The sequence below is a fragment of the Planctomyces sp. SH-PL62 genome (genome assembly GCF_001610895.1).
Lineage (GTDB): Bacteria > Planctomycetota > Planctomycetia > Isosphaerales > Isosphaeraceae > Paludisphaera.
In genome coordinates this window covers 2075306-2132976 of sequence record NZ_CP011273.1, presented here as the reverse complement: position 1 = coordinate 2132976, position 57671 = coordinate 2075306, and the positions used below count along the sequence as shown (strand labels likewise).

Genomic DNA, 57671 nt, shown 5'->3' with positions numbered 1-57671 from the left:
CTGGAGCGGCTCCACCTGGAGCTGGACGCCTCGGGGCGGATCGACTTCGACCTCTGGCGCGTCGACGGGACCTCCATCCGGGCGAGCCGCGCGGCCGCCGGGGCCGGGGGGGAAAAGGGGGACGGCCGAGCCGGCCGACCACGCCCTCGGCCGCTCCCGCGGCGGCTTCGGGACGAAGCTCCACCTGGTCGTCGACTCCGGCGGCGTCCCGCTCTCGGCCGTCGTCACGGCGGGCCGGGCCCACGAATCGAAGTCCCTGGAGCCGGCCCTGGAGGCGGTGCGGATCAAGCGGCCGGGCCGGGGCCGGCCGCGACGGCGGCCCCGCCGCCTGGCCGGCGACAAGGGGTATAGCTATCGGCGCATCCGCCGCTACCTGCGACGGCGGGGGATCAAGGCGGTGATCCCGACCCGCAAGGACCAGCGGAGGAACCCGAAGTTCGACGCCGGGGCCTACCGCCGACGAAACATCGTCGAGCGGTGCATCCTCTGGCTGAAGGAGAACCGCCGCCTGGCGACCCGGTTCGAGAAGCTCGCGGTCAACTTCCTGGCCATGGTCAAGCTCGCCATGATCCGCCGTTGCTTCCGGCTCATCGAGCCGTCAGACAGAACCTAGTATTATCAGCGGGTTGGACGAAACCACGAACCATTGTCTCGCGGATGCTCGGGGCCTCGGAGCACCTACGATCATCGTCGGGGTCGGAGATCCCGAGCTCGCAGCGACCCGAAGCGAAGTCGATCTCGCGAACCGTCACTATTCGCGTTACTAAACCCGCGTTGGAACCCCCGAGTCGGCGTGGAAATCGGAGAGAATCATGGAATGCGAATTCGATGTTTGCTGCGTAATATATTGTGGATTAAGGAGATGAAATTTGGTGAGGCCGATCGGGAGGCTGCGGCGCTCATGAGCGCCAGCTACTGACGTCCGGCCGACCGGTCGATCGACCAGACGGCTGGCGCGGGGGGACGGGCCTGTTAAAATCGCGGGGGTGTCCGCCGGGTTCCAGGCCGTTGCGAGCGACTTCGAGATGGACGACGCCGAGGTGTCGAGGATGGAGGGCCCCCGCCCGCTTCCCCGGAGGCGGGGCACGGTCCGCCGGGCGATCGGCGTCTGGCTCTGGGTCGTCGGCTTCGCGCTGGCCGTGACGGCGGCGTCCTACGTGATGTTCGTCGAGCCGCCGCCCCCCCGTCGGCTCGTCATCGCCAGCGGCGCGGAGGGGGGTGCCTACTTCCGGTTCGCCAACCTCTACGCCGAGGACCTGCGACGACACGGCCTGGCCGTCGAGGTCCGCGAGACGGCGGGATCGGTCGAAAACCTGGGCCTGCTGCGCGACGACTCCTCGGGGGTCTCGATCGCGGTCGTTCAGAGCGGACTGGCCTCGGGAGGAGCGAGCGACGGCCGCCTCCTGGCCCTGGGGAGCCTCTATCGCGAGCCCCTCTGGGTCTTCCACCGTCGCGACCTGGACGTCGAGAGCCTGCGCGGGCTTCGTGGGCTCCGGATCGGCGTGGGGGCGGAAGGGAGCGGGACGCAGGCCGTCGCCCTCCGGATGCTGGCCGCGAACGGCCTGGCCGAAGGCGGGGGCTCGCCCGACGTCCCGGGCACGCGGTTCGTCCGCGACGACGCCGACGACTCCGTCTCCGCCCTTCTGAAAGGGGACCTGGACGCCGCCTGCTTCGTCGCCGGCTTCGAGGCCGAGTACGTCCAGAGGTTATTGCAGGACGATCGGGTGGAGTTGTTGAGCTTCGCCCGCCAGGAGGCCTACCGCCGCCGTTTCCGATTTCTCGCGCCCGTCACGCTGCCGGCGGGGGTCGTCGACCTGGGCCGAGGCCTGCCCGAGCGTGACGTGGCCCTGCTGGCGCCGACGGCCATGCTGGCGGTCCGCGACGACTTCCACCCCGCCCTGATCCCGCTCTTGCTGGGCGCCGCCGCGCGGGTCCACGGCGCGGGAAGCGTGCTCACGGAGCCTGGCGAGTTCCCCTCGGCGGCCTACTGCGACCTCCCCGTGAGCGAGGACGCCCGCCGATTCTACCGATACGGCCAGCCGGTCCTCCAGCGCCTGCTGCCGTTCTGGCTGGCCTCGCTGGCCGACCGGGCCAAGCTGATGCTCATCCCGATCGTCATGCTGCTGATGCCCCTGGTCCGCGCCGCGCCGCCGCTCATCCGCTGGCGTTCCCGACGCAAGATCTACCGCTGGTACGCCGTCCTCCGCGAGATCGACCAGAAACTGGCCGCCGGCCTCTCCGGCCGCGACCTCGACCCCGAACTCGCACGTCTCCGCGACATCGAACACAAGGTCGTCTGGGTCGACGTCCCCCTCAGCTACATGGAAGAGTTCTATCAGCTCCGAATGCACCTGGCGATGATGCAGCAACGCCTCCTCGCCTCCCGCCCCGATGCCGAGTAGCCATCCGCCCGCCCGCGTCGACCTGCCGGGCGACCAGGGCCGCTCGCGCGCCATCGCTCGCCGTCATGGCTCAGGGCCGTGATCGGCGGAGAGGTGGGCGCCGGAGCTTCGGCGAACGCCCACGGTTGCGGTGATGGGCGTCGGGCGGGCGTCGACCAGCGGTTGCGGGAACGGGCGGGGTTTCCTTAATGTAGAGGGGCTTCGGATGGGTCCTCGCGGCGTCCCTGGGTCGATCGGCTGGATTTGATGATTCGTTCGTATCTGGTGCTGGCGGTGACGGGGGCCTCGCTGCTCTTGGCGTCGTTCGCGACGGGGTTCCCGGCGTCGGCGGAGGTTCGCGGTCCGGGGGCGTCCTGGCGCGGGGTGCACGTCCTGGTCTCGCTGGGGACCGTGGTGGTGGTGCTGGGGATCCATTCGATCGTCTATACATATTTCGTGGCGACGGTGAAATGGGCCAAGGAAGTCTCGCGGACCTATGACCTGCCGGACTGGCTGGTGGCGCAGGCTTCGCGGAACAAGCGCCGGGCGTTCCGGTTCATCCTGGGCGGGATGGCCGCGGTCGCCGCGGCGGCCTGGCTCGGGGCGGCCGCCGACACCCGGGGGGCCGGGTACCGCGGCTGGCATCTGGCCGCGGCCGGCTTCGCGCTGGGGTTCAACGCCGTCGCCTTCCTGATCGAGTACGCCGGCGTGGTCGCGCACCACCGGCTGCTCGCCGAGCTGAAGGCCCAGGCGGATCGCATTCGCGAGGACCGCTACGGGCCCGAGCCGGAAATCGTCCCGGAGTCCCTCGCGTGAGCACGGCTGGAATGGATACGGACTTGAACGCCGACGAGAAGCCGCGAGACGCCGGGGCGCCGACGCGGCCGGGGGGCTTGCGCTCGCCGCTGGGACTGGTGATCCTGATCGTCCTGATCGATCTGCTGGGCTTCTCGCTGGTGATGCCCCTGCTGGGGCCGTTCGCGAAGGAGTACCAGCTGGAAGGCTGGCGGGTGGGGCTGCTGTTCGCCGCCTTCCCGATCTGCCAACTCGTCGCCGGCCCGATCCTGGGGAGGCTCAGCGACCGCCACGGCCGGAGGCCGATCCTGGTCCTCAGCCAGGCGGGCACCGCGCTCTCGTTCGTGATCCTGGGGCTGGCCCGCGACTACCCGACCATGCTCCTGGGCCGGATGCTCGACGGGGCCTCCGGCGGTAATATCATGGTCGCGCAGGCCTACGTCGCCGACGTCACCAAGCCCGAGCATCGCGCGCGGGGGATGGGGATGATCGGCATGGCCTTCGGGCTGGGGTTCGTGCTCGGGCCCCTGCTCGGCGGGCTGATGCAAGACCTCCCGCTCCCCCCCGGCTGGCACCTCCGCACGCCGTTCCTGGCGGCGGCGGGCTTCTCCACCATCGCCCTGATCATGGTGATCGCCCGGCTCCCGGAGAGCCTCCCCGCAGGTTCCAAGCCCCGCCAGGCCGCTCGGGTCCTGTCGCGGAGGGGGCTGGCCGACGTCTTCCGGCTCGAAGGGGTCGGCTCGCTGGCGCTGATCGCGTTCCTGTCGATCCTGGCATGGGCGGCCCTCGAAGGGACCTTCGCCGTGTTCCTTCAGCGCCGGATGGGGTGGACCCCCAAGGGGGCGGCCTTCGCCTTCGCGGCGACCGGGCTGCTCTCGGCGATCGTCCAGGGAGGGTTGATCCGCACCCTGGTCCCCCGCTTCGGGGAGCTGCGACTCATCCTCTCGGGGGGGCTCCTTGCGGGCGTGGGCTTCGCGATCGTCGCGGCGGCGCCGGGGACGGGAATCCTGCCGCTGGCCGTGGCGATCACGCTGTTCGCCGTCGGCTCGGGCCTGCTGAGCCCGTCGATCATGGGCCTGCTCTCGCGGATCACTCCCGCGAGCGAACAGGGGGCGGTCTTCGGCGCCCTGACCTCGATCCAGACCTTGGCACGGATCGTCAGCTACCTGATCGGCAACGTCCTGCTCGACCGCGTCTCCCTCTCCGCCCCCTACTGGTTCGCGACCGCCGTCTACGCCCTCACGGTCCTCGTCACCCTGCTCGCCGCCCCGAGGCTCGCCAAGGCGCTTCGACGCTCGCAGGCTCTGGCGCCCGAAGCCTCCAACGTCGAGGCGACGCCCGCCTGACGCCGGCTTCGGACCCACGCCCGTTCCCGTCGATCCCCGGCCGGCACCGCCGTCGGGAGCCGTCGGGAACGGGTCGGGCCGATCAGTCCTGGACGTGGCGGGGGTATTCCCAGCGTCCGACGTTCGCCCGGAGCCACTCGTAATAGACGCGGACTCCGCGATCCGATTCGCCCGTGCCGCCTCCTCCCATCTCGAAGTTCGGGCCGGTCCCCTGCTTGCCGGTGACGTCCTCGACGTAGGGGCTGCGGAAGAGCATCGCCAGGCGCGGCGATCCGGCGCGGTACACTTCCCACTCCTTCTTCAACGAGGCCAGATGGTACTGGTTGAAGACCCCCTCGTTCCCGGATGCGTCGCGGTCCGCCGTCTCCGTGTTGACGGCGAATCCCGTTTTTGGGATAGGCATGGCCTCCTGGAAGAACATCACGTCGGCGCCGGGGTAATCGACGGCCGAACCGGTCAGGTGGTTCGGGCAGACGCCGACCTCGACGTCGGGGGCGACGGCCTTGAGCCACTGCGTGAGCTTCGCCTTCTTGGCCGCGCCGTCGGGCTCGCGGAAGATCCCGTGGTCGGAGCGGAACCCGTGGTTGAACTCCTGGTAGAGGTTCACGAAGACGTTGCGCAGGCCCCGCTCCTCGAGCAGTCGGCCCGTCTCCTGAACGGCCCTCTCGATCGCCGGTTCGTCGTGGAGCAACTCGTCCTTGCGGGGCATGAAGAGGATGACGCAGACGACCATCCCGCGGCGGTCGGCCTCCCGGACGAGCTGTTCCAGCCGACGTCCGAAGGCCGGGGCCAGCTTGCCGTAGGAGGTGTAGGCGTTGGGCCCGGCGTCGACGTCGGGGAACCCGCCGTTGGTCCCCTGAAGGCTCACGCTGATCAGGTTGATCCCGTGCGCCGCCATGTTGTCCAGGTTGTTGATCAGCCGCTCGGTCACCGCCGGGCTCATCAAGGCGTTGTTGCAGCGTAGGCCCCAGAGCTTGACGGGCTCTCCGCCGAGGTGCGGCAGGCCGTCGCGGAGCGAGAACTCCCGGGTCGGCGTCGGAGCGTCGTCGGCCGCGGCGGGGGGCGTCGGACGGACGAGGGTCAGGGCGAGGGCCGCCCCCAGGACGATCGAGAAACGAGCCGGAGCCATCGCGTGATCCTCTAGAGTTGGTCCGCCGAGACGATCTCGCCGCGGTTCCGGGTGGCGACCGCGCGCCAGACGGACGCGGCCACGGAGTCCTTCGCGAACTGGACGTGGCCGTCGCAGAACAGGACGTTCGCCCCGCCCGAGTGGAAGCTCCTCGCCGCCGTTCGGCCCGCGACGTTGCCGGACAGGCAGTCGGGGGATTTGGAATTAGGCGTGAAGAAGTGATTGAACGTTGCGTAGATGAAGCTCCCCCGCGCCCACTCGCGGCCGCGCTGGCCGCTCCAGATCAGGATCGAGTCGGTGCAGAAGGCGTCGGTGACGGCCGTGAGCGACGCCCCCTGGGCGTACTGCGAGGCCCTATCCTGCGGCGTCGCGCCGAGGGGGTCCACGCCCGACCCCTTGATCGTCTCGCTGAACGCGGCGGTGTTGCTCAGGCCGTCGGTGATCTCGGCGAATCGGACCGAGTGCAGGTCGAAGAAGACGCCGTCGACCGGCTCGGGGCCGTCCTGGGGCCGGAAGCTCCCGCCGTTGGGGAGTCCGGAGCCGGCGTTCGCGACGTAGTTGTTCGGGCCGAAGGCCGGGTCGAGGCGCTCGGACCTCCGATCGGACGGGCAGAGGTAGGTCGCGACGGCGGTCGCGACCGCCGTCGTGTTCGCGTAGTCGCCCGGCCGTGACGACGTGGCGAGCGAGCCGTGGTCGAAGTTGATCGCGTTGTGCAGCGAGCCCCCCTCCAGGTTCGGCAGGATCTGCGCCAGGGCCGACCAGAGGTGGGGCGAACCCGTCCGGGCCGAGGGGAGCCGCCCGTGCGCCCCCTCGTACGTGTTGACCGCCAGGCCGATCTGCTTCAGGTTGTTCGCGCATTGCATTCGTCGGGCCGCCTCGCGCGCGGCCTGCACCGCCGGGAGCAGGAGCGCGATCAACACGGCGATGATCGCGATCACCACCAGCAGCTCGATCAGCGTGAAGGCGCGACGTCGCATTCTTTCAGCCTCCCCGGCGAGGAATCTGGGCGTCGCGGCCTGGTCGAGAAACCACACCGAGATCAATGCGACGCCGGGACGTGCCGGGGATATTCCCAGCGGCCCACGTTGTCGCGCACCCACTCGAAGTAGAACCGCACGCCGCGATCGCTCGGGCTCGTGCCCTGGCCGCCAAGCTCGGCGTGGGGCGCCGTGCCGCTCCGGTTGGTGATCCCTTGGATGTACGCCGCGTGAAACAGCAGAGCCGCGTTCGGCGCGGCCTTGTAGCGCTCGCAGTCGGCCAGGATGAAGTCGCGGTGCCCCTCGTTGAATACGCCGTCGTCCTCGTAGCTGTCCTGCTTCTGGGATTCCACGTTGACCACGAATCCCGCAATCGGGATCGTCATCTCCTTCTGGATGATCCGCACCTCCATTCCGGGATAGACGCCCCCCGTCGTCGATTTCTCGTACGGGCAGACCCCCACCTCGATCGCTGGCGCGACCGCCTTGAACCACCCGGTCAGCTTCGCCTTCTTCTCCGCCCCGCCGGGCTCCCGGAACAAGGGCTGGTCCATTCGAAGCGTGTGGTCGTACTCATGCGCCAGGTCGACGAAGACGTTGCGAAGCCGTCGCGACTCCAGGAAGCTGGCCGCCTCCTCGATCGCCCGACGGACCGCCCCCTCCCCTTCCAACTCCTGGTCCTTGCGCGGCGAGAAGAGGCCGACCATCACGACCATCCCCCGGGCGTCGGCCTCGCGGACCAGCCATTCCAGCCGCTTCGCCACGTCGGGTTTGAGCTTGCCGTCGCGGCCGAATCCGTTGAAGCCGGCGTCGGAGTCCGGCCAGCCGCCGTTCGACCCCTGGATGTAACAGCCGATCAGGTTCACCCCATGGGCCGCCATCGCGTCGAACGCCCGGACGTGCCGCTCCGTCACCGTCGCGCTGTGCAGCGCGTTGCCGCATCGCACGCCCCAGAGGTCCACCCCGCTCCCCCCCAGGAACGCCCGGTCGCCCCGGATTTCGAACTCCTTCGTGGCCGGTGGCCTTTCCTCGGCCCACGCCCCCGGCCCCGATGCGGCGAGACCGAGAAGCGCGGGCGCGACGAACCGGGCGAGTTGGATTCTCATCAGGATGGCTCGATGGTGAACATGGTTGCACTGGATGCGTCGTTCACGATCGAAGTATCGTAGACCGCCCCGGCCTCTGACACAAGTCATACGTCTGAGAGGAGGCGGGAATTCTGAACCGAGTCCGAGGGAGGTTGTCTCTCGCTCAGGGGCGACGCGTGAAGACGTATTCCATCGGGTCGACGAAGTCGGGCCGCACGCTCATGCGGAAATCGACCGGAGAGCCGCCCGCGTCGATTCGGAATGGAATGGAACTGGAGCGGAAGAACGGGTCGGCCCAGGGGGCCTCGAAGAGGTCGCCGTCCTTATGCCTCAGCGTGGCCTTGAGCCCCGCGCTGCGCGCGATTGCCAGGCGTAGCGAGCCGTCCTCGATTTCCACGGTCGCCTCGCCGAGCGCCTCGTTGCGGTACACGCCGGCATAGCGCGAGAGGTCGAGGCTGGGGCGGGCCGGACCGGCCTCGGGCCTGGCCTCGACCTTCTGGGCGGCCTCCTTCTCGCGGGCCTGCCGTTCGCGGCGCTCCTTCAGCAACTCGCCGCTCCAGTCGCGCGGCTCGGCCTTCAGGAAGGCGTCGACCACGCGGAAGGGGACCGCGCGGTAAAGTTCCTGCTCGTCGTAGTTGCTGAGCACGACCACCCCGAGCTTCTCCTCGGGGACCAGCAGCGTCAGCGAGAGCATGCCGTCCATCCCCCCTCCGTGCGAGACGAGCATCCGCCCCTGGTAGTCCTGAAGGAACCAGCCGAGGCCGTATGCGAAGAAGTGCGACGAGGGGAACGTCTTCCGCTGGCGGTCCGAAATCGGCCGGACCACCTGCTGCGGCGCATGAGTTTCGCGGATCACGGCGGCCGGGACGATTCGCTCCTCGCCGAGCGCGCCCTCATTCAGCTGCAGACGCATCCACTGGGACCAGTCGCGGACGCATGAGTTGATCCCCCCCGCGGCGCCGGCGTTGTCCAGGTTGCGGTAGGGGATCGCCGTGACCTTGCCGTCGATCAGGGTGTGGGGCCTCGCGACGTCTTCCACCCCTTCCAGGTCGCGCACGGACGTGTTGCTCCGAGACATGCCAAGAGGCTCGAGGAACCGCCGCTTGATGAAGCCGTCCCACGGCTCTCCCGAGACCGCCTGGACGACCTCGCCCGCCGCCATGAAGGTCAGGTTGCAGTAGGCGTAACGGTCGCGAAAGGAATAGTCGGGTGCGATGTGGCGCACCTGTTTCAGAACCTCGGGGGTCGTCCGGTCGGACCCGTACCAGAGCAGGTCGCCCTGCCACGTCCCCAGCCCCACGCGATGACAGAGAAGGTCGCGGACCGTCAAGGCGCGCGTCGAAGCCGGATCGGCGAGCTGGAAGTCCGGCAGCCGCTCGGTCGCCGAGGAGTCCCATCGCAGCTTTCCTTCGTCGACGAGCAGGCCCACGGCCGTCGCGGTGAACGCCTTCGAATTCGAGGCCATCGCGAACAGGGTCCGGTCGGTGACCGGCGCGGGCTTGCCCCCCTCCGCGACGCCGAAGCCCCGCGAATAGACCACCGCGTCGTCCTTCACGACCGCGATCGCCAGCCCGGGCAGCTCCCATTCGCGCATGGCGTTTTCGATATAAACATCCAGCCCCGCCAGCGGCTCGGGCGGCGCCTGCTGCCCTCGTACGCCCGCGACGAACGCCAGGCAGACCACCGTCGAGAGCACGAAGACCCGGATCGATCGCGACATCGTTTCCTGTCCCTCCGCGTCGCGATCGAACGCCGTCAGGCCGACTTCCCCGCCGGCCCGACGCTCGCGCACGCGGCGTCCATCATCGCGGTTGGGACGCGCCGGGTCCATCGCCGGGCGCCGGGCTGGATGACAGCCCGTAGAGCTCGCCGTATTTCCGGCGGAGGTGCGCCATCAGGGGGGCGGCGTCGATGGGGCCGCCGACGGCTCGCTCGATCAGGTCCGTCGGGGCGTATCGCCGACCCTGACGATGGATCTTGTCGCGGAGCCACGCCAGGAGGTCGGCGGACTCGCCTCGAGCGAAGCCCGCTTCGAGACCCGGAAGATCGGCCGTCGCCCTGGCGTAAAGCTGCGCGGCGTAGATGTTCCCCAGGGTGTAGGTCGGGAAGTAGCCGATCAGCCCGGCGGCCCAGTGGACGTCCTGCAGGCAGCCCTCGGCGTCGTTCGCGGGCGTGACGCCCAGCGTCTCCGCATACTTCGCGTTCCAGGCTTCGGGCAGGTCGGCAGTCGCCAGGTCGCCGCTCAGGAGCGCCAGCTCCAGATCGAAACGAATGAGCACGTGAAGATTGTACGTCACCTCATCGGCCTGGATGCGGATCAGCGACGGCTCCACCCGGTTGATCTCGCCGAGGAACTGTTCGAGCGTGACGTCGTGGAGCGCATCGTGGAATGTGCGGTGGGCGACCGGAAACCAATAGCTCCAGAACGATCGGCTCCGACCCACGAAATTCTCCCATAAACGGGATTGTGATTCGTGGACGCCTAAAGAAACCGACTCGCCCGCCGGAGTTCCCCAGGACTCGGTAGGAAGGCCCTGCTCGTAGAGGCCGTGGCCGACCTCGTGCAGGACGCTGAAGAACGCGTCGTCGAACCGCCGTTCGTCGTACTTGGTCGTGACGCGGACATCCCCCGAGCCGATCCCCGTGCAGAACGGGTGCTCGGTGACGTCGAGCCGTCCCCGCTGGAAATCAAACCCGAGAGCCGCAGCAGCCGATTCGGCCAGGACTCTCTGGCGGTCGATCGGGAAGCGTCGGCGGAGCACGGACTCGCCCGGATTCCGCATCCCGCCGGCCTCGGCGATCTGCTTGACGAATGGGGAGAGCGATTCGCGAAGGTCGCCGAAGACGACGCGTAATCTGGCAGTTCTCGCGCCTTGCTCGTACTCGTCAAGAAGCGGATCGTAGATCGTCGCCGCTCCCTCGGAGCCTTGCTCGTTTCCCAGGCCGTCTCGCCTGTCTTCGAGGCACTCGAGCAGGCAGGCCGACTCTTGCCGCTTCAGCGCCAGAACCCGATCAAGCCAGGGGCGGAAGCGGGCGAAGTCCGATGCGTGTTTCGCACCCACCCATTCCTGCTGGGCCAGCGACGTGGTCCGAGCCAGGTCTTCCACTAGGGCGCGCGGGAGCTTGATCCGGCGGGCGTAATCTCGCCGAAGCTGGCGGACATTGGCGGATTCGATCGAGTCCAGTTCGGCGGCCAGGGAGCTGTCGTGAAGATTTTCCAGGAGTTCGCCCAGCCGCGGATCAGTGCCGCGATCATGCTGGATTCCGGCCAGGAGGGCCATCTGGTCCCCTCGCAACGACGATGCGCCGGGGGGCATGTAGGTCTGCTCGTCCCAGCCGAGGACTGCGGCGCAGGAGCCCAGAAGTCCCAGTTCTCGGGACGATTTCAGGAGTTCTTCGTAGAGCGCCCGCGAGTCGGAGGACGGAGAAGCCATCGAATGATCTCGCATCGGTCGAAGAAGGATCTAGCCGTTCACGCGTCCAGGCTTCGAAACGACGAAGACCCGGACGCGATGTCCGGGTCTTCGTCCGAGCCGGATCGGACGTCGAATCAGGAGAAGTATCGGCGGAATCGCCGGAGCGTGATCAGGCCGGTGAGCCCGATCCCGAACAGGCTCATCGAAGATGGCTCGGGGACCTGGAACGGCTCCGGATTGGCCATGTCGACCGAGGTGGACGCCGTTGCTAGTTCATACACATCAATAGTTTCCGACGCTTCGACGGCGTCTGGGAGCGTAAGGCTCGGCTCAAGGTCGAACAGGCCGGCCCGGGGCTCGCCCGGAATCATCGCGTGCGGGCACGACGCGGAGTCGGTGATCGAGATCGAACCTCCCTGTGCCAGGCCGGCCCCGGCGATCGTGATGAGTAGAGCGGTCGCGAACCGGGCCATTCCATCCTTCATCGAGCCATTTCCTCCCACTGCCTCGCCATTGCGGATCATGAGCAGAACCACCCATCGGGCACATCATTAAAGACATGCCAGGCCCTCGTGGGCCGAAAGCCGGGTCGTAAGCACGCAAGTGGGACGACGTGCGTCCACGCATGCGATCGTCCCAGGGCTTGTCGCATCCTTGCTCATCGCCGCAGCAGTGGCCCGTCGCGGCGTTTCCTCGGCAGGCCGTGTGAGCGACCGAACGATCTTGAACCAACTGATCCGATGTCGCGGACCGAGCCGTCCAAGGTGGTCAATCCAAGCGGTAGTGCATCTTTCGAGCCGAACCGATCGAAATCGAAGTACACGCCGACGGTGAGGTGGGAAGCGATCCCCCATCCTCGATTTCGGCGAAGGCTCGGTCACCCTGGTCCTATCGAAAAAGGATCGAGGCGACCGCCGCGGCGTATCCCGAGTCGATCGGGGCGACGGGACGGATTGTAACCAGTTCCTTCGGACTTGGCGAGGGGGTCGGCGTGAAGCGATCTCAGGCGACCGTCCTGAAATCCGGCTGATCCGCCGAAGCCGCGGACCCCAGCCGGACGCCGCTATAATAAACGACCCGAGCCGAACCTATGCGATGTCGACGCTTGCCCAGCCCGGGGATGGCCGCGTGAAGGTCGCGCCCTAGGGCCTGCTCGTCGCCCACCGCGTCGCGGCCGTGGCGGCGGCACCAGGAGCGCCAGGCGTCGTAGAGGTCGGACGAAGGGACCGATGCCCCGGGCTCGACCACGCAGCAGTCCTCCAGGAACACGGCGACCGGGCTCGCCAACTCATCCATCGATTCCAGCAGCGATCGGCCCGAAGCCGGCTGGTGGAACCGACCCCGAAGCTGGAGCCTGCGCCAGCCTTCCAGGGCCCAGATCAGGATCCCCGGCAGTTCCTCCTGGAGCCTGGTCAGGAGTCCCAGATCTTCCTTGCCATAGAAGGAACGGGTGAACCGCAGCAGGATCAATCGGCTGGAAAGGGCGCGGCTGGAATCCTTCAAACGGGGGAGTTCGTTCGAGATCAGAACGAACCGCGTCGGCAGTTTCCCCGTCCATGCAGACTGGTGCTTGCGGTCGATCGCCTGGTCGTCCTCGCCGCTGATCGACAGCAGGGCCTCGACGATCGCCGCGTTGTCCGGCCGGCTCGACAGCCGAGCATCCGGGAAGATCGCCACCGGTTTGTCGATCAGGATCGAAAGCCCGAACGGTCGGGCCAGCGTCGAGAGCGTCGGGTTCACCACATTGCTCGGCCCCGCCAGCGCCTTGAGGACGCGCGCGATCGTCCCCCGCCCCGATCGCTTCGGTCCGATCATCATCAGCACCTTCTGGAGGCGAGTCTCCGAGGTCAGCAAGTAGCCGAACCATTCCTGCAAAACCGAAACGCTCTCCGGGTCGTCGGGCCACACGTCTTGCAGAAAGGCGAGCCAGGCGCGGGGGGGCTGGGCTTCGGGATCGAAGTCGTAGTCCAGGGCGAATGCGTTGAAATAGCGGGGATTCGGCCGCGACATGCACGCGGCGCCCGTGACGAACGAGGGGGGATGCACCAGCGCGTTGCGCATGGCGACGAGCTCGGTCGCCGGCCAGCCCGAGAGGTCGCACCACCAGCGCGCGGAAGCTCCCTCGCCCGGGGTCGCCCCCCCGCCGTCAGCCGCCCCCGCCAGGGGTTCGGAGAGAGTCTCGACCCAGGCCGGGCGCGTCGGACAGGAAGCCATCGGGACGAGCGTGAGCCCCGCCAGTGCCTGAACCACGTCTCCCACCAGGCGGGTGGTCACCGGTGTGGGGCCGGGAGACCGCCCCCCCCGTCGCCCCTTGCCCGAATCCTTCGCCTCCTCCTCGGTCCGCTCGCGGTCGCGTCGATTCAGTCGCCCGAATTCCTCCGCCAGGTCTTGCGCCAGCAACGCCCGCAATTCCGTCGTCGGGACGAGGCGGTACGACGAACCGTCCCAGCGATGAAACCCGTCGTCCCAAAAACGCAGGCCCATGCCTCCCGCATGCGAGAATCGACGAGCGAGGAACAACCGCGCGAGCCGATGCGGGTTCGTCCTCGCCTCCGAGTCCTCGTCCTCCTCCTCGATCACGACAGTCTGATACGCGGGGGGGCTCGGGCTCGGAGGGGACCGAAACGGAGTTTGCGCGGACGGGACATTGGACTGGAAAGGGCGTGCAGCGGTCGCCGGCGTCTCACGAACGGTGAGCAGCCAGCCTCTGGGGCGATCGTCGGGGGCCTTGTCGGCCTCCTTCAGCTTGTGGTCCAACTCCCGATCCGACCACGGCGGATCGCAGCTCCGGTTCCACTCCTCCAGGATCGACCGGGCCTCCTCGACACCCAGGTCGAACCCCTTGATGAGCACGCAGGCCGCACGAAAAGTCCGACCGTGGCCCCCCTGTCCCGAGACGGCCGGAGGAAGCGCGGCGAGGTAGGCCGAGGCCCGATCGGCGATCCTCGGCGCGAGGCGGGAGACCGACCTCGGCCTCGTCGCCGATCTAGCAGGCGCCGGGCCCGGCTCATCCCCGCCGACGCCCTTACGTGCCAGCCAACCCGCTAAATCAACCGCCCGAGTGCGGGGGCGAGGGGCGGCACCTGGGGCGTCGCTGGGGGGATCATTGGGGGGGCCTGTAGGAGAAATGGTCATGCGACGATCGGTGTGTTTGCGGTCGCGGGATCGAATTTTGGGGCCCGTTGCACGCGGGAGTCTGGGGAATCACTCCGTCGCCAGCGGACCCGCGCCGTCGAACGTGACTCGACGCCAGGGGCGTTCCGGTCGCGGCGAGCCCTTGGCCTTGACGGTGCCCGGCAGCCCGATCAACCGTGAGGGATTGACGGTGGCCGTGTCGATGATCACCGAGTCGTCATCGTACACACGGGCGAGCGCCTTGACGGTTCGAGCGACGAGGCCGCGATGGGGGGCGTCGTTGGGATAGTCGGGGAGGCGGACGAGGATCCAGGCGCCGTTGCCGGACTTGCCCCAGAGGGCGGCGGCGGCCATCTCGGGCTCGCCGGCGAGGATCGAGTCGCGTCGACGTACCGCCGCGTCGAGTTCCTCGTCGGTGCTGCTCATGTCGGCCGGGCGTTTGGGATCGATGTCCAGGTACATCCAGCGCAGGGCGGTGACGTCGTCGTCCTTCGTCGTGTGCCGCGACCGATCGAGCCGATTGTCGGACCTCGCCAGCAGGTCGCGGCGGACCGGGTTGATCGTGACGTAGCCCGAGACGGCCACGAGGCGGCCGGCGTGGCGGGCCAGGCGGGCGAGGTCGTCGTACCATCCGGCCAGGGTCGAGCCCTGATAGGTCGGGCTGATTCGGTCGGCCCGGTGGAGGTCGCCTCGCCTGTCCCAGGCCGCCCGCAAGACCCGAAGTTCCACGCATTCGACCGTCGGGACGGTCAGGTGCTCCAGGAACCGACGCGCGATCTCGGGCCGGACCTGGGGGATCGGGGCCTCGCCGTCGCGGTCGCGTCGCCCGGCGTACTCCCGGTATTGCAATGCCGTCACGGCGTTCTCCTGTTTATGCAATGTTGGGAAGTCAGGCAGAGCGGCGGGCCGGCGCGGGCGCGTGTCGGCGAGGGTTTGCGGGGGCTTCCAGGACCTCGCCCTCCGCCGCGACGGCCCCGTCGAGAATCTCGTGGAGTTTGACGATGGCGGCGCGTTCGACCTGGCGGAGTTGATGGATGGGCTTGCCGATTTCGTGGGAGAGTTCGCGGTACGTCCGGCGTCCTCCGGTGCGGGGGCCGGGGCGTCGCGCCTCGGCACCTCGGCGCCGGACGCGGGACGCGGCCTCGTCCACGACTTCCTCGGTCGAATCGTCCAAGCGATAGCGGCGGCGGAGGACCCAGGCTTCCAGCAGGGTCAGCCGGCGCATCGCGGCGTGCAGCCGCTCCATCGTCTCGGCGATTTCCAGCGGGCTCTCGGGCGGGAGCAATTGGGAGAGGGCGTCGTCCTGCGATTCATCGTCGTCGAGCGAGGTCGTGGAATAGGAGCGGAGGTCGACTTGGGCGTTGCGCAGGTGCTTCAGACGCCGGGGCGCGACGCCCATCCGCTCGGCCACTTCCTCCATGCTGGGCTCCATAGGATCGACCGAGGCCGGCGCGGCGCGAAGGGCCTCGACCATTTGCGCCCTGACCTTCTCGAACCGTCGACGGAGGACTACGACGTAGTACGGGAAGCGGATCAGCGAGGACTGCTCGGCCAGCACGCGCTGGATATGGTGGCGGATCCAGCAGGAGGCGTAGGTCACGAAGCGGGTGCCGTGGGCCTCGGGGTCGAAGTCGCGGACGGCCCGCATGAGACCGATGTTCCCCTCCTGAATCAAGTCGTCAAGGTCGATCGCGCGGTTCCGAGCCCGGAACTCGGCGGCGATGCTCCGGACCAGGCGAAGGTTGGCGACGATCAACTCCTCGCGGGCCTTCGGGTCGCCGGCCTGGATCCTTGCGGCCAGTTCCTGCTCCCGCTCGGCGGTCAGGATCGCCGAGGACTGGGCGGTTGAACGGCGGCCCGAGGCGGGAGGCGACGTTTCGGACGCGACTTCGACGGACGAAGAGAACATGGCGATGATACCCTTCCTGGAATAAACGAATGATCGCGTGTGTGAGAAGCTGGAGATTCGCCAGGGCCTTAGATTGGGGGCCGCCGCCTCAATTATCCGAGTCGGGAGTCGCCCAGATCACGCGGAGGCGATGGCGTGCGGGGGGATCGGCGGGGGCGTCGGGCGAGATGATCCGCAGCCGCCAGGCGTCGGCGGCGACGGCCTCGACGGCCTCGCGGGCGGTGGCGAAACCGATGCTACGCGGGACGCCCCCCACGCCGGCGACCGGCCTGATGTACCAACGGCCCGCCCGGTGGCCGTTGTCGAACTGCGACCGAAAGGTCGGCGTGTAGACGAGCATCTCCTCGCCGCTCGATCGGTCGAGGACGCGGAGGGATCCGGCCGCCTGGGCGGGAGGGACGTGGACCCGGGGGAGGCTTGCGGCGTCGATCGGCGCCAGCCTCAGCATGGCTAGGTCGCGGCTCGAGGAAGGGATCGTGCGGGATCGGCGCGGCTTCGGATGGGCGGAAGACATGGGGGGCGCTCCCGGATGAAGGCGGATTTCGGATGAACGATCAAAGGGATGAAAGTTGGATCGCGTGTGAATTAGCGCCTGCGAGGCTCGGTCCGGCGGCCTCTCAGCCCGACGGCACGTGTCCAGTAGAGCCGCTCGGTCGGCTCGGCGTCGGGTGGGGCCGGGACGTGAGCGGGGGGCGGCGGTCCCGGCGTCGGCGGCGAGGCGGCGGAGGATCTCGGGGGCGTCGTCGCCCGGGAGGATGGCGCGGCCGAGGATGGTGCAGGCCCAGTCGACGACTCGGGGGCTGCTGCGGAAGAGGGGACGGAGCCAGGCGTAGGGGCGAACGTCGCGTTCGAAGGCCAGCTCGACGACGAGTCGGAGGGCGTCGTCCCGGCAGTCCGGATCGCGGCGGAGAAGTTCCACGGCGAAGCCGGCCCATCGCCAATCGATCAGGGCGCCGTCGATCAGGGCCCCGGTGAGTCGGACGCCTCGCAGCTTCGCCCCGAGGAATTGGGCGTTGCGGAGGTCGGCGCGGCGGAGGTCGGCGTCGCGAAGATCGGCGCGGCGGAGGTCGGCCTGGCGGAGGCTCGCCCCGGCGAGGAGCGCGCCGACCAGCGTCGCCGTGCGGAGGTCGGCTCGGCGAAGGTAGGCGCCGGGGAGCCTCGCGGCATCCAGGTCGGCGCCCCGAAGGTCGGCTCCGGGGAGGAAGCATCGGGGAGCCTCGCACCCCTTCAGGTCCGCATAGGCGAGCGTCACGCCGGCCCTCGCGGCCAGCTCGACCGCCCGGCCGCGACTCTCGGCCTCGACCAGGGCGAGAGGCCCAGTCCGCCACCGACGGAACAACGTATGCAGAGTCATAAGTAAAGTCCCGCGACGAGGAGGAATCGGAACCGCGAGGAAGGGACGAGGGCGAGCGCCTGGAAACACCGAGAGGGCGCCCCGCCGTGAGGCGAGACGCCCAGGGGACGCGGTCGGGCCGGCGGGGAGATCAGCCGGGGCCGACGGGGCCGCCGATCGGGGGCGGCGGGAAGACGGGCGGCGGGGGATAGCCCGGGAAGTCGCCGGGATCCTCTTCGGGAGGCGGGGTCGGGTCCGTCGGAAGATTCGGATCCGGATCGGGGACCACCGGCCCGTCGCCCAGCGTGCGGGTCGAGGGGGCGGAGATCGCCGAGACGAGGCTCAGGCTCAGGCGCTGCTCGAGCCCTTCGAAGCCGCTGGAGAGGGAGAACTCGCAGAATCGGTTCATGGGTCGTTCCTTTCGGGCTGTCGGCGACAGGCGGCGTCGCGACGTGCGGCGGGTGAAGCTGGGGCCGCATCGGACGGTCGGGGAGGCCCGTCCGTCTCGACCGGCTTCCCTCGCTTGCTCAACAGGATGATCAGCAAATCCGATTGCGAAGTTCCAGGAATCCGGGATAAAAATCCTGGTTGCGGAATATCGACCGGCTGGGCGGACTTGCGTGATCGGGATGCCCCGGAGAGAGGGCGGCGGGGGATGAGGCGGGCCCCGCCGCGGATCGTCACGCCGAGGGATCGGCGAGGTCGGAAGAGAGGATGCGGGCGATCCGCTCGCAGGCGGCGATGCGCATGCGGTCGAGGGCGAACTGGACGCGAGGGTTGGGGGCGGGGTCGGCGGTCGTCGCCTGGAGGAGCGGGGCGATCGCCTTGATCCAGAGGCGGTCTCGGGCTTCGATCGCCTCGTACTCGCTGAAGTGCTGCAGCAAGCCCGTCCCCTCGTTCATTCCCGTTGACGGGAGATCGTCAGGCTCGGGCTCGGCTGTGGGATCGGGAGCGTCGGGGGTCATGGCGGGATCCTCTCTCGGGGGGGCGGGGCGTCGCCGAGCTCGGGGGGAGCCAGGCAGTCGAAGCAGTCCACGATCCGGACGAGGCCGTCCCGTCCGCCGCCCCGCGAGCACGAGGCGGCCCCGGCGCAGCCGCAATCGGTGCGCTCCTCTCGGTGAGGGCAGGACTTCATGGCACGGAGCAGCCGCAGGGTCTCGGGAAGCGGGCGTCGGGGGGGAGTCTCCGCTTCGGCGCCGACCGCATCGGGCCGAGGCCGATCGGTCGTCGTCAGGACGGCCTTGTAGGCGGGGTCATGATCGGGGTGCTCGGGGTCGACGAGCTGGCAGAGCCGTCGGATGTCGACCCCGGCGCAGGGGGCGTCGGGCGCGAGCGGGCATCGCCGACATCGCGTGCCGTCGTCGGCGTGGTCGGTCATGGTGGGAGTCGGGATGGGGGGAGGAAGTCAGGAGTCGAGGTCGCGGGGGGCGTCCTCGGCCGAATCGCGGAGGGGCGATCGAGTCCGGCCGCGGACGATGTAAGTCGGTCGGCCCTTGGTTTCCAGGAAAATAAGCCGGATATACTCGCCGATGATGCCCAGGCTCAGGAGCTGCACGGAGCCCATGAACAGGACGATGACGGCGGTGCTGGCCCAGCCGGCCGGGGACTGGCCGTTGGCGAAGGCGTCGTGGAAGATCCAGAGCAGAAGCCCGGCGGCGACCGCGATGGCGGCCAGCCCCAGGTAGCTCGCCAGCCGGAGCGGACGGCCGCTGAAGCTGACGAGCCCGTCGACGGCCAGGCCGAGCAGGCGTCGGAACGTGTATTTCGGAGCCCCCGCCGCGCGTGCGGGGCGGTCGTATTCAAGGCCGACCTGGCGGAAGCCGACGAACGACCGAAGGCCCCGGATGAAACGCATGCGTTCGGGAAGATGCGTCATGACGTCGACGACCTTGCGATCCATCAGGCAGAAGTCGCCGCTGTCCAGGGGGATCTCCAGATCGCTGATCGCGCTCAGCAGGCGGTAGAAGGTATGGTAGCCGAGCCGTTTCGGCCACGATTCGTCGCGACGGCGACGGACGGCGTAGACGACCTCGAAACCCTCTCGCCATTTGGCGACGAGGGGGGCGATCAGTTCGGGGGGGTCTTGCAGGTCGCCGTCGACGACGATCACGGCGTCCCCGCGTGCGAAATCCAGGCCGGCGGAGACGGCCGGCTGGTGGCCGAAGTTCCGGCTGAGGTGGATCGCGACCACCCGGGGGTCGCGGCGGCTCAGCTCGTCGATCAGGCCGGGCGAGCGATCGGCGGAGCCGTCGTCGACCAGGACGATCTCGTACTCCAGTCCCAGACCGGCGAGGGTCTCCGTGAGCCGCCGGTGCAGCTCTGCCAGGTTCTCCTCCTCGTTGAAGAGGGGGGCGACCACGCTGAGCGTCGGCGACGAGGGGCGAGGGTCGGATCGCTGCGGGTCGGTCATGGGCCTCACGTCGGTAAAGGACGTCGGCGGGGCGTCGGATCGTGTTCGGGCGAGGCCCAGGCTACTAGCCGCGGCCGATCGCAGGCAATCCTAATCGGGATCGGCGCGGGCGGCGACCTCAGATCGTGATCGTGAACCGCGTGTATCCCTGCGCGGCGAGCGAAGGGCAAGAGGCCGCCGAGAGGGAGAATTGCAGCAGGAACGGCGTGCAGGACGACCCCGTGGGCGTCAGTCCCAACGGGGCCTGGCCGGGCGACGAACAACTGACGGGTTGTCCGCCGGGACAAGGCGTTCCGGTGTGGTAAGTCGCCTGGAAGCTCGATTGGCCGTTGCGGCAGATCAGCCGAAGCGTCAACTGGTTGACGCACCCGCTCGTCCACTCGTCGACCCCGTTGAAGGCCATCACGGCCGAGCCGGGGCCCAGCAAGCTGTTCGTGAATGAGACCGTCAGGTCTCGCCGAGGGGCCGTGCAGCCGCCGCACACGGGCGAGGGGGGCTCGCCCGTGAGCGAGGCGATCCATCGGCCTCCCACCGCGAAGGCGACGATCAGATCGCCGGCCTGCGGCACCTTCGTGCCGACCACGACGACCGGGACCGACCGCGAGGCGTCGACGGCGACGGTCGCGAGGGCCCCTTCGGACTCGCCGCCGTCGAGCGAAGCGGGGTTCACCAGGAAGACGCGGCCGGTGGCCGTCGGGATCGCGCCGGCGTCGCGCACGCGGCCGACGAATCGAGGCGTCCCGCGCGTGGGAGCGGCGTCCAGGGCGGGGACTCGCTGGCGGCCGGTCGCGGCGCCGGGGTCGCGAAGGTCGTCCCATCGCAGGCGGAGCGGACGGAGCGGATCGCTTGGCATCAACCACCGGGAGGAAAGGGGGACGGGATCGGTCGGTCAGCCGTTGTAGAGGAACGTCCATCGCCCGGAGCAGGAGTGGGCGATCAGCCGGGTCCCGACGGGCGGAATCTTCGTCCCGAGGTTGTAGGCGAAGATCGTCCGCGACGCGTCGGGGACGAACGTGACGCCGGCGCCTTCGACCTCGGAACCGTCGACCTGGAGCGGCGTGCAGGCGAAGAACGCGGAGGCGATCGTCGGGTAGGTCCCGACGGCCCTGGTCTGGGCCAGGACCGCCTCGGAGCCGGTCTCGTCCGGTGCCCCCAAGCGTCGAACGGAGGCGGCGGCGGCTTCCTGGCGGTCGCGGAGGATTCGTGCGGACATGGTTCGAAAGGCTCCCTTGGCGGTGCGGTCAGGAGGCGTGGTCGACCTCGGCGTCGGAGAGCTCGATGACGGTCGCCTGGCGGTCGTCGGTGAAATCCCAGACGACGGCCGTGACGATCGGGTAGACGGGGGTCTCGCCCTGGGCCTCGCCGACGTTCGTCTGGAGGCCGACGTCACGACCATTGATTCGGGCGATGCGATCGCCGACGCGGTACGCAGTGACGAGGCTGGGGACCGTCGCGCCGCCGACCGTCGGCGGAAGCTCGTGCGCCGCGCGGAGCTGGCGGGCCCACGCGACGGCCCTCGGGGTGTCGTCGCGGACGGTCTTCGGCTCGGCCTCGGGGTTGTGCAGCGAACGGGCGGCGACCGTCTCCAGTGCGAAGTGGTCGCGGGCGTCGACGCGGCACCGGCGCGTGAACGCGGTCGGCGAGGCGGGCCTGGCGTCGACGCTCGCCGGCAGCATCAGGTCGTCCTCGACGACGGCGGTCAGCCGGAGGTGGAATCGCGTGTTGGGCGAGGACGGGTTCGCCTGGCTGGTCACGCCCCGGAGGGTCCGGCTGGGCTCTTGCGGGTGGTCGCCGGTGTAGTCGCCGATCGCCCAGGATTCGGGGTCCTCCACCGCGACGTAGATCCCCAGCCGGTCTTCCAGAAGCTGCCAGCCCCCGGAAATCGGCTGCCAGTGGCCGGTGCCGTCCCAGACCGCCGGCGAGCGGCCGGCGTAGTCTCGCGAGACGGCGAGCTGGGCGCGCATCGGGCGGCCCTGCTCGTCACGCGTGATGAGGGTCGACGATCCCGGCCGAAGCCGCTTCACATAAGTCGACGCCCCCTTTTCGTCGTCCCGAAAGACTTCCGAGAGGTCGAGGGCGGCCGTGGACCAGGACGAGGACGGAGCGTGCCAGTGGCCGTCGCCCGCTTCGTCGGCCACGTAGAGGCGATACTTGCGAGCGTCCTCGCCATCGCTCGCAGCCAGGTTGGCGCGGAGGAATTTCGCGCGACGAGACGCTGATTCGTCACCGGCGACGGGTTGAAAGCCCGGCGCGAGCACCACCGACAACTCGACGCGACGTTGGGCGGTTTCGACGGTGACCGCGTTGACGATCGCCCGCGAGTCACGCCTCAGGTGAAGCGTCGAGACGTTGCAACGTGCCGGGTTGAGGTCGGCGCCAGGACCGGGGAGCAGCAGGTCGCGAACCGGGCCGGCGGCGTCGGCGTCCTTGCGGTAGACCTCGATCTCGCTGCGGGGCGAGCCGTCGCCGTCCTCGCCGGTGAGGAACCGGAGCCCGAATCCGGCCAGGCCGAGCTGGTCGGCCAGAGCCTCGGGCCACGGGACGTTGGTCGCGTCGTAGTCGCGGATGACGACGTCGGCCGCCGTGCCGCCGGCACCGCCGATCGGGCTCGCGTCGGGCGCGGGGCCTCGCGATTGCAGCAGCGCGTCCAGACGGTCGAAGTCCGGGTTGAAGACGTACGACTCGTCGTTGTAGACGCCGAGGATGTAGCGGACGAACTTGCCGAGCGTCCAATAGGAGCGAGGGTCGGGGCGGCGGTCGACGTCGGGGTCGAAGAAGACGGGGTATCGCACGGAGGCGTCCGCTTGCTCCACGTCGAACCCATCGGGCGTGCAGTTGGGCTTGCCGTCCGGGTTGAACCGCGAGGGCAGGTGCACGGCGACGGCCTCGCCGTGGAACGGATCGTCGGCGTGGCGCTGGAGCCGACCGCCGATGGGCTCGTCCCAGCATCGCGAGGCTACGCCCAGGGCGATGAAGCTCACCCGCTGCGATTGCGGCGTGAGGTCGACCTGCGGAGCCTGCGCGAAGCCGTCGAACAGCACCCGCGCCTCGCCGTCCGGGGTGGTCGCCAGCACGACAAGCCGCTCGTCGTTGCGGACGACGTATGGGCCGGCGGCCTCCAGCGGCCAGAGCCTCCCGAAGTCGGCCGGAGCGACCGCCGCGGGGTCGGCGTCGTCCAGGACGTAGCGGAACCAGGCCGTCGGAGGCTCGGGGCCCTCGGCGTGGCGGATCCGCTCGCAGGTGACGTTGGGGAGGACTGCGTAGCGAGCCTCGCCCTGCGCGTCGGGCTCGTATCGGCAGACGCGGATGGTCGCCGCCGGGCCCGACAGCGGGACGTCGTACGGATCGAAATCAAAGCTCCCAGGCATGCGAGGCGTCCTCTCATGACGACCGTCGATTCGCGACCGATCGGCCCGATCGCAGCGATCAACCCAGCAGGCCCATCGCCTTCAGGTCGTTGATCAGGGCGTTCAGGAGCTTGGTCGTGTTCTCGGAAAAAACCCGCAGGTTTTCATATGCAGACTGGAGATTGTTCAGGTCAGCCGCCTGAGCGTAAGGCGAGCCCCCCTGCCCCGCCGCGATGCCGGCGAATCCCCCGGACGCGGGGCTGGGCGTGTACGCGGGAAGGCTGCGAGACGCGCTCGTGTACGCTTGTGTATAAGGGCCGGGGCGGGCGACCGGCGCGGCGTTCCAGAACCCCAGCTTCTGCGCGGCCGACGTCCCGATCTTGAGTCCCGAGGTCGACCCCAGGGCGAAGGTCGCGCCGTCGTTCAGCACGCCGCCGGCCGGGGTCAGGAACGGTCGTGAGTCGCTGCCGACGGTCGCGCAGACGACCCGGACGTCGGTGACGTCGGCGACGGCCGAGGCCCCCGCGACGACGATCGCCAGCGGGACGTGCGAGGTCGCCGGGAAGCCGGAGGTCGACGTGAGCGCCTGCCCGGCGTCGTCCAGATAGACGTAGGTCGTCGAGCCCCCCGCCAGGGCGATCGCGGGGGCGCCGGCGAAGACGCCGATCGTGCCGTCGCGGCGCTGGAATCGGCCTGGGGCCGCGCGCACGCGGAGGGTCGCGCTGGGGACCTCGGTCGGGGCCACGCAGAGGCCGCCGACCGGAGCCAGGGCGTCGATCGCGTCGGCGTTCGCGTTGAGCGGGACGTTCCAGTTCCGGTCGGCCGGGCCGGGCCTGGCGAGCTTCGCGTTCGGGGTGTAGGTCATCGACATGGCGGGTCGTGGTCCTTTGTCAGGCAGGGCTGGGGTTCCAGGAGAGGGTCGCCTTGCGCGTCGCCGGGTCGTAGTCGCACCGCAGCCGAGAGCCGTCCGGGAACGCCTCGGGGGGGCGGGGCGCGGCCGCGATTTCGGTCGTCAGGAACGTCGGCGTCCCCTCGTTGCCGGCGGCGTCGAACGAGACGACCGCGAACGTCCAGGTCCCCTTGCTCAGCGCGGGGCTGGTCCATCGGTAAGTCGAGGCCGACCGGCCGAATCCCCCCTGGCCGAAGCCGCCGAGGCCGTAGCCGTCGATCGGCGAGCCGCCGGGGTAGGCCGGGATCTCGGCGACCGGCTCGGTGAAGTCGACGGCCCAACCGGCCCGCCGCGACCCGAACACGCGGAAGCCGCGGACGTCGTCCCGGCCGGTCGGGTCCAGGTATGATCCGCCGAGCCAGGAGAGCTTGACTCGGTCTTCGGGAGACGCGGGGAGCGAGGCCGAGAAGTCGGCCGTCGCCTCGCCGGGACCGACCGCGCCGACGTCGATCCGCACGCGCGACTCGGGCATCGTCAGCGCGACCCAGCGGCTCGCGCCGTACCAGGCCAGCCTCCGACCGACGTACACCTGGAAGGTCGTGCCGGCGGGCGCCGTCGAGGTCCACGACAGTTGCAGCGTCGAGCCGTCCCAGAACGGCGGGCGGACCTCGACGATCGATGACTGGTCGAAAGGCATGGGGGGCGTCGCCTCGTCTCGTATCGAAGACGGATGATGTCAGGTCAGTCCGTGAAACACGGCGCGGTACGGGAGGGCCCAGCCGCCGCCGCAGGGGACTGCGCCTCGGGCGTCGGGCGTGAACTCGCCTCGGAAGACGACGTGGGGCCAGGATCGGCCGCGGTTGTCCACCAACATGCGGGCTTCGCCGTCGGCAAGGTCGGCGAACCGCGCCTCGGCCTCGTCGAGCCCCGCGAGCGTGGGCGCCGCGAGGACTCCCCGGATGAAGAAGACGCGGCCCCGACCCCCGCCGTCGAGGACCTGCGTGCCGCTGACCCCGAAGAAGGCGTTGACCTGCTGGGCCCTGGGCCGGGGGACGTGCTGAAACTGCACGGCCGAGCCGAAGATGTTCTCGCCGTTGTATGTGACCATGTCTAAGATTCCCATTCCTTTGCGGTCCGAGGCCGGATCGCCCGCGTCAGCCGTCGATCCGCCCCCGGAACGTCCGGGGGCGCGACCCGATCGAGGGGGGCGGCGGGTCCAGTCGCTCGACGGCCCGCTCTAGCCGCTCCGCCACCCGAGCGAGCCGTTCCAGCGCCTCGTCCGCCGCCGCGCCGAGGCCGTCGGCCGGCTCGTCGCGGGGGCCGGACCGAGCCGGGACCGCGAACGGATCCGGGAGCGTCGGCGACGGCGTCCCGAATTCGGGAGTGCGTCGCGGGTCTGGATCCGCGCCCAGGGGGGCTGCATGGGGCGAGACGAGGTCCATAGGGTCGAGGACCGCGTCGTCGACGAACTCGCGAGGCCAGCCGGCGGGCGAAGGCTCATCGATCGTGGGGGGGGCGATGATCGCGAGATCGGCCACGGCGGACCCGTCCACGGCGATCGGTCGAGTGGGCTCGAACGCGGTGGTTGCGGCGGCCGGGGCCTTGGGTCGGGGCGTCGTCCCGACGAGCGGCGCGTCCTCGACGCGGCCCTCGGCCTCGACGGGCTCGGGGAGCGTGGGGGGCGCGACGAGGAAGTCGTCGAGGGCCCCCCCCGGCGGGACGAGCCGTCCCGGCGTCCGTTCTCGCGAGATCAGGAATTCGTCGAGGCCCATGATTGGTTCTCTCGTGTCGGGCGTTCGCGTTCAAAAAAGGGCTTCGAGGGCGGCCTCCCGGGCGCGGGCTTCCAGGCCGTCGATCCATCGCGAAGGGGGGACGGCGCGGCCGAGGGCGACGAGCATTTCAGAGACGCCGATGGCGTCCTCCCAGGGAAGGTCCTGGGCGACTCCGTTCGCGATCAGGGTGCAGCGGAGCCATCGGCTGAAGGTTTTGGGGCGCGGCCCGTCATCGCCTGGTTGATCGTCCGCCAGCGCTCGCGGCAGTGCGGGTCCTCGGCGTCGACGATCAGAAGTTCGCGGAGGTCGCGGTCGGCCAGGTGGTAGTTGCGGGCCAGGAGCAGAGCCGTCATGCGGAACTGGATGGTCAGTCGGGAGGTGGCGTCGTCGGCGTCGCAGGCGGCCAGGTCATCCATCAGCGCCTCATACTCGGCGCCGAAGCTCGGCCCGCCGCCGACGGCGATGCGGCCGTCGGCGTCGCGCACCGGGAAGAGGCGGAGCGAGGGCCGGGGGAGGGTCCAGGTCTGCCCGTCGCCCAGGACGACTTCGGGGCCGGGCGTGAACGTCGGGCGTCGGAGAGTTCGTTCGTCAAGCATGCCGCGCCTCCTCGACCAGCACTCCCCGCTCGGAGCCGTCGACCGCGGGGGTCCAGGTGTAGCGGGGGCGTCCCTCGCGGGGGTGGCCCACAGGGAAGGAGAGGGTGTCGCGAGGGTCGGCCGTAATGAAGAGTCGGCCCCCCGGCTGGCGTCGGATGAAGGCCCGCCCGCCGCGCGGCCGGTCGACCCCCAGGAGGGGTTCGGCCACGCGGAGGACGGAGTCGATCCGGTCGAGCTGGGTGCCGCCGCTCTTCCACGATTCCGGGACGATCAGGGCGTCGAACGGTTTGGGGTCCATCGGATCTCGCCTGGTCTGCCGTCGTTTGGAGAGTTTTGATTGCGAAGTCGCAGTCGGTCCACGATCTGACTCGGATGCGGGAATCCGTCAGGCTCGGGTGAAGCTCAGGGGATTGGTGACGCCGTCGCTGGAGTAGGCCATGAGGCTCAGGGTGGCGACGCCGAACTGGCCGTGGGCGCCGGAGGTTTCGGCGTTCTCGGCCACGGCGTTGGCGAGGACGTAGAGGATGTCGCCGCCGACCTCCCCCTTCGCGTCCTTGTGGGTCGCGCTGAAGGTGTCGGCGGTGCCGGGCGCGATCGCCATGAGCGCGGCGGGGTCGGCGCTGGTGACGGTGGCGCGGGGCTTGTTCATAAGGTTGACGACGACGGTCGGGAAGTGGTCGCCGTCGGCCGCGTAGGCGGCCAGCGAGCCCCCCTGGGTGAAGGTCACCTGGGAGACCCGGGAGATGGCGTTGGTTCCGAATGAGACGGCCGTCCAGTTCGCCTGGAGCTTGGTCGCGGCCATGGAGCTACTCCTTGTCGGGGGATCGGGGAGGGAAGCGGGCGGGGGGCTTATTCCGAGAAGTCGAAGGCGTTCCAGCCCTCGACGAGATACTGGAATTCCAGGATCGCCTCGATCCGACGTTCGGGGGCGATGGGCTTGCGCCAGGCCCAGGATCGGATGCGGGTGGAGCCGGGGAGGGTGGAGCCGGCGAGGGACCGCCCGTTGAGTGCCGCGGCGGCCGTGTGAAGGAGCCGCTCGGCCTGGTCGTCGCGGGCGGCCGGGTCGTCGTCGCGGGCGAGGAGGACGAGCGTGACGTGGGAGGTCGCCGCGAGGGCGCCGGAGACGTCGTCACCCTGCCCCGCGACGCGAGTCTCGCCCGGTTCGACCGCGGCGGCGAGGCGGTCGCCCGATCGCTCGCCGCGGTCTTCCGGGAGGCCCGCCGTGTAGACGGCGTCGAAAGCGCCGGTCGCGTCCAGGATGTCGCGGATCGCCCCTCGGACGTCGCGTTCGCGCGAGGTCGGCATGGTCGTTCGCCCTTCATGGCTACGGATGCTGCAAGAAAGAAATCGGCTCGCTCGTGCATCCCTAATGCGGGATTTCGGCGGCCGGTCCGGCTGTGTCTTTCATCGATAGCCGCGAAAGGCGCGGCTGAAGGAGCCGAGCGGGACGATCCTCGAGGGCTTGCGCGAAACGCCCTGGCCCGGGAGGCCGGGATTGGGCCCCGGCCCCGTTTCCGGGTCGGTGCCCGGATCAGGGCCGGTGCCCGGGTCGGGATTGGTGCTGTTCGAGTGCAGGAAGAAGTCGCGGTTCTGGTCCATCCAGGCCTGGAGCCGGACCGAGTCGTTCGCGGCGTCGGGGCCGGTCGTGAGGTCGGCCGAGTTCGGCAGGCCCTTGCGGAACAAAGCTAATCGGTTGTCGCGACTCCCATTGCGACCGTCGCCGTAGCCGGGTTTCTGGCGGGGATGGTTGATCATCCCCCAGAGGTGGCCGACGTCCCCGCCCGCGACCAGGCCGTAGGCGTAGACCGCGTAGGCGTCGACCTTGCCGACCCGGCGGAAGATCGAGTAGACGTCGCGTTCGACGTGATACCACAAGGGGTTGTAGCGGAGGTCGCGGGATCGCTCCTTGCGGGCGACGACGTCGGCTCGCTGGGGGACGGCGAAGTCGAGCCCCCCCTCGTAATAGAGGTTGAGGAGCTTGCGGCCCGTGATCGCCTCGTGCTCGGCGATCGCCTTGACGTTGCGTTCGGCGGCGACTCGGTAGGAGAGAGTGTCGACGTTGAACTCGACGGCGGTCGCGAACAGGTCGCACGCCTGCTCGTCGTCGATGATGTTGACCGATCGGACGTAGGCGGCCGTCTCCGGTGCCGCAATGTAGGCCGCCATCGAGACGGCGTCGGGCTGGATCCCCAGCCGCCTGACCGCCGCGAGGATTCCGGCGGCCTGGCCTTGCTGCCAGGCGATGACCTGAAGGATCTCGCCGGCCCGGCCCTGTTCGCTGAAGACCTCCCGGAAGATCGCCGTCACCCGATCCTGGCGGAGCAGCCACCAGTCGACGGGGGTTGCGCCGGAGGGTGCCCGCATCAGCAGGTCGAAGGTGAGCCCCTTGCCCCAGAACGGGAAGACGGTGTTCCAGAATTCGTTCGCCAACTCCACGACGACCTTGCGGCCGGCGGGGAGGTTGTCTCGGACGGCCTTGGCGATCCGCCGGACCAGGGAGTCCGAGGCCAGGAACGGCACGTTGGCCCAGCACCAGCCGCCAGAGGTCAGCGAACTGAGCTTGCCGACCATCTCATAGGGGATCGAGGGCTTGGCGTAGACGTCGAATCTCAACCCGGTCCGGGCCGGGTCGTAGATCTGCTCGCCGGCGGCGAACTGGGCCGTCTCTTCGCCGCTTGCGAGTTCGCCGTGGATCAGGAACGACCGCCTCCCGGTGGGGAGGCAGATGCAGGCCCAGTACACGGTCGACTTCCAGACCCGGAGGCCGCCGGAGGCGTCCTGGAAGAGGGCCAGGTCCGACTTCGTCGCGCCCGCCGCTCCCGGAGCGTGGACCGCGCCGGCGGTTCTGGGGCTGACCGTCACCGTCCCGGCGGATTCGTCGGCCGACGCGATCGTCATCGTCTCGCCGCCGACGACCAGGGTCAGGCCCTTGGCGAGGTAGAACCAGTCGCCCGGTTCGGCGGGGGCCACGGCGAAGGTGACGGCCGTCGCGTCCACGCCGTTGGGGAGGGTCAGAGACCGCCTCGCCGTGATGTTGCAGTCAGGCAGGATTCGGAGCGAGTCCCGAGCCGGCGCGATCCCGAACCGGGGGGGCGTCGAGTTCTCGTCGAGGACCACCTCGTAGAATCGCCTTCCGGGCCGTACGTACTGAGACGGATCCGTGATCGGGATCCGCCAGCCGACCTGGATCGGTCCGGCGGGGTGGGCGGTCGCGGCCGTGTCGTCGATCCCCCGGACGACCTTGTACAGGCCGGGCCCGGCCTCGCCGACGACCCGCATCGCCTCGCCGCCGATGAACAGCCGCGAGCCGTAGCAGACCGGGGCGGCGTCGCCGTCGGGGATCGAGATCGTTTCGATCGACTCCGAATCCGCGGCGGCCAGCGGAGCTCCAAGGGTGGCTGTATAGAGTTCGGCCCCGGGGAACTCGCCGATGTGGGCGTAGACGTAGGGGCTTCGGACCGGGTCGAAGGGGCGGATTTTCTTGATCCGCAGGTCGTCCGCCCACCGCGGCGAGGCCCAGTGGGGGTCGTCGGCCTGCGTCACGTGCTCGGGCTCGGTGGCGTCTCGAGTCGTGGGCAGGGAGTCCATGCACCGCGTGATGCCGCTCCCGGACGAGAAGTTCCGCAGGAGGTCGACGTCGAGGTCGTCCCAGGCGACGTGGGCGACGGAGGCCGGGCCGGGGGCGACGGGCGGAGTCCAGTTGTCGGGGCCGAGGATCGACAGATTCGCATACTTGAGGTTGCCGGACGTGCTCTTCAGGGACATCGTGAGCACGACGTTGACGTTCGCGTAGCGGATCTCGACCGGGGACCCGGCGGCGTGAGAGGTGGGGGTCGTACCGTTCCAACCCCGTGTGCAGCCCACGACGGTGGACTTGTTCGTCCCCTGGGACCCGACCCGGATCTGTTCGCCGCCAAGGACGATGAAGCAGTCTCGCGTGGCCGCCGAATTCGCACGTGAGTCGACCATCGTGGTCATCGTCAGGGTCGTCGCCGAGGCGTCGACGTCCGAGGCGAGGACGTGCGTGTAAACTCGCCGACGCAACTCGAAGACCCGGACCTTGCCGACGCCGGCCGCTCCGTCGTTGCGATACTCGACCCGCTCGAAAAGGTCCAGGTTGTCGCTGGAAGTCGTCAGCGTGATCGTCACGGGGTCGGCGAGATTGAGATCATCCCAACGCACGGCGTAGAGACCCAGCGGAGCCGGCGGCCCCACGTTGTCGATCCCGTTGTGATTGAGCTGAACGATCGTGGCGTTCGTCGACCGGGCGTACGTCCCGTCCGGATTCGCGTCGCTGGGGCTCATCGGAGCGTTGTGCAGGGCGAGGTTCTTGGGCACCCGATAGATGTCGTAGTAGGTCATCGACGGCAGGGGGATGTTCACCCCGACGCGGAGCTGCTCGGCTTCCGGCCAGGCCGCCATCGACGACGGCCTCCCGGCTCGGTTGTGGACGACACGGTCGACCATCGTCGGGACGAGGCCGGACTCGGAGACCGCCCAACCCTTCGGAGCCGAGATCGTGACCGCGTCGATCCCCGGCCGGATCACGACCCCCGCCGGCAGCGGGAAGAGCATGGCGGTGCACTCGTCGGACTGGTAAGCCCCCTCGGCGACGGTCGGCAGTACGATCGGCGGGCCGCCGTTGATCCGGATCGTGGGGGGGGTCTGGAGCCCGTCCGGGGGCATCAAGGCCCCCTCGCCGGTGACTGCGTTGGTCAAGGAGACGCAGATGGTCTTGCCGCTCGATCTGACGAACGTCTGGTCGACCTGGACGGCCCGGATGAACGCCATCCGCGGGGAATACGCCACCGAGGAACCGTCCGTCGCGAGGGTCGGATCGCCGAAGCTGAGCGCCGGGACCCCCGGCGTGGTGATCCCCGGGCTCCCGGCGGTCACCGGCTGGCCGGGATCGCCGTCGAACGTCCAGAACGCCCGCGAGACTCCGGGCCCGTCCCCGATCGTCGTCGCGACCTCGGGGTGGTCCTGGATCGCGTCCAGATCCTCGTCGGAGAAGGCGTGGCCCTTCAGGAACAGCAGGTCCTGGACCGTGAACGCGACGGGGAAGCTCGTCACGCTGGGGTTGCCGACCCCGAACCCCACGTTCGCGAAGTCGATCGGCAGGCTCGACGTGGTCGCGTACGGGTACTTGATCCCGTTGACCGCCATGAACTGCCGCGTCGGATCATCCTTGTCGTAGACCATCGCGAAGTGGGCCACGTGTCCGGCCGCGAACTTGGGTTTTTGGGCCGTCAAGATCGAACCCGTCGGACTGACGAGCCCATACATTTTGATCTGCTGGGTGTTTGGGCTCCCGCCGTTGGCCTGAATCGACCACTTGCCCCGGGTGAGCGGGGTGTGGAACATCCCGAACGCCGTGACCTCGTCCATCCGCAGGAACACGGAGACGCTGAATTTGCCGACCCCCAGGTCCGATGACTTGGGGGTGGCGAGATAGCCCGACTTGTAGATGGTGATCGCCAAGGCTGGGGTCCTGATGATGGGCCGAGGGGATGATTCGGCGCTCGCTCTGCGTATGACCGCGCGAAGGCGGACCGGCGGAACGACCGTCGTCGGCGTCGAGGCGATGGGGGAAACCGGGTCAGGCCACGCTCGCCGAGGTGGCGGCGGAGAGCGAATCGACCTGGGTCGGCGGGGCGGAGTCGGCCGTAAAATAGTATGAACGCGTGTTTGATTCTTCGCCCGTCGCGTTCGCCGCGCGAACGACGACCGCGTAGGTCGCGGCGTCGGTCAGCCCGCCGACCTCGACGCCGAACGAGTCGCCCCGGGCCGAGGCCGCCGTCGCGACGATCGTCGGCGCGGCGTAGGACGCGATCTCGTCAGGCTGAACGTAGACGTTGAAGTGCGAGGCGCGTCGCGAGGCCGGCGTCCCGGCGACGGTCCACTCGATTCGCGCCCGGCCCCCGGGGCGAGGGAAGACGCGGAGGCCGATCGGCGCGGGGGGGACCCGGGTCGCGTCGCGCCCTTCGTCGTCGAGGATCAGGGCGACCGAGGCGTCGAGGTTCTCGTCCACAAGCCCAGTCTCGGCGTCGTAGGCCCGCACGGCGAACCGGAAGGACGAACCCGGCGGCAGCGGCCCGCTCGTCCACGTCGGCTCCCAAACCAGGGCGACCGGCGCGTCGTAGTCGACCGGCCCGCCCATTCCATCGTTGATGTAGATGTGATAGCCCATGTAGGGCGATAGCGAGACGCCCCCCACGGCCAGGCCGCCCGTCGCTTCCACGAGGATCGACCGCGAGCCCGTCGCGGCGCCGCCGACCGTCGCACCGCCGACCGCCGTGAAGGCGATCTCGATGAAGCCCCCGGCCCTCCCGCCGAACGTCGCCCCGGCCATCGCCGAGGCCGTCGCGCCGAGCCGATGGGGCGAGACGCCCGCCGCGGCCAGCCCGCCGGCCGAGACCGCCGAGCCCGCCACGCGATTCGGGCCAATCCCGCCGATCGACCACCCTCCCGACGGAACGAACGCCACGTCGCGTCGAGCTTCGGCGGCGCCGCCGAAGCTCCCCGTCGCGGTCGCGGCTTCGTGGTACGTCGCCCCGACCCTCACGATCGCAAGGCCGCCGAAGGCCAGGCCCCCCTCACCCGTCAGCGAGATCGCGACGCCGTCGAGGCGAGCGGCCGACGGCAGGCCCAGCATCCCTCGATAGACGTGGCCGAAGCCGCCCGAATGGGGGCCGAGGGAGTTCGAGACCGGGCGGCCGCGATACCAGTACGCGAACGACCGGGCCCGCAGCGCCGGGTCGAGCAGGACGCCCGATCCGCCGGCCGTCCATCCTCCCGAGGTGACGACGACGCAACCGACGGCCGCGCCGACGGACCCGCCCCACGACGCGCCGCCCGAGGCGGCGACGATCTGGTCGAGATTCGCGGACGAGGCCGCGCCCAATCCCAGGCCCCCCTCCCCCTCCCTCGTCGTTGAGAGCGTCGACGTCGAGGCCCCGCCCAGACCGAGGCTCGCGGAAGCCGTCGCCGACCACGCGAGGCCGAACGCGGCCGAGCCTCCCGCCGCGAGCCCTCCCGCCGCCCCCTCGTCGAATGTCGAGGCGGTGCGAAAGGCCGGGGTCGTCAGCGAGCCCCGGAGCCCCCGAAAGGAGGAAGTCGAGGACCCGGCGGCCGCCGCGAACGACGAGCCGCGATACCAGTGCTCGAAAGATCGTTGCGGCATGACGACCCGTCAGGAAAGGGTGATCGAATCGAAGTAAGCGGTCCCCGTCGCGGCCTCCGGTCGCGAGACCATGCGAAGCATCACGACCCCCGCGCGGCTTGGCGTGAACGCGGCGAAGGTGAGCGTCTCATAGGCGTTCGGCGTCGAGCCCGACCCCCCGGTCGAGGTCGCGGTGACGACCTGATCGGCGACGAGGCCGATCTCCGGGTTGGCCAGAAGGATCGCCCGCGGCTTGCGCGAATCGCCGTGAGCGCCGTCCCAGCGGACCTTGACCCGGACCACGGTGGCCGTCGGGTCGACCAGGATCGGTCGATCAAGCGAGCCGGGGCCTCGAAGCGCCAGGCAGCCCGGCGAGCCGAGGTCGGCGTTGATCGAGTCGAGTTCGCCGGCGTCGTGCCGCTCCAGGCAGCCGGCGGCGGCGTTCAGCGAGCCGAAGCCTTCCGGCCTCGCCCGGTTCAGGAGGTCGGCGGTCGGGAAACCCGCGGCGGCCGGAACGATCCCCCCCAACGGCGACCCGGCGGTCGGCTCGCCGAACGGTCGGAGCGGGACGCCGACCAGGCGGCCGTCGCCCAGGTCGACCGCCGGGCGGGCCGTCGTATTGGAGTTGGCCCCGACTGCGATGGTCGTCCGGGGCGTGCTGCAATGGAAGACGTTCCAGTCCTCGACGGCCTGTGAGACCGCTCCGATCTGGATCCCGTTGGCGCAGCGGACGAAAAAACAGCCGACTACCTGACAGGGGTTCGCCAGGGGGATCGTCACCCCTTCGTAGACCACGACCCCGGCCGTGAACCCGAGGAACGTGCAGGAGCGGATCGTCAGACCTCGGCCCAGAAAACCGAGGCCGGTGGCCGCAATCCGGTCGAGCTTGACGGCGCGGTTGGCAGCGGCCCCCGAACCGAAGAATCGGCAGTTGCGGACCGTCGTGCCCAGGTCGTACTCCGCGGCCGTCTCGGCCGTCGAGATCCGGACGCCCATCGCCCCGTACTGGGCTCCCGAGTGCAAGTCGCACCGGTCGACCGTCAGGTTGAGCCCGGCACCGGCCGTGGCGGCGTAGATCGTCGCCAACGAGGCCTGGTGGCCGGCCAGGATGCAGTCGGTCACGGCCCAGTCGGTCCCGGTCGTGATGTGGAGGCAGGATCCGTTTGCACCCGTGGACCCGCCGTGCATCTTGATCCGCCGCACCGCGACGAAAGACCTTGAGGAACCGTTCAGGCAGGGCGAGGAGATCGCCGTCGCGTCGTCGGTCCAGGCCGACCAGTCGACGATCCCGGTCCTGGGGTTCGTCCAGCCTCCCGCGAGGTACCCGGCCCCGTCGCAGTCGCCGACGATCTCCAGAGGTGCGACGGCCGAAGGCGAGAGCCCCAGCGTCACGGCCTCGTAATAGGTGCCGGGCTCGATGTAGAGGCGGGTCGACCCCGAGCTGGGGAGCGTGATCGCCGGGGACGCACCGATCGCCTTGCCGATCGTCTTCCACGGGTTCGCGGCCGTGCCCGTGCCGGTCGCGTCCGATCCCCTCTTCGTGGAGACGTAATAGTTCGCCATGAGAAGCCCTTTTCAAGAGTGGATGCGATCGCGACGAGCGGGGCGGGCGCGGGCGACGGACGGCTGAGAAGCCGCCCGCCGCGTCGCGCTCAGGCGACCTCGAAGACCGGGGTGATCGACAGCGTGTCACCCGGCTGGAGGGTCCGGGGCGAGGCGAACTGCTCGGCCAGGATGAGCTTTCCGCTGGTGGCGCCGACGAGGAAATAGCCGTGGACCACGTCGCCGACCGCCCCCACCGTCCAGCTCTGCGGCGAGTCGCCGTACTTCGCGTGGGCCACCTGGGAACGGGCCGACCAGGCCGGCGAGCCCGAGGGAGCCTGGAGCACGGGCGGGTTCCAGGTCGTCGCCGAGACCGACCGCGTCAGCGTCTTCCGCGCGTAGGTGGTGAAGGCCGCCTCGTGCGCTGAGTAAGTCGCGGCGGTGTCGGTCTCCGCGGGCGTGATCGCCATGTTGTACAGGCCGAGCTGCCAGTCTTCGGCCGGGCCGCCGCCCAGGAGTTCGGTCAGAAGCCGAGCGTCGCCCTCGCGGGAAACCAGGAAAGGCATGTGTGTTCACCTCACGATTCGGGTGGAAAAATACGAAGACGACGAACGGTCGGACGGCCCCGAGCCCCAGCGCAGCTCCAGTCGGGCCAAGGCCTCGGAGTGCTCGGTCCTGGCGTGCTGGAGCTTTAGCGCGAAGTCCCCCTCCCCCCCCCGCGTCTCGGCCGCGTACCGCTGGACCAGAACGCCCAGAACGCACGCCTGGCGCAGCTCGCGGAGGTCGCGGAGGTCGGCCGGGGTCCGGCCGGGGAGGAGTGGGTCGATGTTGAACCGACGGTTGAGCTCAAAGCTCGCCTCGTCGATCTGAGGGTCGAGTGTCGCGACCAGGAATTCGACGCCGGTCAACCCCGAGGCGGGTGCCGGCGGGGCCCCGAGCCCCTCTGCCGAGCCGATCCGACGGAGGGTCAGCGACCCCCCCGCCGCCCTCGCCACGGCGAACAGCTCGCCTGTCCCTTTAAAGGCCGTCGCGGGCTTGCGAAGCTGCACGACGTGGCCGTCGCGGACGCCGGCCGCCGAGAAGTCGACCGACCCCGAGACGAGCGTCCAGGGAGACCCCGGCGCGAACGCGCCGTCGGTCCCCTGGGCCGCCTTCTGCCACGCCGGCGCCAGGACGGCGAAATCGCCGGTCGCGCGGACGGCCACGTCCTCGTCGCTGGCGTAGAGGGTCGAGAGTCGGTCTGCCTGGCTCATGGCGGGCTCGCTGAGGGATGTGCTGATGAGATCGGACTCGAATGGAGCTTCAAACCCGCTTGCGCCGCGACGACGCGGCCCGTTGCGGCTCCGGTTGGAGGGAAGTTGAGGCGGCCAGGTCTGACGCCGGGGCCGAAGCGCCTTCCGGTTCGCCCTCCACCGCCTCGATCGTCTCGCGGACGGCCAGGTCGATCCCCTCGACCGCCGCGGCCAGGGCGTCGCGGACCCCCCGGACGTGCGCCAGCAGCTCGCGCCGGCTCTCTGCGTCGAGCGCCGGGAGCTGCCCCAGGGCGTCCTGGACCTGCTTGGAATGCCAGAGGCTCCGGCCTTGGCCGAGATGCGGGAGGTCCCGGCCCTCGGCCGCACGCGCGATGTAGGGCCACAGGCCGGGGAACGTGAAGATTGGGCGTGTGTTCATAGCGACTCGCGTCGATGGGCGGGAGGGGCCGCCCGGGGCCGGCGCAAGGCCGGCGTCCCGGACGGCCCCCGAGGGGGCGGGGGTCGACGATCGGCGGGGTTCGCAGGGAGATCAGGCGGCCGAGAAGGCGGTGATCCCGGAGACCCAGGCGTGATGGGCCTCATTGTCCACCTCGACGGCGCCTTCCATGATGATGTCGCCCTCGAAGGCGTCGCCCCGCGAGCCGCGCGGCTTGTCGATCATCGACCGCTTGAGCCGGATGCGGGATTCCTGGGCCGACAGGCAGACCGCCGTGCCGGGACGGAGCAGGGGTGCCGGAACGATCGAGATGCCGGAGAGGAACGGAGCCTCGAAGAGGTCGATCGGGGTCCCGAAAACGTTGCTCCCAGCGTTCACCCGCATCGCGGCGTGACCCCAAACGGCGAACGCCGAGAGGAAGTCCGTGCTCACCAGCAGCAGGCTCGGGTTGCCGCCGCCGTTGAAACACGCCTGGATCGTGTCGCGGATCAGGTCGGAGGGCTTGTAGGCGGCGGCGTTGGTGGGCGCGGTCACCTTGTTGGTCGACAGGATCGACTGGATGCCCTTCATGAGCGGGCGACTCGTCGGCGATGTCAGGCCCACGCCCTTGCCGTAGTAGACGGCCGACTCGAAGTCGTCCATCACGTGCTGCATGGCCAGCATCCGGTCGCGGTCGAGCGGGGTGGCGAAGGCCGAGCCGTAGCCCGAGTCCGCCTGCAAGGCCCCACCCACCTGATAGGCGTGCTGCACGGTCTGGCAGTACTGGGTGGTCGCCTGGGGGATGCGGCTGAGGCCCGAGACGTTGGTCTCGGCGCCGGTCCTCGTGTTGCTGACGAGGAAGATCGGCTGCGCGTCGGCGTGGCCGGCGGCCGTGGTCCCGGCATAGCCGCGGGCAACCGTCAGGGTGTTGCTCGCCGCGTCGACGGCCGTCACCAGCAGGTACTCCTGCTCGATCTGGACGACGTCACCCGAGTCGAAGACCGAGGCGTCGGCGGCGACCAGGCTGGTCGCACCGGCCGACAGCGCCGCGCCGTTGTTCAGGGCGATCGAACGCGGCCGGTAGTTGTCGTTGACGATCAAGAAGTGGGGCGAGCCGACCGGCAGCTTGGGCAGACGAGAGGTCAGCGGCGTCCGGTTGACGAACCAGTTGATCGCCACGCCGAACACGTCGTTCGGAAGGACGCCGGCGTTCATGGCGGAGAATTGGGTCAGCGGGCCGTTCTCATACAAAGGCATTTAGGTCGACTCCGATTGAGATCCGATGGGATGGAGCGACGGCCGACGTGGCCCGGCGCTCGAGGGGCATGGGGCGGTTCGAGGCAAGGCCGGACTCGGCCCGTTTCGATTCAGGCCAACGGGTGCAGGCCGAACGACTGGTACTGGTTCTGCCGGTCTTTCCACTGGTTCACGATCGCCTCCAGCGATCCCGGCTGCGCGCCCCTTGGTGCGACGTAGGGACGGCTGGCGTCGCCGCCGGCCCCACCCCGCGAGGTCGGGGCGAAGAAGATCGCGAACTGGGGCGATTCGAGCCGCTCGCGAAGCGCTTCGGAGGCCGGACGGCCGCTCGCCCTCTCTCGCACCGTCAGGGCGCCGGAGGCCTCGCGGACCGTCTCGAACTCATCCTGCAAGAGCCTGCGGACCATCGCGGCGGCGGCCGAACGCTGCTCGGCCGTCTCCCCCACGAAGGCCCTTCCCTGGCAGGCCTCGGTGATCGCCGCCGCCTTCCGCTCGCCGAACACCTGCTGCTCCAGCAGCGTGTAACGCGAGACGGCCTCGGCGTGCTTCTGCTCCCAGGACTTGCGCTGCTGGTCCAGGGCCTCCTCGATCTGGCCCTTCTCGGCCAGGGCCCGCAGCCGCTCCTTCTCCTTCATCTCCAGCGCCGCGTCTTGCAGCCGCTGGTACTCCTTCAACTGCGACTCCATCGCCCGCAGGCGCTGGTGCTCCTCGGCCGTCGGCGGCGGCGCGGAATCGGCCGCGCCGGGGCCGGACTTCAGGTCGACGTTCATATGCTCGCTCACAGGTGGACCTCGCTCGAAGACGGGATGGGCCGACGTCGCGGGGTGCGGTGCGAGGGGCCCCTCAGGGCTCAGCCCGGCCCCCCGCGACGTCGATATCCAGGTATGCGTCGATCTCGGCGTCGAACACGCGGTAATCGCCGTCGTCCAGGCCCGGCAACATCACCCGGACGAGCTTGCCGAGCATCTCGCTCTCGGTCAGCGGCGCGTTACCGGCCGCCGCCAGGATCGACTGGAACTGGCCCATCGTCCGGGCCAGCTCCTCGCCGGTGAACAAATCGAACGACGTAGGGTATTGGATGCGAACCGCCTCGCGGTCCTCGGCCGAGGCCGCTCCACCCCCCATCACGACGAGCGCCAACTCGGCGAGCCGACGCTCGGCCTGGCCGAGCGTCGACGCGACCTTGCTCAGCAGGTCGTTCCCCGCCGCTTGGTCGATCCGCTTTGATACGCCGCTCTGGCCGACCGTCGAGCCGCCCGTCCCGGCGACACCCGCCGGCTTCAGCAAGAGCGCGGCGCGGTCGGCCGCGTCGCGGAGGTCGGCCTTGTTCAGCCGCAGCGAATCGGCCCCCTCCTTCGGGAACTGGACGACGTCGAAGCCCTCATAGGTCGCGGCCCCCCCCTGCGAGTTCTTCTTCTTGGGGAGGAGCCAGTTAGGCCCGATGGGGACGGCCCCGTCGGCCTTGACGTAGTCTTCCGGACCTTGCAAAAGCGGGTGGGCCTGGGTCGTATCGCTGAGGATCAGCTCACTGTCGCGGTTGTAGTATTCACGCTGGATCTCAGCGATGGATTCATATCTTGGTAGGCCGATGTTGCGGCAGCGGGGCCGCCGGCGGTCGAACACGCGGACGATCGGCACCATGCCGTAGCCGTGCTCGACCGGACCTTTGACGACCTCTCCCTTCTCGTCGAACAGCGTCCAGGTCCGGTCGTCCCAGTGGCGCCAGAAGGAGCGGCCCTCGTCCTGGACCTCACGGACCAGGCATTCGAGATAGCGGCCCGCGCGATCGAGCCGCCACCAGACCATGTTCTCGGGGAGGATGTAAGAGGCCACGCACGAGTCGAGCCCAAGCCGGATCTCGTCGGCCCGCGTGCGGACCGACTCGTCGTCGGGCGCCGCCGGGCGGTCGACGATCAGGTCGAGATGGCCCAGAACGAGCAGCAGCGGCGCGACCGAGCCGGACATGAAGTCGTCGATCGATGAGCCCCGTCCGTCGACGTCGCGCCACCAACCCGCCAGCCGTTCCGGCCCCCCCCGCTTGACCTCGCGGCTGTAGATGCGAGCCAGGTGAGCCTCCACGGCCTCGGACACGAACGTCGGCACGGGCGTACGCGCCCGCCGCAACTCGTAATCGTCGTCGGTCGCCTGATGGGCCGGGTCAGTGCCGATGGGCCTCCCGTTCGCGGAATAGGCCCCGGCTTCCAGAGCCGAGGGATATTCCCGCTTGTGTCGGACGAGGTTGCGAACGGGCATCCCCTGGGGATCGTAGCCGTAGACGGCCGTCCGGTAGGCCTCGCCCCCTTCCCAGGAGTCGAGCAGCCAGCGCCAGCGTAGCTGATGGGCCTGCCATTCGGGGTGAGGCCGGTCGATCCGGCGACCGTCCGGCAGGGCGAGGCGCGGCAGGCCGGCGGACGTCATCGGGAAGACCGACCCGCCGATCGTGTTCGATGTGAGCATGGCGTTGGTGTCTTCTACTCGTATGAAGGATGGTTCAACCGAGGACGCTCAGAACACGCGGCCGGCCTTTGCCCGGCGGAGTGGGGGCTCCGCGGGCGACGCCCCCTCAGGCAGGGCCACGCTGAGCCCTCCCCGGAGCGCGTCGATCAGGTCCTCCCACGGGTGCTGCGGGTCGGCCGGGTAGTCCATCCACTGGCCTGAGCGACGCGCTCGGGCGTAACTTTGGAAGGCCGTGATCAGCCGAGAGCAGCGTGGGTGGATCGCCAGTCGGGTCGATCCGTCGGCTGATCGCACCAGGCTCTCAATTAGGTTGAGTCCCTCCAGCACGCAGCCGGGATACTTGGGCCAGGGCTGCAGGCCCGTCTCGCCGACCAAACCGCATCTCTGATATTCCGAGACGACCGTCGGCCCGACCGGGTTCCGAGCCCCTCCCGCCGAGTCGGTCGAGACGTGGCGGATCGTCGACCCACACATCCGGTCGAGCAACGCGACGATCTCCAGGGCGCAGATCTCGGCCGAACGCCCTTCGGCCAGGTAGTCCGCGAAGACGTGGATCCGGGCCGGTTCGGGAGTAGGCGCCCAGGCCCATCCCGGCCGCACCTGGAAGAAGACCGCGCCGGTGAAGACGCCCGAGTCGATCGCGACGTGAACAGGGAGCGAGGGGTCGAAATCCGCGTCTTCGCGGACGTTTTCGGCCGCGTCGAACTCCTTGAACCAGATGCCGTCGGTCTTCGGGCCTCGGCAGAGATAGTCGCTCGCGAAGACCCGAGGTGAGACCCCTCGGACCTTCTGGATCAACGCGTCGATCCCGTAATGTCCGTCGCTCCGCTTGGCCTTGGGGCGCCCCTTCGGATCCGCGTCGCGGTCCTCGTGGCACCACGGCATGAGAGGGCACTGGGGGCATTTCTCAAGTCTTCGGCCGCTCCGCTCGGTCGGGCAACGTTCAAGGACTTCAAAGATGCAGTAAGTGTGGATCGGGAACGCGCCGGCGTTCGCCTGTTCGACGAGCGCGGCCATCGGTCCGGCCGGGCGGTGCCAGGTCGAGGTCATCAACACGCTCGCTTTGACCCCCCGGAGGTCCATAGCCATACCCAAGGCCGACTCGCGGATCTCAGGGTCGATCTCGTCGACCTCGTCGAGTTTGAGACTGGCGACGTGCGGGCCGCGGACGCTGGTGGGGCTGGCGGCGAGGATCGCCACCCGCGACCCGTTGACGTAGGTCGCCTCGGTCTTCAGCAGCCGCTTCACCGAGTCACGATCGCCGCCGAAGACTCCCACGCCCTCGACCACCGTCGCCTGGAGGGCGCGATAGATCTGCTCGGATTGGGCCCGCGAACCACCGAGAACATGAGTTTCATGCCGGGGGTGGAAACGGCTGGCCAGATGGGTGTCCAGCGCCGAGAGGAACGATTTGCCGCTTCCACGCGGGCCGTGCCAGAGGGCGAGCGAGGGCCGGTCGAGGACCTGGGCGGCGAACATCTCGAACGGGGCAGAGTGCCCGCGGCAGACGGCCTTCGCCGGCATGCGGACGCCGGCAAAGCCGCGCACCCAGTCGCGGAGCTCGGCTCGCGTCTTGGGCCGGCGTTCACGTACGGATCTGATCAGATGAACGAGCTTTGACGGGTTCACGGACGGCCTCCAACACTCTGCGGGCGGTCTCGTCGTCGATCGCCGGCCCTGTCGCCTCGATCGAGGACGGCGCCGTACCCACGCGGCGGGAGAGCACGTTCCACGCGCGGAGATCCCCGCCGACGGCCGCTGCGATCAGGGCGTCGATCGCGCGTTCGGCCCAGGTCCGGGCGGGGTCGTCGCTGGTCTCCTTCAGCCGCTCGCGGAGCCGATGGTCCAGGCCCGCTTCGTCGCCGGCCTCGGCCTCGCTCTGGTCCGACGCTCCGACGGCCCTCGTCACGACTCCGTCACCCATGATCGAAGTGTCTCATGAAGAATTGGGATTTGAGGCGATGAGCATCGGCCTCTTCAGGGGTCTTGGGGAAGCCGAGACAGGATCTGCTCCAGCTTCTCAAGCATCTCGCCGTGCAGGCGAAGCTCGGCGTTCCGAAGTTCTCGGTCGCGTTCCAGCCTGGTCGCGAACGAGCCGGGCTCGACCCCGGTCCGATCGGCGGCCGGGCCGAACCGTCGGCGAGATTGAGACAGGGCCAGGACCACGGCCGCCGTGAGGCAGACCGTCGCGATAAGGGTTGGTAGCCGGCTCCACCGGCTCGTCGTCCAGACTCCAAATGATCCGAAGACATGCTTAAGAGTCATTGCGTGGGTCCGCGAAGGGTCTGATTTCGGGGGCGGGGGGAAGCGTGTCGTCCCTGTCGTGGGCGGACTTGATCCAGCCCAGAACGGCCTCGACCACCTCGGCCGCGTGGTCGGCCCGCGCCCGGAGACGAAGCGTCGCCAGTTCGTGCTCTCGCTGCTTCTGCCGGTCTTGCCAGAAGTCCTTCGTAAAGGCCGAGAGGGCGGCGATCAGGCCGGCCCCCCCTAGCAGGAACGAGCCGGCCCCGACCGCCGGATCCGTGGAGACGGTATCCGCGACCAGGGCCGTGCCCGTGGCCAGAAGTCCCCCCGCATAGGCAAGGTTCAGAGAGACGTCCGGGAAGTAACTCATGACGGAGACCTATCCTTGTTCGGGGAGTTGCGCCGGAGGATGCAGCCCTCCGGTCGGGACGCTCAGGGGCGATCGGCCTTCGCGACGGACGCCGCATGAAGGCCGACGGCGCTGGCGCCGCTGAAGAGGACCAGCATCGCCTGGAAGATAGTCTCCAGGCCCTGGTCGTAGTTCTTCGAGAGGATCATCCCGATCCCGGAAACGACTGCGGCGGCCACCGCCGCATAGGTCTTGTAATTGCGCAAGAGTTTGAGGAAAAGAACAAACGACGTGTTCATGGCTCGTCGGCCTTTCGTACCGGTCAGTAGGGGGGGAGCAAATCCCAGACGGATTCGGAGGCGACCAACAAGACGGCGGTGACGATCAGGATCGCCAGCAGGATGCAGTCCTCGAAGCCGATCGCCGCCGCCCGAGCCCTGACGCTGGCCGGTGGCGGATGCGGGGGATCGTGTCGGAATCGCGGCCGTCGGTCGCGGCGGTCAAGCGGCCCGATGGTAGCTCCAGTGCTCCGGGAGCGTTCGCGACGCGAACTCGGGAGCCTTTGCCAGCGCCCAGGAATCCCCTTGCGAAAGGATCGTCTCGACGGTGGTTCGGTCGGCCCAGAAGCTGTATGCGGGCTGGTCCAGCGTCAGCGGCCCGGTCGGCTGGCCGGGCCCCCAGCTTTGGAGAATGCACGCGCCGGGGCGGTCGAACCGGACCCCGCCGATGAGCATGCAGTGGCCCCACGAACCCTGTGCGGCGCAGAAGCCGTCGCGGTCGCGGGTCGTCGTGAAGCCCTGGTTCGAGCAGATGGAGACGGGGTAGCCGTTCCGCATGGCGGCTACCAGCTCGGCCCAGGTCGCGACCCGGGCGGCCGATCCAAGCCGCAGCGTCGCGGCCTTTTCCTTCAGTTCAGCCGGGGCACCGTAATAGCCCCACGACTTGGCCCGTTCGCCGCTATAGACGCCGTCCGGTCCCAGCATCTCGCGGCTGACAACGCCGATCGTGGACATTGCGGAGACCGCCGCCGAGCCGTACGACCCGTCGCGGTGGCTCAGGATCCCGGCCACTTCGCGAGAGGCTGCATAGATGAACTCGGTCGACGATTCGCGGTATTCCGAAAGCTCGCCCAGAGCGATCTCGATGCACTGGAGCATGTCGAGGCCGTGTCCGTGTCCGAATCCCACGCAATCGCCGATCTGCTGCGCGGGATACGCCGGGTAGGCGCCCAAGACGTCCCGGAACGACTTGTAGAGGAGGATCGGGGAACCGCCAGGCTCGTCCTCGAGCAGTTGGGGCGCGGCCGACGAAAACATCGGACGCCAGGCGGCGAAGCTCCGCTGGACCTCGTCGGCTCCCAGCCAGCCGTCGACGGCGTGAAGATGCGTCGAATCACTCATGGGATTTCTCGCGTGAGAGGTGGGACCGGAGGGGGCACGGCGATCGGGTCACTTCGCCTCGGCGAGGCCCGCCGCGAACCCTCGCCACAGCGAGGCCAGGGCTGCCTTGTCGGCCATCGAGACCTCGGCGTCGGGTTTTCCTTCAGGGACGACCGCTGCGAAGGCCGGGGCGACGGCCCGGTCGAAGAGTGTGATGCGGGATGCGGCCCAGGTGTCGGCAACGACCGTGAGCGAGTCGTTCACGCTTCGTCCGGCGTCCAGGGATTCAGCGCCGCGCCGCCAGGATTCGGCGTACACGGCTCCCAGCGCCTTCGGGTAGGCTCGGCCGACGGCCGTCACCCCGGCGACCGCGTCGGGTTTTCGCGAGCCTCCCCGATGGGTCGTCCAGGCGACGCCCGCCGAGGCGGAAACCATGATGACGGCGAGCGTCGGCCCCCAGCGCTTCGCCAGGAGGGCCGTCGTCGACGCGGCGGCTTCGAGCGTCATGCGGATTCCCGAGACCGACATGGTGAATCACCCTGATTGCTGATGCGGGATTCGTAAGGGACGTACGTGAGGGAGGGGAGAATCGAGCGTGCGTCGGCGGGATCGATGTTCCTCGGGGGAATCCCAGCGAATCGCCGCGCACGCCGCTCTCGCCTCGATTCCGGACTGAGGGGGATCGCGACGACCTCGCGGCGGTTCCGACCGGGGGCCGTCGAGGAGGTCGGCTCGGGCTTGGGGTCGGTCCCCGGGTCGCGCTTCATCGCCGGGTGATCGTCGATCCCCGACTTCGAGCAGACCATGCAGCAGAAGAGGGAGCCCGGTTTGATCGGCCCGTGGTGCGGGCACTTCGAGGCGGGAGTGAACGAGTCGATCGGAAACAATGGAACGAGTTCGAGCCACCATGGCGTACGTGGAGTGGCCGGGCTCGGCGGGGGCGTTTCCTCATCCCCAGCGACAGCGTCCCGAAACGGCAGGATTGCGTTCGCGGCGTCATCCTGAATGCGGGAGGCCTCCTGCTCGCGACTTCGGGCCAAAGCCCGTCGCACGAGTTGGACGCTCACGCCGGCATCCTCGGCGATCGCCGAGGTCGACTTCCCCTCCTGGTTCAGCCGGAGCCATTCCTGGTCACGGATTTCGCGGGTTTCGCCGTACGCCCGCTTCCGAATCGTCGTCTTCGCCATGACATCTCCCAGGCCCGCCCGGCCCTCGGTCGACGTCTATCTCAGTTGTGCTATACGAAACGAAGTGCGGAAAGGCAACTCAATCGGCGAATTCGGGATAATCGCCTAAGTCGTGTCATGGTATGGAGTAGCGATTTGGAAATATCTGGCGGATGGGAAACTTTCGCGGCGTGCGTGGGAAATATCGTGCAGAATGGGGATGTGGACCGAGGGCCTTCGAAGTCGAATGGCCTCGCTCAACGACTGGTCTGACACGCACGAACGAACGCCCGCCCGGCCCTCGCTCGACGTTTCGACGGTATTTCGATTGGAGTTCGAGGGGCCGATCCGGCCTCTATTGAAGGTCCGCGGCTTTCACGAGCCGTTTGCCGGCGACCGACTTGTGAAGGGCCTTGACGGATTGGCCAAGGAATTCGTCGAATGCCGGGGTCTGGAAGTCGGCCAGGGTGTGGCCGGTGATCGTGATCTCCTGCGCGCCGGGGGTGCTTGAGACCTTCAGGCGGGGGGCGTCGGAGAGGACGGGCGTCGGGGCTTCGTGGAAGGGGACGAGGCCCAGACTGGCGGCCAGGGCTTTCGCCTGGAAAGTGTTACGGGGGACGCGGACTCGCAGGGTGACGATCCATTCGCCGCCGGTCGTGGCCTGGAAGAAGACGTAGTCGGGCTCGCCGTTCTGGCTGAGGAGCCCGATGCGGACGGCTCCGCGCTGATTCCAGTCGGTCGGGGCGAGGAGGCCCCGGCCGAGTTCCTCCAGGCGGTCGACGATCCGCCCGAGGATCTGGCCGTCCCAGCGGGCGGGGCGGCCGTTCCGGGAGGTCCGTTCCTCGGTGTGCCACTTCCGGCCGTCGCGCTCCCAGGGGGCGAGGGCGACGGCCGGGTTCGGTGACTCGGCGGAGCCGTTCGCGCGAGCTTTGGCGCCCCTGGCCGGCGTGGGCGCGACGGCGGCCTGGGCCTGAGCTTCGGCCTCGGCCTTGGCGGCGAGGCGGGCGGCCTTGGCCACGGCGGCGGCCTTCTTGGCGGCTTCCTTGGGGTTGAAGCGGAGGCGTTCGGCGAAGGGTCCTTCGGCGAGGAGAGGCCGGAGAAATCGGGAGGTGTAGCCGCGTTTGCAGGCGGCGACGGTCTCCGGGGGGCCTTCGGCCACGATCTCGCCGCCGCCGCGACCGGCCTCGGGGCCGAGGTCGATGACCCAGTCGGAGGTTTTGACGACGTCCAGGTTGTGCTCGATGACGACGACCGAATTGCCAAGGTCGGCGAGCCGGTGGATCACGTCGAGCAGCTTGCGGACGTCGTCGACGTGGAGGCCGGTGGTCGGTTCGTCGAGGACGTAGAGGGTCCGTCCGGTGTCGGGCCGGGAGAGTTCGGAGGCCAGCTTCACGCGCTGGGCTTCGCCACCGGAGAGGGTCGGGGCCGACTGGCCGAGCGGCAGGTATCCCAGGCCGACGTCGTGGAGGGTCTGGAGGATCCGCTTGATCCGGGGGACCTTGTCGAACAGTTCGAGGGCCTGGTCGACGGACATGTCGAGGACGTCGGATATGGCCTTGCCGCGGAAGCTCACGGCGAGGACTTCGGGGGTGAAGCGGCGGCCCTTGCAGGATTCGCAGACGACCCAGACGTCGGGGAGGAAGTGCATTTCGATGCGTTTCTGCCCGGCTCCCTCGCAGGCTTCGCAACGGCCTCCCGCCATGTTGAAGCTGAACCGACGAGGGGTGTAGCCGCGGACCTTGGACTCGGGGAGCTTGGCGAACAGCTCGCGGATCAGGTCGAACGCGCCGGAGTAGGTGGCGGCCGTGGAGTTGGGCGTGCCGCCGAGCGGCGACTGATCCACGCGGATCACCTTGTCGATGAGTTCGAGCCCAAGGACGGCCTCGACGGCCCCCGGCGAGACCTGCGCGCGGTGCAGGACGCGGGCGGCGGTCTTCCAGAGCACGTCTTCCACGAGCGTGCTCTTGCCCGATCCCGAGACGCCGGTCACGACGGTCACCACGCCGAGCGGGATCCGGACGTCCAGGTCTTTGAGGTTGTTGTGGCGGGCTCCCTTGACGACGAGCGCGGGGACGTCGGCGTCGGGTCCGGCGGGGCGGCGGTTGGTGGGGATCGGGATGGCTTTGGAGCCGCTCAGGTAGGCGCCGGTGAGAGAGTTGGGATCGGCGGCGACCCTGGCGGGGGGGCCGACGGCGGTGACCTCGCCGCCGAACCGGCCGGAGCCGGGACCGAAGTCGACGAGGGCGTCGGCGGCCTCGATGATCTCGCGGTCGTGCTCGACGAGGACGACGGTGTTGCCCAGGTCGCGGAGTCGTTTGAGGGCGCCCAGGAGTCGACCGTTGTCGCGGGGGTGGAGGCCGATGGTCGGCTCGTCCAGGACGTAGAGGACGCCGGTCAGGCCGCTGCCGATCTGGCTGGCCAGCCGGATGCGCTGGCTCTCGCCGCCGGAGAGGGTCGGGGTGCCTCGGGCCAACGAGAGATAGTCGAGGCCGACTTCGACGAGGAACGAGAGCCGTTCGTGGACCTCGCGGACGAGGTCGCCGGCGATGTGCCGCTGTTCGTCGTCGAGGTCGAGCTTCTCGAAGAACTCAAGCGCCTGGCCTAGAGGCAGGCGGTTGATCTGGTCGAGGGTGAGGCCCCGGAAGCGGACGGCGGCGGCGTCGTCGCGGAGCCTGGCCCCCATGCAGGACGCGCAGGGGACGTCGTCGACGAGCCCCTGAAGCTTCCACCGGTACTGGAACGAGACTCGGCCCGCTTCCTCGATCGCGGGGAACAGGCCTTTATATTGAAACGCGAAGCCGGGGACCCCGTCGGCGGCCGGCGCGTCGTACCAGGCGTCGGGGCGGCCGTGGAGGATCGTGCGGCGGTGTCGACCTTCCAGGTCGTCGAACGGGAGGTCCAGGTCGATCCCCTCGGCGTGGGCGACGGCCTCGATCATCCGGCCGAAGGCCTGATTCTCGCGCAGGTCGGGCCAGACGGCGACGGCCCGATCTCGGAGCGAACGGCCGGGGTCGGGGATGAGGACGGCGGGGTTCGCCCCTTGCTGGACGCCCAGACCTTCGCAGACCGGGCACCAGCCGAGCGGGCTGTTGAACGAGAAGTGGTGGGGAGAGAGTTCCTCGAAGCTTCGGCCGCAACGGTCGCACGAGCGATGCTGGCTGAAGCGGTCGACGGGCCATTTCGTCTCGTCGAGGTCGTCGACCACGCGGGCGACGAGCACCACGCCCTTGCCCAGGTCGAGGGCCGATTCCACGGCGTCGGCCAGGCGGGCGCGGGTGGCCCGACGGACCACGGCGCGGTCGACGACCACCTCGATCTGGTGCTTGCGGCGGCGGCTCAGCTTGGGGGGGGCGTCGAGCTCGATCGTCCGGCCGTCGACCCGGGCGCGGGCGAACCCGGACGCCTTCAGCGTGAGCCAGAGGTCGTCGTACGACTCGGTCTCGCGGCGGTCGACGGGGGCCATGACGTGGACGCGGGAGCCTTCGGGAAGCTGGAGGATCTTCTCGATGATCTCGTCGGACGTCTGCGAGCCGATCGGGAGGCCGCAGGACGGGCAGCAGGCGTCCCCCAGGCGGGCGACGAGGATGCGCAGATAATCGTGGATCTCGGTGACGGTGCCGACCGTCGATCGCGGGCTCTTGCTGGTGGTCTTCTGCTCGATGCAGACCGCCGGGGAGAGGCCGGTGATCTTCTCCACGCGGGGCTTGGGGAGCGGCGCCAGGAACTGCCGGGCGTAGCTGGAGAGGCTCTCCACGTACCGTCGCTGGCCTTCGGCGTAGAGCGTGTCGATCGCCAGCGAGCTCTTGCCCGAGCCGCTGGGACCGCTGCAGACGGTCATCTTGTTGCGCGGGAGGTCGAGGTCGAACCCCTTGAGGTTGTGCTGGCGGGCGCCGCGCACGGAGATGAGGTCGAGCCCCTCCTCCGAGGACTTCCCTCCCTTGCCTTTCCCCGCCCCCTTCGCGGCCGATTTGGGCCGTCCGACTCGTCGCCGGGGGTTGGGCTTCAGGACCCGTTCCAGGGCGCGTCCGGTGTGGCTTTCGGCGACCTGGGCGACGGCTTCGGGGGGACCCTGGGCCACGACCTGGCCGCCGCCGGCGCCCCCTTCCGGGCCGAGGTCGATGAGCCAGTCGGCCGTCTTGACGACGTCGAGGTTGTGCTCCACCACGACCACGGTGTTGCCGCGCTCCGTGAACCCGCGAAGCACGGCCAGGAGCTTGCGGACGTCCTCGAAGTGGAGCCCGGTCGTCGGCTCGTCGAGGATGTAGAGCGTCTTGCCAGTCCCTTTGCGGACCAGTTCCCGGGCCAGCTTGATGCGCTGGGCTTCGCCTCCGGAGAGGGTGGGTGAGGCCTGGCCGAGCTTCAGGTAGTCGAGCCCCACGTCGTGGAGGGTCTGGAGCATGGCCGCGATCTTGGGGACGTTGGCGAAGTGCTCCAGGGCCTCCTGGACGTCCATCTGCAACACGTCGCTGATGCTCTTCCCTTTATAGCGGACGTGGAGGGTCTCTCGGGTGAAGCGCCGGCCTTCGCAGACCGGGCAGACGACCCAGACGTCGGCCAGGAAGTCCATCTCCAGCTTGTTGGAGCCGTTCCCCTCGCAGGCCTCGCAGCGGCCCCCGGCGACGTTGAAGCTGAACCGGCCGGGCTGATACCCTCGCGCCCGGGAGTCCGGCAGCTTGGTGTAGAGGTCGCGGATCAGATCCCACAACTTGATGTAGGTGGCGGCGTTGGAGCGCGGGGTCCGGCCGATCGGCGCCTGGTCGATGTCGATGACCTTGTCGAGCTGGTCCAGGCCCTCGATCCGGTCGTGCTCGCCGGGGACGGATTGGGCTCCGTTCAGGTCCCGGGTGAGGGCGTCGCGGAGGATGTCGCCGACGAGCGAACTTTTGCCCGAGCCCGAGACCCCCGTGACGCAGACGAACAGGCCCAGCGGGAAGGCGACGTCGATCCCCCGCAGGTTATTCTGACGGGCCCCGCGGATCACCAGCGCCCGGCCGTCGGGGACCTTCCGCACCCTGGGGATCTCGATCTTCGCCTTGCCCGAGAGGTAGGCTCCAGTCAGGCTTTCCTTGGCTTTTTCCAGGGCTTTGAGGTCTCCCTGGGCGACGACCTCCCCCCCCTTGACGCCGGGGCCGGGGCCGAAGTCGACGAGCCAGTCGGCGGCGCGCATGGTGTCTTCGTCATGCTCGACGACGATGACGGTGTTGCCCACGTCCCGGAGCCGCTGCAAGGCCGAGATGAGGCGGTCGTTGTCGCGCGAGTGGAGGCCGATGGAGGGCTCGTCGAGGATGTAGAGGACCCCCACCAGCCCCGCGCCGACCTGGCTCGCCAGTCGGATCCGCTGGGCCTCGCCGCCGGAGAGGGTCGGTGCCGAGCGGTCCAGCGACAAGTAATGCAGACCGACGTCGATCAGGAACCCGAGCCGCCCCCGAATCTCCTTGAGCAACTCCTCGGCGATCGTCCGCGAGATCGGGTCCAGGGGCGTGGGGGGCGGGCCCTCGTCGTTGGTCGGCTCATGCGAAGGTTCGGCGAGGGCGTCGAAGAACCCCTTGACCCGGCCGATGGGGCGTGAGGAAAGCTCGACGAGAGTCCGCCCTCCGACGCGGACGGCCCGCGCGCGGGCGTTCAGCCGAGCCCCCTTGCACTCCGGACAGGGGAGGCTCCGCATGAACGGTTCGAGCATGGAGCGGGTGGGGCCGCCGCCGGAGTTCTTGTAGCGGTCCAGCAGCTCGGCGGCCACGCCGGGCCACTTCTCGGGGTGGGTCCAGGCCTTCCCCTTGGTCTTCCAGTGGCAGACGATGGTCCGATCGCCGGCCCCATAAAGCCAGACCTGACGCCACTTTTCGTCGAGCTTGCTCCAGGGCCCGCGGAGCATGGTCCCGGCCGCGGGGCCGTCGGCGTCGGCCTCGAAGTTGCGAGCGACGCCTTCGAACAGGTGCTTGCGCCACTTGCCGATTTCCTTCACCGCGCCGAGCGGAGCGATGGCCCCTTCCCAGACGGAGAGCGACGGGTCGGGGATCAGCAGGGCGGGGTCGAAGTCGTGCCGGATCCCCAGGCCGTCGCAGGCCGGGCACATTCCCTGGGGGCTGTTGAAGCTGAAAAGTTGCGGGCTGGGGGGGTCGAAGCCGATCCCGCAGTGGGTGCAGGCGTAGTGCGCCGAGAGGACCAGGTCGGGCTGGCCCTCGATCGCCACCAGCAGGGTCCCCTCCCCCAGCTTGAGCGCCTGCTCCACGGCCTCGGCCAACCTGCCGCGCGCGTTCTCGGCGGCGGTCGCCTTGAGGCGGTCGATCACGACCTCGATATCGTGCTTGATCTGGCGATCCAGCCGGAGGTCGTCGGCCAGCGCGTGGATCTGGCCGTCGACCCGGGCGCGGACGTACCCGGCCTTGGCGAGATCGACGAACAGGTCCTTGTACTCCCCCTTCTGGCCCCGGACGACGGGGGCCATCACGCTGAACGGCGTCCCTTCGGGGAGGTCCAGGATGCGCGCGACGATCTGCTCGCGGGTCTGGGCGGCGACCGGCCGGTCGCAACGGGGGCAATGGCCCTGGCCTACCCTGGCGAACAGCACGCGCAGGTAGTCATTGATCTCGGTGATCGTTCCGACCGTCGATCGCGGGTTCCGGCCGCCGGTCTTCTGCTGGATCGAGATCGACGGTGAGAGCCCTTCGATCCGGTCCACGTCGGGCTTGGACATCTGACCGAGGAATTGCCGGGCGTAGCTGGAGAGGCTCTCCACGTACCGCCGCTGGCCTTCGGCGTAGAGCGTGTCGAACGCCAGCGAGCTTTTGCCCGAGCCCGAGACCCCCGTCAGGCAGATCAACCGTCCTCGCGGCAGGGTCAACGACACATCCCGGAGGTTGTGTTCGCGCGCCCCCCGGATCACCACGTCCGATGCCGCCATCCTTGCGAAGCCCTCCCCGCCGCAATCCTGAAACAACCCCAGGAAACGTACTATACACGCGTCCGCCTAATCTTGTCCAGCAGCCGTTTCGATTCTGGCGATTCCTCCTGCAGAAGTGGCCTGGTCGACATCGTGCGGCCATCTTGTCCACGGTCCATCCATGGCTTAAGGACGAGGCTGTGGACAGCGCAAGGTTAGATTTGGATTCAGGTTGCGAATGGTTTTCCTGCTTCGTCCCTACTTGACTCTCAGAAATTCAGATCAAAAGGAGAGGGAAGCGGGATTGGCACCTGGTGAGGGAGAGTCGCTTGCTGCCTGAGGCAAGAAAGTGAGGGGGGACGGTGGACACCGTGGCCCGCTTAGGGAGGGATGGGGGATCGGTTTCGCCGGGGGGGCGGAGCAGTGTAGGATGGCCTTCGCGTCGTCGGGTCGGTATGTGCGGGGTTCGCCTGACGGTCGGGCCGCGATCAGCGAGCAGGAGGTGGAGATGGTGCGCTTGGGAATGTGGCTGGCGGTTCTGGGGTTGTGGGGGGGGACGGTGGTCGCGGCGGGCAAGTCGCCGAACGTGGTATTGATCGTCTCGGACGACCACGCCTGGGGCGACTATTCGTTCATGGGGCATCCCCACGTCCGCACGCCTCGCATCGACCGGTTGGCGAGCGAGGGCACCACCTTCCGGCGCGGGTATGTGCCGTCGAGCCTCTGCTCACCCAGCCTGGCCACCATCCTGACCGGGCTCTACGCGCATCAGCACAAGCTGACCAGCAACGACCCGCCGGGCACTTCCAACCGCAATCCCGCCGAGGTCGTTCGCGAAGGCCGGCGACGGATGGTGGGCTTCATCGAGGCCGCGCCGACGCTCCCGAAGCTCCTCGCCGAGCGGGGATACGACTCGTTCCAGGCGGGCAAGTGGTGGGGCGGGAATTTTCGCACCGGCGGCTTCACCGAGGGGATGACCCACGGCGACCCCGCCCACGGAGGCCGCCACGGCGACGACGGCCTGGCGATCGGCCGACGGACGATGCAGCCGGTCTTCGACTTCATCGACCGCTCCGTCGACGCCGACCGCCCGTTCTTCCTCTGGTACGCCCCCATGATGCCCCACCAGCCCCACACGCCGCCCGAGCGGCTGCTGGCGAAGTATCGCGACCAGACGTCGAGCCTACACGTCGCCAAATACTGGGCGATGATCGAGTGGTTCGACGAGACCTGCGGCGCTCTTCTGGACCACCTCGACGCGCGAGAGATCGCCGACGACACGATCGTCGTCTATCTGGCCGACAACGGCTGGATCCAGGACCCGGACGCCCCGCGCTTCGCCCCTCGTTCCAAGCGTTCCCCGTACGACGGCGGCCTGCGGACGCCGATCCTGGTGCGATGGCCCGGCAAGGCCCGCCCCGCGATGATCGACCAGCCCGTCAGCTCGATCGACCTCGCCCCCACGATCCTCAAGGCGATCGGGGCCGAGCCGACGCCCGACATGCAGGGAATCGACCTCCTCGACCCTCAAGCCGTCGCTCGCCGCGAGGCCGTCTTCGGCGAGGTCTTCACGCACGACGCCGTGGATCTCGACCGACCAGCCGCCAGCCTCACCGAGCGCTGGACCGTCGCCGGCGACTGGAAGCTCATCGTCCCCGACCCCCGCAACGCCCCCGACGCCCCCCTCGAACTCTTCCACCTCGCCGCCGACCCCGACGAACGCCAGAACCTCGCCGATCGCGAGCCCGAGAAAACCGCCGAACTCACCCGCCTCCTTGATGCCTGGTGGAGCCCGGCGGACTGATCCGTCCTCGCCCCCCCCGCCAGGGGAGAAGGCATGAGTGCGACGGCCGAAGGTGGAGGGGCTCCCTCAGACGGGCGACGCCGCGCGGGGCGGCTTGCGGGATCGCAAGCGGAGGCCGAAGGCCGAGGCGGCGGCGAAGACGAGCCAGGCGGCGGGTTCCGGTACGGGGGCGGCCTGGGCGTCGTCGGCGAGGGCCAGGGCGGCCGTTGCGGATTCGGGGGAGGACTGGGTCTGCATCTCCCCTTCAAGGACCTGCGCGGCGACCCTGGCGGGAGGGATGATGACCGGCTTCGGCGACGGCGGCGTGAACGCCTTCTTCAATGCGTCGGCGATCTGGTTGTTGATCTTCTTCACGGCGTCGGCGCTCGAGTCGAACCAGCCGCCGACGGTGTCGCCGATCGACTTGCCGGAGGGGTCTCCCTGGACGCCGGGCCGCCAGTACTGCACGGAGCCGTCGCCGCCGTGCGCCAGCGAGGACGGCGAGGCCGACTCGACCAGGAAGGCCTGGCGCGCCCCGACGACCGCCACGCGGTCGTGGCCCGCGAGTTCGGTGTTGAGCGACCGCAGCGCCAGGGCGTCCAGGCGGAGGGGGCCCGCCGAGTTCCGGCCGGCGGCCGAGGCGACGAGCGGGACGCCGTCGGGGACCTGCGAGCGGCCGGGGAGGCGATAGGCGACGTAAGTCGGCGTCGTCCCGGCGGGGAATTCGCCGCCGGCGCGGGGGAGGGCGATCCGACGACCTTCCTGGTCCAGAACCACGGCCCGACTCGTCGGGGCACCCAGCGTGTAGCCGGTGCGGAGCGGCGCGGCGGTCGCGTTCGGGGTCGAGGTCGCGAGCGGGCCGGTCAGCCCGATCCCCAGCAGGATCGCCGTCGTCGTCAGCGACGATCTTCTCCGGGCCGCGACGCGGCGATTGCGTGCGTTGGTCACGAGATCCATCCTTCCTCCCGTCCCCGGGGACGAGGTGCCGATTCCTTGGCGAGCCGACGAAAATCCGAAGCGTCGAGCGACGGTTCGACGGCAGGGCGCAGACAGGGGGCGGCGACGTGGGTATTGCGTTCGCGGGGCGTTCTAGCACGATCCCCTCAAGTCGGGCAACCCGAAAACCGACGCGCCCGCGCAGGCGTCCATCCCTTGAATACCCCGCGGCCTTCGCGAAGAATGCTGAACGACGACTCATGGACGCAACACGAACAAGTCGAAATTCTTCACGCGACGGAGGACCGAGGACATGGCCAAGACGGGCGGCGAGACCCCCAGGATCCTGGATGTGGGCCAGTGCAATCACGACCACGGCAAGATCACCGGCTTCCTGACGGAACGGTTCGGCGCCACGGTCGACCGCGCGCACGGCCTTGAAGACGCACGCGAGCTGATGAGCAAGACGCGCTATGACCTCGTCCTGGTTAACCGCCTGCTGGACGTCGACCAGGAATCGGGCCTTGAGGTGATCCGGTCGCTCAGGGAGGTCGCCGACCCAGGCATCGCGGCCGTGCCGTTCATGCTGGTGAGCAACTATCCCGAGGCCCAGCAGGCCGCCGTCGAAGTCGGCGCCGAGCTCGGCTTCGGCAAGGCCGAATTCGACGACCCGACGACCTTCGACCGCCTCTCCGCCCTGCTGAACTGAACGGATCGACCCCGGCCCCTTCCTTCTTCTTGCGGGGGAAGTGGGCCGGAGGCGGGATCCGGCGAGCCCGAGCGACTAGACTTCGATCGTCGCCGACCGTTCCGACCGCGTGCGGCTCTCCGCAGAGAGCCCCGCCTCCCGCAACGACGGCGGCTGCGCGGGGACGACGACCTGGAACAGGAACGCGACGTGCGCCGCAGTCCCGGCCAGCACGAACAGGTGGAAGACCTCGTGCGAGCCGACGCCGGGGAAGAATCCCGGAGACCGGGTCAGGTTGACGATCGCCCCCACGCTGTAAAGTGCGCCGCCGATGGGGAGGAGCCGGAGGGTCCGCCGGTCGTAGGACCGTCGGATGTCGGCGTAGCAGAGGGCCATCCCCCAGCCCAACCCCAGATAGATGCTCGTCGCCAACCATGTCGGAAAAGCCCGGCCGAGGGCGACGGCCCCCGCGCAGGTGATCGCGACCCCCCACACCACCACCATCGCCACCCGCCGGGGTGCCGGACGCATGAGCGACCAGGCGGCCGGCGTGAACGTCCCCGCGATCAGCAGGAAGATGCCGACCAGGTCGAGCCGCCGCAGCAGGTCGCGGCCTGATTCGTCCGCCGGGATGCCGTGGAACGCCGCGCTCCCCGCGTAACAGGCAACCATCCCGAATCCGAAAATCGCCAGCGACGCGACCTTCCCGGATTTGAAGGATTGCGCGGCCGGGTCGGTCGCCGGGGTCCGCATCGCCGCGCGGACGAGGAGCCAGGTGATCGGGAAGGCGGCGGCCAGGCCCAGCAGGTGCGTCCCGGTGCTGACCAGCTCTCGCGATTCGGACGGCGACATGAGGACCCCCGGTTCGGTGGCGTCGGCGTCCTCGGCCGCCCTTCGCCGTTCGCGGCCCGTCTCGCCCGTCGCGAGACGATCTGCATCCGCTATTCGATTTTCGAACCGTCTCGACTTGACCCGATCCCGGCCCGGCCGTCAACCCGCCGGCGGGAGGTCGACAGGCGAGGGGCCGTCGACGACCCGGCCGACGCGGTCGAACCGTGAGCCGTGGCAGGGACAGTCCCAGGTCTTCTCGTTGTCGTTCCAGGCGACGATGCAGCCGAGGTGCGGGCAGACGGCCGACATCTCGTGGAGCGTCCCGGACTCGTCCCGATAGGCCGCGACCTTCGACGCTCCGCGCCGCAGGACGGCCCCGCCCCCGGCCGGGATGGCCCCGGCGTCCGACACATCGCCGCCGGTCACCCAGTCGACGTACTGGCGGGCGACGTTCGCGTTCTCCTTGAGGAACGCGCCGACGCCCCCCACGGGCTTGCGCGAGGGATCGTACAGCCCGGCCCAGGGGTTTTTCCGCTTGAGGATCAGGTCGGTGATCAGGATGCCGGCGATCGTGCCGTGCGTCATCCCCATCCCGGAATCGCCGGTCGCGATGTAAACCTCGTTCTCGTCGAGCGGGTTCTTGCCCAGGAACGCCAGGCCGTCGATGCTCTCCTGCACCTGTCCCGACCATCGGAATTCGATTCCTTGCATCATCGGGAATCGTTCCCGCGCCCAGGATTCCAGCCGATCGTACCGTGCCTCGTGGTCGGACGCCTGGCCGGTCTTGTGGTCCTCGCCGCCGACGA

General features: G+C 69.2%; 52 protein-coding genes (2 of these 52 running past the window's edge). 6 read left to right on the top strand and 46 right to left on the bottom strand.

The annotated features are described in order from the left end of the window. From VT85_RS26595 to VT85_RS08135, 4 genes are all read left to right on the top strand, one after another. Nucleotides 1–613 (top strand): IS5 family transposase gene (locus VT85_RS26595; RefSeq protein WP_231871479.1). Its coding sequence is split into 2 segments (ribosomal slippage): nt 1–105 and nt 107–613, totalling 846 coding nucleotides; it begins 234 nt to the left of the window's first position; the frame shifts between segments, so codons are not numbered across the junction. Between the two features lie 373 nt (nt 614–986). Beyond that, on the top strand, nt 987–2402 hold the full coding sequence (locus VT85_RS08145; protein ID WP_197491165.1) for a TAXI family TRAP transporter solute-binding subunit: 1416 nt from the start codon (nt 987–989) through the stop codon (nt 2400–2402). A gap of 246 nt (nt 2403–2648) precedes the next feature. Continuing rightward, complete coding sequence (locus tag VT85_RS08140) at nt 2649–3197, top strand: hypothetical protein (protein WP_068413149.1); 549 nt, start codon at nt 2649–2651, stop codon at nt 3195–3197. Then, nucleotides 3194–4522 (top strand): MFS transporter, encoded by a 1329-nt coding sequence (locus VT85_RS08135; RefSeq protein ID WP_197491164.1) that lies wholly within the window; start codon nt 3194–3196, stop codon nt 4520–4522. The genes VT85_RS08140 and VT85_RS08135 overlap by 4 nt, the downstream gene beginning before the upstream one ends. 82 nt (nt 4523–4604) lie before the next feature. Here the strand turns inward: VT85_RS08135 and VT85_RS08130 are convergent, their stop codons facing one another. From VT85_RS08130 to uvrA, 43 genes are all read right to left on the bottom strand, one after another. After that, a complete protein-coding gene (locus VT85_RS08130; protein WP_068413144.1) occupies nt 4605–5651 on the bottom strand; it encodes a hypothetical protein in 1047 nt (348 codons plus the stop codon). A gap of 11 nt (nt 5652–5662) precedes the next feature. Then, nucleotides 5663–6628 (bottom strand): DUF1559 domain-containing protein, encoded by a 966-nt coding sequence (locus tag VT85_RS08125; protein WP_068413142.1) that lies wholly within the window; start codon nt 6626–6628, stop codon nt 5663–5665. A 62-nt stretch (nt 6629–6690) separates the two neighbouring features. Then, on the bottom strand, nt 6691–7734 hold the full coding sequence (locus VT85_RS08120; RefSeq protein ID WP_068413139.1) for a hypothetical protein: 1044 nt from the start codon (nt 7732–7734) through the stop codon (nt 6691–6693). 145 nt (nt 7735–7879) lie between these two features. Next, the gene (locus VT85_RS08115; RefSeq protein WP_197491163.1) at nt 7880–9436 is read right to left on the bottom strand and encodes a serine hydrolase; all 1557 of its coding nucleotides are present in this window, start codon (nt 9434–9436) and stop codon (nt 7880–7882) included. A gap of 82 nt (nt 9437–9518) precedes the next feature. Continuing rightward, a complete protein-coding gene (locus VT85_RS08110) occupies nt 9519–11150 on the bottom strand; it encodes a carboxypeptidase M32 (protein WP_068413135.1) in 1632 nt (543 codons plus the stop codon). A gap of 116 nt (nt 11151–11266) precedes the next feature. After that, entirely contained in the window at nt 11267–11617 is a 351-nt protein-coding gene (locus VT85_RS08105) for a PEP-CTERM sorting domain-containing protein (protein ID WP_197491162.1), read from the bottom strand. A 517-nt stretch (nt 11618–12134) separates the two neighbouring features. Continuing rightward, entirely contained in the window at nt 12135–13985 is a 1851-nt protein-coding gene (locus tag VT85_RS08100; RefSeq protein ID WP_068413126.1) for a phage/plasmid primase, P4 family, read from the bottom strand. 351 nt (nt 13986–14336) lie between these two features. Continuing rightward, complete coding sequence (locus VT85_RS08095) at nt 14337–15125, bottom strand: hypothetical protein (protein WP_156512744.1); 789 nt, start codon at nt 15123–15125, stop codon at nt 14337–14339. Nucleotides 15126–15156: 31 nt separating this feature from the next. Then, nucleotides 15157–16176, bottom strand: coding sequence for a sigma-70 family RNA polymerase sigma factor (locus VT85_RS08090; RefSeq protein ID WP_068413111.1), 1020 nt, complete (start codon nt 16174–16176; stop codon nt 15157–15159). An 88-nt stretch (nt 16177–16264) separates the two neighbouring features. Continuing rightward, nucleotides 16265–17530, bottom strand: coding sequence for a pentapeptide repeat-containing protein (locus tag VT85_RS08085; RefSeq protein ID WP_068413109.1), 1266 nt, complete (start codon nt 17528–17530; stop codon nt 16265–16267). Nucleotides 17531–17660: 130 nt separating this feature from the next. Continuing rightward, on the bottom strand, nt 17661–17918 hold the full coding sequence (locus VT85_RS08080) for a hypothetical protein (protein ID WP_068413107.1): 258 nt from the start codon (nt 17916–17918) through the stop codon (nt 17661–17663). A 271-nt stretch (nt 17919–18189) separates the two neighbouring features. Further along, nucleotides 18190–18393: a hypothetical protein gene (locus VT85_RS08075; RefSeq protein ID WP_156512743.1), complete on the bottom strand. Its 204-nt coding sequence runs from the start codon at nt 18391–18393 to the stop codon at nt 18190–18192. 77 nt (nt 18394–18470) lie between these two features. Beyond that, on the bottom strand, nt 18471–18887 hold the full coding sequence (locus tag VT85_RS27455; protein ID WP_068413099.1) for a hypothetical protein: 417 nt from the start codon (nt 18885–18887) through the stop codon (nt 18471–18473). 27 nt (nt 18888–18914) lie between these two features. Beyond that, nucleotides 18915–19919 (bottom strand): glycosyltransferase family 2 protein, encoded by a 1005-nt coding sequence (locus VT85_RS08065; RefSeq protein WP_068413090.1) that lies wholly within the window; start codon nt 19917–19919, stop codon nt 18915–18917. Between the two features lie 118 nt (nt 19920–20037). Next, complete coding sequence (locus VT85_RS08060; RefSeq protein WP_068413087.1) at nt 20038–20772, bottom strand: hypothetical protein; 735 nt, start codon at nt 20770–20772, stop codon at nt 20038–20040. Nucleotides 20773–20808: 36 nt separating this feature from the next. After that, nucleotides 20809–21132, bottom strand: coding sequence for a hypothetical protein (locus VT85_RS08055; protein WP_068413084.1), 324 nt, complete (start codon nt 21130–21132; stop codon nt 20809–20811). Between the two features lie 28 nt (nt 21133–21160). After that, complete coding sequence (locus tag VT85_RS08050; RefSeq protein WP_068413082.1) at nt 21161–23287, bottom strand: hypothetical protein; 2127 nt, start codon at nt 23285–23287, stop codon at nt 21161–21163. Between the two features lie 58 nt (nt 23288–23345). Then, nucleotides 23346–24137 (bottom strand): hypothetical protein, encoded by a 792-nt coding sequence (locus VT85_RS08045; protein WP_068413079.1) that lies wholly within the window; start codon nt 24135–24137, stop codon nt 23346–23348. A 19-nt stretch (nt 24138–24156) separates the two neighbouring features. Continuing rightward, nucleotides 24157–24852: a hypothetical protein gene (locus tag VT85_RS08040; protein WP_068413076.1), complete on the bottom strand. Its 696-nt coding sequence runs from the start codon at nt 24850–24852 to the stop codon at nt 24157–24159. Nucleotides 24853–24891: 39 nt separating this feature from the next. Continuing rightward, entirely contained in the window at nt 24892–25263 is a 372-nt protein-coding gene (locus VT85_RS08035; protein WP_068413074.1) for a hypothetical protein, read from the bottom strand. A 46-nt stretch (nt 25264–25309) separates the two neighbouring features. Then, nucleotides 25310–25927 carry a hypothetical protein gene (locus tag VT85_RS08030; RefSeq protein ID WP_068413073.1) on the bottom strand — a complete coding sequence of 206 codons (618 nt, stop codon included), beginning with the start codon at nt 25925–25927 and terminating at the stop codon, nt 25310–25312. A 182-nt stretch (nt 25928–26109) separates the two neighbouring features. Further along, a complete protein-coding gene (locus VT85_RS08025) occupies nt 26110–26523 on the bottom strand; it encodes a hypothetical protein (RefSeq protein WP_068413072.1) in 414 nt (137 codons plus the stop codon). Beyond that, a complete protein-coding gene (locus VT85_RS08020; protein ID WP_068413069.1) occupies nt 26516–26821 on the bottom strand; it encodes a hypothetical protein in 306 nt (101 codons plus the stop codon). The genes VT85_RS08025 and VT85_RS08020 overlap by 8 nt, the downstream gene beginning before the upstream one ends. 87 nt (nt 26822–26908) lie before the next feature. Beyond that, the gene (locus tag VT85_RS08015; RefSeq protein WP_068413068.1) at nt 26909–27325 is read right to left on the bottom strand and encodes a hypothetical protein; all 417 of its coding nucleotides are present in this window, start codon (nt 27323–27325) and stop codon (nt 26909–26911) included. A gap of 47 nt (nt 27326–27372) precedes the next feature. Then, nucleotides 27373–27828, bottom strand: a complete 456-nt coding sequence (locus VT85_RS08010; RefSeq protein WP_068413065.1) for a hypothetical protein — start codon at nt 27826–27828, stop codon at nt 27373–27375. A 99-nt stretch (nt 27829–27927) separates the two neighbouring features. Next, a complete protein-coding gene (locus tag VT85_RS08005; protein WP_068413060.1) occupies nt 27928–32004 on the bottom strand; it encodes a hypothetical protein in 4077 nt (1358 codons plus the stop codon). A gap of 118 nt (nt 32005–32122) precedes the next feature. Continuing rightward, the gene (locus VT85_RS08000) at nt 32123–33706 is read right to left on the bottom strand and encodes a fibronectin type III domain-containing protein (RefSeq protein WP_068413057.1); all 1584 of its coding nucleotides are present in this window, start codon (nt 33704–33706) and stop codon (nt 32123–32125) included. A 9-nt stretch (nt 33707–33715) separates the two neighbouring features. Next, complete coding sequence (locus VT85_RS07995) at nt 33716–35248, bottom strand: hypothetical protein (RefSeq protein ID WP_068413053.1); 1533 nt, start codon at nt 35246–35248, stop codon at nt 33716–33718. Between the two features lie 89 nt (nt 35249–35337). Next, nucleotides 35338–35793 (bottom strand): hypothetical protein, encoded by a 456-nt coding sequence (locus VT85_RS07990; RefSeq protein WP_068413048.1) that lies wholly within the window; start codon nt 35791–35793, stop codon nt 35338–35340. Between the two features lie 6 nt (nt 35794–35799). Then, on the bottom strand, nt 35800–36480 hold the full coding sequence (locus VT85_RS07985) for a hypothetical protein (RefSeq protein WP_068413043.1): 681 nt from the start codon (nt 36478–36480) through the stop codon (nt 35800–35802). 49 nt (nt 36481–36529) lie between these two features. After that, the gene (locus tag VT85_RS07980; protein ID WP_068413040.1) at nt 36530–36898 is read right to left on the bottom strand and encodes a hypothetical protein; all 369 of its coding nucleotides are present in this window, start codon (nt 36896–36898) and stop codon (nt 36530–36532) included. Between the two features lie 111 nt (nt 36899–37009). Next, entirely contained in the window at nt 37010–38152 is a 1143-nt protein-coding gene (locus VT85_RS07975) for a DUF5309 family protein (RefSeq protein ID WP_156512742.1), read from the bottom strand. 110 nt (nt 38153–38262) lie between these two features. Continuing rightward, nucleotides 38263–38934: a hypothetical protein gene (locus VT85_RS07970; RefSeq protein ID WP_156512741.1), complete on the bottom strand. Its 672-nt coding sequence runs from the start codon at nt 38932–38934 to the stop codon at nt 38263–38265. 61 nt (nt 38935–38995) lie between these two features. Then, nucleotides 38996–40609 (bottom strand): hypothetical protein, encoded by a 1614-nt coding sequence (locus VT85_RS07965; protein WP_068413027.1) that lies wholly within the window; start codon nt 40607–40609, stop codon nt 38996–38998. 48 nt (nt 40610–40657) lie between these two features. Continuing rightward, nucleotides 40658–42157, bottom strand: a complete 1500-nt coding sequence (locus tag VT85_RS07960) for a hypothetical protein (protein WP_156512740.1) — start codon at nt 42155–42157, stop codon at nt 40658–40660. Between the two features lie 37 nt (nt 42158–42194). After that, complete coding sequence (locus tag VT85_RS07955; RefSeq protein WP_068413022.1) at nt 42195–42533, bottom strand: hypothetical protein; 339 nt, start codon at nt 42531–42533, stop codon at nt 42195–42197. A 53-nt stretch (nt 42534–42586) separates the two neighbouring features. After that, nucleotides 42587–42874, bottom strand: a complete 288-nt coding sequence (locus tag VT85_RS07950; protein ID WP_156512739.1) for a hypothetical protein — start codon at nt 42872–42874, stop codon at nt 42587–42589. Beyond that, the gene (locus VT85_RS07945) at nt 42864–43223 is read right to left on the bottom strand and encodes a hypothetical protein (RefSeq protein ID WP_068413017.1); all 360 of its coding nucleotides are present in this window, start codon (nt 43221–43223) and stop codon (nt 42864–42866) included. The genes VT85_RS07950 and VT85_RS07945 overlap by 11 nt, the downstream gene beginning before the upstream one ends. A 62-nt stretch (nt 43224–43285) precedes the next feature. Further along, nucleotides 43286–43501 (bottom strand): hypothetical protein, encoded by a 216-nt coding sequence (locus tag VT85_RS07940; RefSeq protein ID WP_068413012.1) that lies wholly within the window; start codon nt 43499–43501, stop codon nt 43286–43288. A gap of 201 nt (nt 43502–43702) precedes the next feature. After that, the gene (locus tag VT85_RS07935; protein WP_068413009.1) at nt 43703–44602 is read right to left on the bottom strand and encodes a hypothetical protein; all 900 of its coding nucleotides are present in this window, start codon (nt 44600–44602) and stop codon (nt 43703–43705) included. A gap of 48 nt (nt 44603–44650) precedes the next feature. After that, on the bottom strand, nt 44651–45088 hold the full coding sequence (locus VT85_RS07930) for a hypothetical protein (RefSeq protein WP_156512738.1): 438 nt from the start codon (nt 45086–45088) through the stop codon (nt 44651–44653). After that, entirely contained in the window at nt 45085–45768 is a 684-nt protein-coding gene (locus VT85_RS07925; RefSeq protein ID WP_068413004.1) for a helix-turn-helix domain-containing protein, read from the bottom strand. The genes VT85_RS07930 and VT85_RS07925 overlap by 4 nt, the downstream gene beginning before the upstream one ends. A 334-nt stretch (nt 45769–46102) precedes the next feature. Beyond that, nucleotides 46103–52648: an excinuclease ABC subunit UvrA gene (uvrA, locus tag VT85_RS29005; RefSeq protein WP_068413001.1), complete on the bottom strand. Its 6546-nt coding sequence runs from the start codon at nt 52646–52648 to the stop codon at nt 46103–46105. Nucleotides 52649–53135: 487 nt separating this feature from the next. Here uvrA and VT85_RS07915 point away from each other — a divergent pair, with 487 nt between their 5' ends. After that, nucleotides 53136–54431 carry a sulfatase gene (locus tag VT85_RS07915; protein ID WP_068421643.1) on the top strand — a complete coding sequence of 432 codons (1296 nt, stop codon included), beginning with the start codon at nt 53136–53138 and terminating at the stop codon, nt 54429–54431. 66 nt (nt 54432–54497) lie between these two features. Here VT85_RS07915 and VT85_RS07910 read toward each other — a convergent pair whose 3' ends face one another. Further along, nucleotides 54498–55358, bottom strand: coding sequence for a hypothetical protein (locus tag VT85_RS07910; protein ID WP_156512737.1), 861 nt, complete (start codon nt 55356–55358; stop codon nt 54498–54500). Between the two features lie 301 nt (nt 55359–55659). Between VT85_RS07910 and VT85_RS07905 the strand changes: the two genes are divergently transcribed. Continuing rightward, nucleotides 55660–56055: a response regulator gene (locus VT85_RS07905; protein ID WP_068412994.1), complete on the top strand. Its 396-nt coding sequence runs from the start codon at nt 55660–55662 to the stop codon at nt 56053–56055. Between the two features lie 75 nt (nt 56056–56130). On the opposite strand, the gene trhA is transcribed toward VT85_RS07905, so the two are convergent. Then, on the bottom strand, nt 56131–56886 hold the full coding sequence (gene trhA, locus VT85_RS07900; protein ID WP_068412991.1) for a PAQR family membrane homeostasis protein TrhA: 756 nt from the start codon (nt 56884–56886) through the stop codon (nt 56131–56133). 138 nt (nt 56887–57024) lie between these two features. Continuing rightward, on the bottom strand, nt 57025–57671 hold the 3' portion of the coding sequence (locus VT85_RS07895) for an FAD-dependent oxidoreductase (RefSeq protein ID WP_068412988.1). The gene runs 895 nt beyond the window's last position; 647 of the gene's 1542 nt are visible here — the last part of the coding sequence; its start codon lies beyond the right edge, outside the window; its stop codon occupies nt 57025–57027.

Coding starts and splice junctions, on each gene's coding strand:
- VT85_RS08140 (WP_068413149.1), top strand. CDS start 2,649: ATGATTCGTTCGTATCTGGTGCTGGCGGTGACGGGGGCCTCGCTGCTC.
- VT85_RS08130 (WP_068413144.1), bottom strand. CDS start 5,651: ATGGCTCCGGCTCGTTTCTCGATCGTCCTGGGGGCGGCCCTCGCCCTG.
- VT85_RS08125 (WP_068413142.1), bottom strand. CDS start 6,628: ATGCGACGTCGCGCCTTCACGCTGATCGAGCTGCTGGTGGTGATCGCG.
- VT85_RS08120 (WP_068413139.1), bottom strand. CDS start 7,734: ATGAGAATCCAACTCGCCCGGTTCGTCGCGCCCGCGCTTCTCGGTCTC.
- VT85_RS08115 (WP_197491163.1), bottom strand. CDS start 9,436: ATGTCGCGATCGATCCGGGTCTTCGTGCTCTCGACGGTGGTCTGCCTG.
- VT85_RS08110 (WP_068413135.1), bottom strand. CDS start 11,150: ATGGCTTCTCCGTCCTCCGACTCGCGGGCGCTCTACGAAGAACTCCTG.
- VT85_RS08105 (WP_197491162.1), bottom strand. CDS start 11,617: ATGAAGGATGGAATGGCCCGGTTCGCGACCGCTCTACTCATCACGATC.
- VT85_RS08090 (WP_068413111.1), bottom strand. CDS start 16,176: ATGTTCTCTTCGTCCGTCGAAGTCGCGTCCGAAACGTCGCCTCCCGCC.
- VT85_RS08085 (WP_068413109.1), bottom strand. CDS start 17,530: ATGACTCTGCATACGTTGTTCCGTCGGTGGCGGACTGGGCCTCTCGCC.
- VT85_RS08080 (WP_068413107.1), bottom strand. CDS start 17,918: ATGAACCGATTCTGCGAGTTCTCCCTCTCCAGCGGCTTCGAAGGGCTC.
- VT85_RS27455 (WP_068413099.1), bottom strand. CDS start 18,887: ATGACCGACCACGCCGACGACGGCACGCGATGTCGGCGATGCCCGCTC.
- VT85_RS08065 (WP_068413090.1), bottom strand. CDS start 19,919: ATGACCGACCCGCAGCGATCCGACCCTCGCCCCTCGTCGCCGACGCTC.
- VT85_RS08060 (WP_068413087.1), bottom strand. CDS start 20,772: ATGCCAAGCGATCCGCTCCGTCCGCTCCGCCTGCGATGGGACGACCTT.
- VT85_RS08055 (WP_068413084.1), bottom strand. CDS start 21,132: ATGTCCGCACGAATCCTCCGCGACCGCCAGGAAGCCGCCGCCGCCTCC.
- VT85_RS08050 (WP_068413082.1), bottom strand. CDS start 23,287: ATGCCTGGGAGCTTTGATTTCGATCCGTACGACGTCCCGCTGTCGGGC.
- VT85_RS08045 (WP_068413079.1), bottom strand. CDS start 24,137: ATGTCGATGACCTACACCCCGAACGCGAAGCTCGCCAGGCCCGGCCCG.
- VT85_RS08040 (WP_068413076.1), bottom strand. CDS start 24,852: ATGCCTTTCGACCAGTCATCGATCGTCGAGGTCCGCCCGCCGTTCTGG.
- VT85_RS08035 (WP_068413074.1), bottom strand. CDS start 25,263: ATGGTCACATACAACGGCGAGAACATCTTCGGCTCGGCCGTGCAGTTT.
- VT85_RS08030 (WP_068413073.1), bottom strand. CDS start 25,927: ATGGGCCTCGACGAATTCCTGATCTCGCGAGAACGGACGCCGGGACGG.
- VT85_RS08025 (WP_068413072.1), bottom strand. CDS start 26,523: ATGCTTGACGAACGAACTCTCCGACGCCCGACGTTCACGCCCGGCCCC.
- VT85_RS08020 (WP_068413069.1), bottom strand. CDS start 26,821: ATGGACCCCAAACCGTTCGACGCCCTGATCGTCCCGGAATCGTGGAAG.
- VT85_RS08015 (WP_068413068.1), bottom strand. CDS start 27,325: ATGGCCGCGACCAAGCTCCAGGCGAACTGGACGGCCGTCTCATTCGGA.
- VT85_RS08010 (WP_068413065.1), bottom strand. CDS start 27,828: ATGCCGACCTCGCGCGAACGCGACGTCCGAGGGGCGATCCGCGACATC.
- VT85_RS08000 (WP_068413057.1), bottom strand. CDS start 33,706: ATGCCGCAACGATCTTTCGAGCACTGGTATCGCGGCTCGTCGTTCGCG.
- VT85_RS07995 (WP_068413053.1), bottom strand. CDS start 35,248: ATGGCGAACTATTACGTCTCCACGAAGAGGGGATCGGACGCGACCGGC.
- VT85_RS07990 (WP_068413048.1), bottom strand. CDS start 35,793: ATGCCTTTCCTGGTTTCCCGCGAGGGCGACGCTCGGCTTCTGACCGAA.
- VT85_RS07985 (WP_068413043.1), bottom strand. CDS start 36,480: ATGAGCCAGGCAGACCGACTCTCGACCCTCTACGCCAGCGACGAGGAC.
- VT85_RS07980 (WP_068413040.1), bottom strand. CDS start 36,898: ATGAACACACGCCCAATCTTCACGTTCCCCGGCCTGTGGCCCTACATC.
- VT85_RS07975 (WP_156512742.1), bottom strand. CDS start 38,152: ATGCCTTTGTATGAGAACGGCCCGCTGACCCAATTCTCCGCCATGAAC.
- VT85_RS07965 (WP_068413027.1), bottom strand. CDS start 40,609: ATGCTCACATCGAACACGATCGGCGGGTCGGTCTTCCCGATGACGTCC.
- VT85_RS07955 (WP_068413022.1), bottom strand. CDS start 42,533: ATGGGTGACGGAGTCGTGACGAGGGCCGTCGGAGCGTCGGACCAGAGC.
- VT85_RS07950 (WP_156512739.1), bottom strand. CDS start 42,874: ATGACTCTTAAGCATGTCTTCGGATCATTTGGAGTCTGGACGACGAGC.
- VT85_RS07945 (WP_068413017.1), bottom strand. CDS start 43,223: ATGAGTTACTTCCCGGACGTCTCTCTGAACCTTGCCTATGCGGGGGGA.
- VT85_RS07940 (WP_068413012.1), bottom strand. CDS start 43,501: ATGAACACGTCGTTTGTTCTTTTCCTCAAACTCTTGCGCAATTACAAG.
- VT85_RS07935 (WP_068413009.1), bottom strand. CDS start 44,602: ATGAGTGATTCGACGCATCTTCACGCCGTCGACGGCTGGCTGGGAGCC.
- VT85_RS07930 (WP_156512738.1), bottom strand. CDS start 45,088: ATGACGCTCGAAGCCGCCGCGTCGACGACGGCCCTCCTGGCGAAGCGC.
- VT85_RS07925 (WP_068413004.1), bottom strand. CDS start 45,768: ATGGCGAAGACGACGATTCGGAAGCGGGCGTACGGCGAAACCCGCGAA.
- uvrA (WP_068413001.1), bottom strand. CDS start 52,648: ATGGCGGCATCGGACGTGGTGATCCGGGGGGCGCGCGAACACAACCTC.
- VT85_RS07915 (WP_068421643.1), top strand. CDS start 53,136: ATGGTGCGCTTGGGAATGTGGCTGGCGGTTCTGGGGTTGTGGGGGGGG.
- VT85_RS07905 (WP_068412994.1), top strand. CDS start 55,660: ATGGCCAAGACGGGCGGCGAGACCCCCAGGATCCTGGATGTGGGCCAG.
- trhA (WP_068412991.1), bottom strand. CDS start 56,886: ATGTCGCCGTCCGAATCGCGAGAGCTGGTCAGCACCGGGACGCACCTG.